This window comes from Marinobacter metalliresistant (genome assembly GCF_038098645.1).
Lineage (GTDB): Bacteria > Pseudomonadota > Gammaproteobacteria > Pseudomonadales > Oleiphilaceae > Marinobacter > Marinobacter metalliresistant.
This window is the reverse complement of the sequence record NZ_CP101118.1, coordinates 2,118,429-2,176,099: the sequence shown is the minus strand read 5'-3', so window position 1 is coordinate 2,176,099 and position 57,671 is coordinate 2,118,429. Positions and strand designations below refer to the sequence as shown.

Annotated in this window: 49 protein-coding genes (2 of these 49 cut by a window edge); 27 read left to right on the top strand and 22 right to left on the bottom strand. The window is 58.1% G+C overall.

Translation table 11 applies throughout. The annotated features are described in order from the left end of the window. The 5 genes from infB to pnp form a co-directional block, all read left to right on the top strand. Positions 1–1,603, top strand: the 3' portion of a protein-coding gene (gene infB, locus NLK58_RS10225) for a translation initiation factor IF-2 (protein ID WP_117618405.1). It extends 950 nt beyond the left edge of the window; only the last 1,603 of its 2,553 coding nucleotides appear in the window; the start codon falls outside the window, past its left edge; it ends in the stop codon at positions 1,601–1,603. A gap of 25 nt (positions 1,604–1,628) precedes the next feature. Further along, positions 1,629–2,054 (top strand): 30S ribosome-binding factor RbfA, encoded by a 426-nt coding sequence (gene rbfA, locus NLK58_RS10220; protein ID WP_117618404.1) that lies wholly within the window; start codon positions 1,629–1,631, stop codon positions 2,052–2,054. Next, positions 2,051–2,992: a tRNA pseudouridine(55) synthase TruB gene (gene truB, locus NLK58_RS10215; RefSeq protein WP_117618403.1), complete on the top strand. Its 942-nt coding sequence runs from the start codon at positions 2,051–2,053 to the stop codon at positions 2,990–2,992. Before rbfA ends, truB begins: the two co-directional genes overlap by 4 nt. A gap of 77 nt (positions 2,993–3,069) precedes the next feature. Next, on the top strand, positions 3,070–3,339 hold the full coding sequence (gene rpsO, locus NLK58_RS10210; RefSeq protein ID WP_099617538.1) for a 30S ribosomal protein S15: 270 nt from the start codon (positions 3,070–3,072) through the stop codon (positions 3,337–3,339). A gap of 399 nt (positions 3,340–3,738) precedes the next feature. Continuing rightward, positions 3,739–5,874: a polyribonucleotide nucleotidyltransferase gene (gene pnp / locus NLK58_RS10205; protein WP_264756472.1), complete on the top strand. Its 2,136-nt coding sequence runs from the start codon at positions 3,739–3,741 to the stop codon at positions 5,872–5,874. 103 nt (positions 5,875–5,977) lie between these two features. On the opposite strand, the gene NLK58_RS10200 is transcribed toward pnp, so the two are convergent. The 10 genes from NLK58_RS10200 to NLK58_RS10155 all read right to left on the bottom strand — a co-directional run bounded on the left by NLK58_RS10200 (position 5,978) and on the right by NLK58_RS10155 (position 16,322). Then, a complete protein-coding gene (locus NLK58_RS10200) occupies positions 5,978–6,865 on the bottom strand; it encodes an alpha/beta hydrolase (protein ID WP_117618402.1) in 888 nt (295 codons plus the stop codon). After that, a complete protein-coding gene (locus tag NLK58_RS10195) occupies positions 6,835–8,700 on the bottom strand; it encodes a DUF4105 domain-containing protein (protein WP_117618401.1) in 1,866 nt (621 codons plus the stop codon). Before NLK58_RS10195 ends, NLK58_RS10200 begins: the two co-directional genes overlap by 31 nt. An 89-nt stretch (positions 8,701–8,789) precedes the next feature. Next, complete coding sequence (locus tag NLK58_RS10190; RefSeq protein WP_341582747.1) at positions 8,790–9,254, bottom strand: DUF3015 domain-containing protein; 465 nt, start codon at positions 9,252–9,254, stop codon at positions 8,790–8,792. A gap of 557 nt (positions 9,255–9,811) precedes the next feature. Then, complete coding sequence (locus NLK58_RS10185; RefSeq protein ID WP_205422302.1) at positions 9,812–10,252, bottom strand: hypothetical protein; 441 nt, start codon at positions 10,250–10,252, stop codon at positions 9,812–9,814. Between the two features lie 146 nt (positions 10,253–10,398). Next, positions 10,399–11,100 (bottom strand): ABC transporter ATP-binding protein, encoded by a 702-nt coding sequence (locus NLK58_RS10180; protein WP_117618399.1) that lies wholly within the window; start codon positions 11,098–11,100, stop codon positions 10,399–10,401. A 9-nt stretch (positions 11,101–11,109) separates the two neighbouring features. Beyond that, positions 11,110–11,865, bottom strand: a complete 756-nt coding sequence (gene livG / locus NLK58_RS10175; RefSeq protein ID WP_117618398.1) for a high-affinity branched-chain amino acid ABC transporter ATP-binding protein LivG — start codon at positions 11,863–11,865, stop codon at positions 11,110–11,112. A 6-nt stretch (positions 11,866–11,871) separates the two neighbouring features. Further along, on the bottom strand, positions 11,872–13,143 hold the full coding sequence (locus NLK58_RS10170; RefSeq protein ID WP_117618397.1) for a high-affinity branched-chain amino acid ABC transporter permease LivM: 1,272 nt from the start codon (positions 13,141–13,143) through the stop codon (positions 11,872–11,874). After that, entirely contained in the window at positions 13,143–14,066 is a 924-nt protein-coding gene (gene livH / locus NLK58_RS10165; protein ID WP_117618396.1) for a high-affinity branched-chain amino acid ABC transporter permease LivH, read from the bottom strand. Before livH ends, NLK58_RS10170 begins: the two co-directional genes overlap by 1 nt. A gap of 161 nt (positions 14,067–14,227) precedes the next feature. Then, positions 14,228–15,340 carry a branched-chain amino acid ABC transporter substrate-binding protein gene (locus tag NLK58_RS10160; RefSeq protein WP_117618395.1) on the bottom strand — a complete coding sequence of 371 codons (1,113 nt, stop codon included), beginning with the start codon at positions 15,338–15,340 and terminating at the stop codon, positions 14,228–14,230. Between the two features lie 73 nt (positions 15,341–15,413). Then, the gene (locus NLK58_RS10155) at positions 15,414–16,322 is read right to left on the bottom strand and encodes a TPR end-of-group domain-containing protein (protein ID WP_117620340.1); all 909 of its coding nucleotides are present in this window, start codon (positions 16,320–16,322) and stop codon (positions 15,414–15,416) included. A gap of 165 nt (positions 16,323–16,487) precedes the next feature. Here NLK58_RS10155 and NLK58_RS10150 point away from each other — a divergent pair, with 165 nt between their 5' ends. Beyond that, positions 16,488–16,955: a MarR family winged helix-turn-helix transcriptional regulator gene (locus NLK58_RS10150; protein WP_117618394.1), complete on the top strand. Its 468-nt coding sequence runs from the start codon at positions 16,488–16,490 to the stop codon at positions 16,953–16,955. Between the two features lie 14 nt (positions 16,956–16,969). Here NLK58_RS10150 and NLK58_RS10145 read toward each other — a convergent pair whose 3' ends face one another. Beyond that, positions 16,970–18,235 (bottom strand): PQQ-dependent sugar dehydrogenase, encoded by a 1,266-nt coding sequence (locus tag NLK58_RS10145; protein WP_341582746.1) that lies wholly within the window; start codon positions 18,233–18,235, stop codon positions 16,970–16,972. Positions 18,236–18,379: 144 nt separating this feature from the next. Further along, the gene (lon, locus tag NLK58_RS10140; RefSeq protein ID WP_341582745.1) at positions 18,380–20,830 is read right to left on the bottom strand and encodes an endopeptidase La; all 2,451 of its coding nucleotides are present in this window, start codon (positions 20,828–20,830) and stop codon (positions 18,380–18,382) included. 208 nt (positions 20,831–21,038) lie between these two features. Between lon and trxA the strand changes: the two genes are divergently transcribed. Next, the gene (gene trxA, locus NLK58_RS10135) at positions 21,039–21,902 is read left to right on the top strand and encodes a thioredoxin (RefSeq protein ID WP_341582744.1); all 864 of its coding nucleotides are present in this window, start codon (positions 21,039–21,041) and stop codon (positions 21,900–21,902) included. Positions 21,903–22,066: 164 nt separating this feature from the next. Then, positions 22,067–23,515 carry a hypothetical protein gene (locus tag NLK58_RS10130; RefSeq protein WP_117618390.1) on the top strand — a complete coding sequence of 483 codons (1,449 nt, stop codon included), beginning with the start codon at positions 22,067–22,069 and terminating at the stop codon, positions 23,513–23,515. On the opposite strand, the gene NLK58_RS10125 is transcribed toward NLK58_RS10130, so the two are convergent. After that, on the bottom strand, positions 23,512–24,876 hold the full coding sequence (locus NLK58_RS10125; RefSeq protein WP_117618389.1) for a KamA family radical SAM protein: 1,365 nt from the start codon (positions 24,874–24,876) through the stop codon (positions 23,512–23,514). The two genes, NLK58_RS10130 and NLK58_RS10125, sit on opposite strands and share 4 nt — an antisense overlap. Positions 24,877–25,534: 658 nt before the next feature. Between NLK58_RS10125 and aceE the strand changes: the two genes are divergently transcribed. The 7 genes from aceE (at position 25,535) to astB (ending at position 36,445) form a co-directional block, all read left to right on the top strand. Further along, positions 25,535–28,198, top strand: a complete 2,664-nt coding sequence (gene aceE, locus NLK58_RS10120) for a pyruvate dehydrogenase (acetyl-transferring), homodimeric type (protein WP_341582743.1) — start codon at positions 25,535–25,537, stop codon at positions 28,196–28,198. 10 nt (positions 28,199–28,208) lie between these two features. Continuing rightward, the gene (gene aceF / locus NLK58_RS10115; protein WP_341582742.1) at positions 28,209–29,870 is read left to right on the top strand and encodes a dihydrolipoyllysine-residue acetyltransferase; all 1,662 of its coding nucleotides are present in this window, start codon (positions 28,209–28,211) and stop codon (positions 29,868–29,870) included. A gap of 348 nt (positions 29,871–30,218) precedes the next feature. Continuing rightward, complete coding sequence (locus NLK58_RS10110; protein ID WP_341582741.1) at positions 30,219–31,433, top strand: aspartate aminotransferase family protein; 1,215 nt, start codon at positions 30,219–30,221, stop codon at positions 31,431–31,433. Between the two features lie 9 nt (positions 31,434–31,442). After that, a complete protein-coding gene (locus NLK58_RS10105) occupies positions 31,443–32,462 on the top strand; it encodes an arginine N-succinyltransferase (protein WP_341582740.1) in 1,020 nt (339 codons plus the stop codon). Positions 32,463–32,526: 64 nt separating this feature from the next. Continuing rightward, the gene (gene astA, locus NLK58_RS10100) at positions 32,527–33,627 is read left to right on the top strand and encodes an arginine N-succinyltransferase (RefSeq protein ID WP_341582739.1); all 1,101 of its coding nucleotides are present in this window, start codon (positions 32,527–32,529) and stop codon (positions 33,625–33,627) included. Then, entirely contained in the window at positions 33,615–35,090 is a 1,476-nt protein-coding gene (gene astD, locus NLK58_RS10095; RefSeq protein ID WP_341582738.1) for a succinylglutamate-semialdehyde dehydrogenase, read from the top strand. The genes astA and astD overlap by 13 nt, the downstream gene beginning before the upstream one ends. 14 nt (positions 35,091–35,104) lie before the next feature. Then, positions 35,105–36,445 (top strand): N-succinylarginine dihydrolase, encoded by a 1,341-nt coding sequence (astB, locus tag NLK58_RS10090; protein WP_341582737.1) that lies wholly within the window; start codon positions 35,105–35,107, stop codon positions 36,443–36,445. A 32-nt stretch (positions 36,446–36,477) separates the two neighbouring features. Here the strand turns inward: astB and NLK58_RS10085 are convergent, their stop codons facing one another. Beyond that, positions 36,478–37,122 carry a TetR/AcrR family transcriptional regulator gene (locus tag NLK58_RS10085; RefSeq protein WP_117618381.1) on the bottom strand — a complete coding sequence of 215 codons (645 nt, stop codon included), beginning with the start codon at positions 37,120–37,122 and terminating at the stop codon, positions 36,478–36,480. A 165-nt stretch (positions 37,123–37,287) separates the two neighbouring features. On the opposite strand from NLK58_RS10085, the gene NLK58_RS10080 reads away from it, so the two are divergent. Together NLK58_RS10080 and NLK58_RS10075 are read left to right on the top strand one after the other, a co-directional pair. Further along, on the top strand, positions 37,288–38,367 hold the full coding sequence (locus tag NLK58_RS10080) for an efflux RND transporter periplasmic adaptor subunit (RefSeq protein WP_117618380.1): 1,080 nt from the start codon (positions 37,288–37,290) through the stop codon (positions 38,365–38,367). Next, entirely contained in the window at positions 38,367–41,393 is a 3,027-nt protein-coding gene (locus tag NLK58_RS10075; protein WP_341582736.1) for an efflux RND transporter permease subunit, read from the top strand. The genes NLK58_RS10080 and NLK58_RS10075 overlap by 1 nt, the downstream gene beginning before the upstream one ends. 62 nt (positions 41,394–41,455) lie before the next feature. On the opposite strand, the gene astE is transcribed toward NLK58_RS10075, so the two are convergent. The 6 genes from astE to NLK58_RS10045 form a co-directional block, all read right to left on the bottom strand. Further along, entirely contained in the window at positions 41,456–42,526 is a 1,071-nt protein-coding gene (gene astE, locus NLK58_RS10070) for a succinylglutamate desuccinylase (RefSeq protein WP_341582735.1), read from the bottom strand. A 158-nt stretch (positions 42,527–42,684) separates the two neighbouring features. Further along, on the bottom strand, positions 42,685–43,407 hold the full coding sequence (locus tag NLK58_RS10065) for an ABC transporter permease (RefSeq protein WP_117618377.1): 723 nt from the start codon (positions 43,405–43,407) through the stop codon (positions 42,685–42,687). A 3-nt stretch (positions 43,408–43,410) separates the two neighbouring features. Next, positions 43,411–44,115: an ABC transporter permease gene (locus NLK58_RS10060; protein ID WP_117618376.1), complete on the bottom strand. Its 705-nt coding sequence runs from the start codon at positions 44,113–44,115 to the stop codon at positions 43,411–43,413. Positions 44,116–44,163: 48 nt separating this feature from the next. Continuing rightward, on the bottom strand, positions 44,164–44,916 hold the full coding sequence (locus tag NLK58_RS10055; RefSeq protein WP_117618375.1) for an ABC transporter substrate-binding protein: 753 nt from the start codon (positions 44,914–44,916) through the stop codon (positions 44,164–44,166). 98 nt (positions 44,917–45,014) lie between these two features. Beyond that, the gene (locus tag NLK58_RS10050) at positions 45,015–45,785 is read right to left on the bottom strand and encodes an ABC transporter ATP-binding protein (protein WP_117618374.1); all 771 of its coding nucleotides are present in this window, start codon (positions 45,783–45,785) and stop codon (positions 45,015–45,017) included. Positions 45,786–45,939: 154 nt separating this feature from the next. Continuing rightward, on the bottom strand, positions 45,940–46,698 hold the full coding sequence (locus tag NLK58_RS10045) for an FCD domain-containing protein (RefSeq protein WP_117618373.1): 759 nt from the start codon (positions 46,696–46,698) through the stop codon (positions 45,940–45,942). A gap of 373 nt (positions 46,699–47,071) precedes the next feature. Here NLK58_RS10045 and dctP point away from each other — a divergent pair, with 373 nt between their 5' ends. The 8 genes from dctP (at position 47,072) to NLK58_RS10005 (ending at position 55,248) form a co-directional block, all read left to right on the top strand. Next, a complete protein-coding gene (gene dctP / locus NLK58_RS10040; protein WP_205422330.1) occupies positions 47,072–48,097 on the top strand; it encodes a TRAP transporter substrate-binding protein DctP in 1,026 nt (341 codons plus the stop codon). A gap of 102 nt (positions 48,098–48,199) precedes the next feature. Next, positions 48,200–48,904 carry a TRAP transporter small permease subunit gene (locus NLK58_RS10035; RefSeq protein ID WP_117618371.1) on the top strand — a complete coding sequence of 235 codons (705 nt, stop codon included), beginning with the start codon at positions 48,200–48,202 and terminating at the stop codon, positions 48,902–48,904. After that, a complete protein-coding gene (locus tag NLK58_RS10030) occupies positions 48,901–50,436 on the top strand; it encodes a TRAP transporter large permease subunit (RefSeq protein WP_117618370.1) in 1,536 nt (511 codons plus the stop codon). The genes NLK58_RS10035 and NLK58_RS10030 overlap by 4 nt, the downstream gene beginning before the upstream one ends. Before the next feature lie 22 nt (positions 50,437–50,458). After that, positions 50,459–50,884 carry a heme-binding protein gene (locus tag NLK58_RS10025; protein ID WP_117618369.1) on the top strand — a complete coding sequence of 142 codons (426 nt, stop codon included), beginning with the start codon at positions 50,459–50,461 and terminating at the stop codon, positions 50,882–50,884. Between the two features lie 40 nt (positions 50,885–50,924). After that, positions 50,925–52,397, top strand: coding sequence for an FAD-linked oxidase C-terminal domain-containing protein (locus NLK58_RS10020; RefSeq protein ID WP_117618368.1), 1,473 nt, complete (start codon positions 50,925–50,927; stop codon positions 52,395–52,397). Then, on the top strand, positions 52,390–53,457 hold the full coding sequence (gene glcE, locus NLK58_RS10015; RefSeq protein WP_117618367.1) for a glycolate oxidase subunit GlcE: 1,068 nt from the start codon (positions 52,390–52,392) through the stop codon (positions 53,455–53,457). The genes NLK58_RS10020 and glcE overlap by 8 nt, the downstream gene beginning before the upstream one ends. A gap of 2 nt (positions 53,458–53,459) precedes the next feature. Beyond that, entirely contained in the window at positions 53,460–54,668 is a 1,209-nt protein-coding gene (glcF, locus tag NLK58_RS10010; RefSeq protein ID WP_117618366.1) for a glycolate oxidase subunit GlcF, read from the top strand. Positions 54,669–54,804: 136 nt separating this feature from the next. After that, complete coding sequence (locus tag NLK58_RS10005; protein WP_117618365.1) at positions 54,805–55,248, top strand: DUF4124 domain-containing protein; 444 nt, start codon at positions 54,805–54,807, stop codon at positions 55,246–55,248. Between the two features lie 12 nt (positions 55,249–55,260). Here NLK58_RS10005 and rhtB read toward each other — a convergent pair whose 3' ends face one another. Both rhtB and NLK58_RS09995 read right to left on the bottom strand, forming a co-directional pair. Continuing rightward, positions 55,261–55,881, bottom strand: a complete 621-nt coding sequence (rhtB, locus tag NLK58_RS10000) for a homoserine/homoserine lactone efflux protein (protein WP_117618364.1) — start codon at positions 55,879–55,881, stop codon at positions 55,261–55,263. Positions 55,882–55,884: 3 nt separating this feature from the next. Next, positions 55,885–56,853 (bottom strand): calcium/sodium antiporter, encoded by a 969-nt coding sequence (locus NLK58_RS09995; RefSeq protein WP_341582734.1) that lies wholly within the window; start codon positions 56,851–56,853, stop codon positions 55,885–55,887. A gap of 197 nt (positions 56,854–57,050) precedes the next feature. Between NLK58_RS09995 and NLK58_RS09990 the strand changes: the two genes are divergently transcribed. Together NLK58_RS09990 and NLK58_RS09985 are read left to right on the top strand one after the other, a co-directional pair. Continuing rightward, positions 57,051–57,206 (top strand): hypothetical protein, encoded by a 156-nt coding sequence (locus tag NLK58_RS09990; protein WP_162893708.1) that lies wholly within the window; start codon positions 57,051–57,053, stop codon positions 57,204–57,206. 80 nt (positions 57,207–57,286) lie between these two features. Then, positions 57,287–57,671, top strand: the 5' portion of a protein-coding gene (locus NLK58_RS09985) for an NYN domain-containing protein (protein WP_117618361.1). Its footprint extends 368 nt past the window's final position; only the first 385 of its 753 coding nucleotides appear in the window; its start codon is at positions 57,287–57,289; the stop codon falls past the right edge of the window.

Genomic DNA, 57,671 nt, shown 5'->3' with positions numbered 1-57,671 from the left:
GGGTCACACGCCCAAGACAGTCAGCGATGACGCGTTCGAAGAGGAGGTTCTGAGCGAATTCTCCTTTGAAGGCGGCGAAAAGACCCAGCGCGCTCCGGTTGTGAGTGTGATGGGTCACGTTGACCATGGCAAAACGTCACTGCTGGACTACATCCGCCGTACCAAGGTGGCCTCCGGTGAATCCGGTGGCATTACCCAGCACATTGGTGCCTACCACGTTGAAACGGATCACGGCATGGTGTCCTTCCTGGATACGCCGGGCCACGCTGCATTTACTGCGATGCGTGCCCGTGGTGCCCAGTGCACCGATATCGTGGTCCTGGTGGTTGCAGCCGATGACGGTGTGATGCCCCAGACCAAGGAAGCTGTCCAGCATGCCCGTTCAGCCGGTGTGCCCATCGTGGTTGCGATGAACAAGATGGATAAGGAAGAAGCCGATCCGGATCGCATCAAGACGGAGCTGGCCGGTATGGAAGTGATTCCGGAAGACTGGGGCGGTGATGTCCAGTTTGTGCCGGTCTCTGCTCACACCGGTGCGGGCATCGACGATCTGTTGGAAGCTCTGCTGCTGCAGGCCGAAGTTCTGGAGCTGCAGGCGGTAACGGACGCCCCGGCCAAAGGGGTTGTGGTCGAGTCCAGTCTTGAGCGTGGACGCGGCTCCGTTGCAACCGTACTGGTTCAGAATGGTACCCTGCGCCAGGGTGACATGGTTGTGGCCGGTGCCTACTTTGGTAAGGTCCGGGCCATGACCGATGAAGCCGGCAAACAGGTCAGGGAAGCTGGCCCCTCCATTCCGGTCGAAATCCTCGGTCTGAACGGAACACCGGATGCCGGTGACGAATTCTTCGCAGTTGCCGACGAGAAGAAGGCCAAAGAGCTGGCCGAGTTCCGCCAGACCCGCGAGCGGGAGCAGCGTCTCCAGCGCCAGCAGGCGGCAAAGCTCGAGAACCTGTTCGAGAATATGGGCAAGGACGAGGTCAAAACCCTCAATGTGGTGCTCAAGACCGACGTTCGTGGTTCTCTGGAAGCCATTACCAAAGCCCTGCAGGACCTTGGTAATGACGAGGTTCAGGTGAAGATTGTATCGTCCGGTGTCGGTGGTATTGCCGAGACCGACGTCAGCCTGGCCATGGCAACCAACGCCGTTATCTTCGGCTTCAACGTTCGTGCCGATACAGCGTCCAAACGCCTGGTTGAGCAGGAAGGTCTGGATCTTCGCTACTACAGCATCATCTACAACCTGATTGATGATGTGAAGGCAGCCCTGACCGGCATGCTGGCACCGGAATTCCGTGAAGACATTGTCGGCATTGCCGATGTTCGCGACGTCTTCCGTTCGCCGAAGTTTGGTCAGGTGGCTGGCTGCATGGTGACCGAAGGTACCGTTTACCGGAATAAACCGATCCGGGTTCTTCGGGACAACGTGGTTATCTTTGAAGGTGAGCTGGAATCCCTGCGCCGCTTCAAGGACGACGTTCCTGAAGTCCGTAATGGCATGGAGTGCGGCATCGGTGTTAAGGGTTACGACGTGAAAGTCGGCGACCAGATCGAAGTATTCGATCGCGTCCGGGTCGAGCGCAAGCTTGAGTCCACCGGCGCATGATGCGCCTGAGGTTAAGGGAAGCCTGATGCCAAGAGAGTTCAGCCGGATTGATCGCATCGGCGATCAGATGCAACGGGAGCTGGCCCAGCTCATCCAGCGGGAAGTCAAAGACCCGCGGGTGGGCATGGTTACGGTAAATGCAGTCAAGGTCAGTCGTGACCTTGGCTACGCCGATATCTACGTGTCCCTGCTTTCCACCGAAGAGCTGACGGAGGAGTCTCCGGAAGTCAAAGAGTCTATCGCTGTTCTCAACAAGGCGTCGGGCTTTCTTCGCGGGCAGGTGGGGCGTGCCATGAAGCTGCGGGTTGTGCCGCAGCTCCGGTTCCATTTTGATGCTTTGCAGGGCTATAGCCGCAAGATGGACAGCCTCATTCGCGAAGCTGTTGGTGACAAGCCCGCCGTGGACCGTGATGAAGGTGAAGGCCAGGACGATCCGGAGCGTAACGCTTGAGCCGCAGACGCAAGGGCCGTGACGTCAACGGCATTCTGGTGATCGACAAGCCGCTGGGTGTCACCTCCAATGGCATTCTGCAACAGGTTAAGCGTCTGTTCGGTGCGGCCAAGGCGGGTCACACCGGTGCGCTGGACCCGCTGGCCTCCGGTGTGTTGCCGCTGTGTTTCGGTGAGGCCACCAAGTTCTCCCAGATGATGCTGGACAGCGACAAAGCCTACATTGCCACCGCACGGCTCGGGATCAGCACCGAAACTGGCGACAGTGAAGGGGCCATCGTTGCCGAGAAGCCGGTACCGGCAGGTCTTTCCTCTGAGGTGCTGGAGCCGGTTCTGGACCGGTTCCGGGGCGATATCCTGCAGGTCCCCTCCATGTATTCGGCGCTTAAGCACAAGGGGCGCCCGCTCTACGAATACGCCCGGGAAGGCATTGAAGTGGAGCGACCGGCCCGGCCAGTCACCATCTACGAACTGACACTTCTGGACATTCGTGAGAATGAGCTGGATATCGCCGTCAGTTGCACCAAGGGTACGTACATTCGCTCACTGGTTGAGGATATTGGCGAAGCCCTCGGTTGTGGCGCCCATGTATCGGCCCTGCGCCGTACCATGGCTTCGGGGTTCACCCTGGCCAATGCCCATGTGGTCAAAGACCTGGAAGACATGCGAGAGCGTGGCGAAAGCCTGGACGGCCTTCTGGTCGCCCCGGATGCCGCGCTGTCCATGTTCCCGGAGCACCATCTGGCGGGGCCGGCGCTGGTATCGATATTGAACGGACAACCGGTTAGAATACCGGGTCAAGCCCATGAAGGCTTCGTGCGTGTCTATGCAAAAGAGAACCGCAGTGAAGGTTTTGTCGGGCTGGCAGAAGCATTCCCGGAAGGTGAGGAGACCAGTCTGGTCCCCCGCCGGCTGGTGAAGAGCAGCGGCAAGCCATAGGCGCAACGCTGTTTAGCCGGGCTGTAGAGATGCGCGGTTCGGCCGGATCTGAAAGCATCGCAACAATGAGGTGAGTTATGGCACTCTCTGCCAATGAGAAAGCACAGATCGTTAATGATTTTCAGCAAGGTGATGGCGATACCGGTTCTCCTGAAGTTCAGGTTGCACTGCTGAGCGCCAACATCAACAAGCTGCAGGATCACTTCAAGGTCAACAAGCAGGATCACCATTCCCGCCGTGGCCTGATCCGGATGGTAAACCAGCGCCGTAAGCTGCTGGACTACCTCAAGCGCAAGAACGCTGACCGTTACCTGGAGCTTATCCAGCGTCTGGGTCTGCGTCGCTGATCCGGGTCTTTACGACCTGAGGGCTGGGCCGGTAACGCCGGTGGCAGTCTTCAACCAGCAGGTCCTTTTGCGGGGCTTGCTGGTTGTGCTTGTCTCGCACTGCAGTTGTATTGTCCGTGGCACCGAAGGATTCCTTGTCGTAATGGAAAGCCGAAATTGATAGCAGGTTGTTGAAAAAACCCGGGCCCGGCGGCCTATGGAATTGCCGCCCGACAGACCGGGGTTTTGCAACAGCCTGTTAGCTTTCAGACGGGTTGCCCTTCGGATCACATCACATCATCTGCAGAACAGCGTGAATTCGGGGTATGAACCCGGGGTCAGATGAAAGCTTTCATCTGACCCCTTATTCGAAGCTTTCGACCCCGTCTTCGCGATCTATCCAATCTATATGAAGAATTAATGCAGGAGTTTTTTGTGGATCTGAAACCTTTCAAGAAATCGTTTGAGCTTGGCGGCAAGACCGTCACTCTGGAAACCGGCCGTATTGCCCGCCAGGCCACCGGTTCGGTGCTGGTAACCGTTGATGATATTTCGGTGCTCGGTACCGTTGTTGGCGCCAAGGAAGCCAAGCCTGGCCAGCCGTTTTTCCCGCTGACCGTGAACTACTTCGAGAAGACCTACGCCGTGGGCAAAATCCCCGGTGGTTTCTTCAAGCGTGAAGGTCGTCCTTCCGAGAAGGAAACCCTGACGTCCCGCCTGATCGACCGTCCGATTCGTCCGCTGTTCCCGAACGGCTTCATGAACGAAGTTCAGGTCATTACCACGGTCATGTCCTCCAGCAAGAATCAGGATCCGGATATTGCCGCGATGCTGGCCGCCTCGGCGGCGCTGTCTATCTCCGGCATCCCGTTCGATGGCCCGATCGGCGCCTCCCGCGTTGGTTACACCAACGAGCGCGGCTACTTCCTGAACCCGACGTTTGAAGAGCTGCAAACCTCCCTGCTGGACATGGTGGTGGCCGGTACCGAAGACGCGGTTCTGATGGTTGAGTCCGAAGCCAAGGGCCTGACGGAAGACCAGATGCTGGGTGGTGTTCTGTACGCCCATCAGGAAATGCAGGTGGCCGTAGCCGCGATCAAGGAATTTGCCGCTGAAATCGGCAAGCCGCGCTGGGACTGGCAGCCAGCGGCAGAGAACACTGAGCTGCTGAATGCCGTCAAGGCCGAGGCCTCCGCAGCCATCGAGGAAGCCTACGGCATTCGCGACAAGATGGAGCGCTACGCGCGTCTGGGCGAAATCAAGACGGCACTGGTTGAAAAACTGGCCGGCGAAGAGGAAGGTCAGCCTTCCGCGGATGAAGTCAAAAAGTATTTTGGCAAGGTGGAGAAAGCCATCGTTCGTCATCAGGTTATCGAGGGCAAGCCCCGCATCGATGGCCGTGACAACAAAACCGTTCGCCCGATCGAAATCGAAGTGGGTGTTCTGCCCAGTGTTCACGGTTCCGCCCTCTTTACCCGTGGCGAGACCCAGGCCATCGTGACCACTACGCTGGGTACCTCCCGCGATGTGCAGATCATTGATGCCCTGGAAGGCGAGCGTAAGGACCCGTTCCTGTTCCACTACAACTTCCCTCCGTATTCGGTTGGTGAAGCAGGCCGTGTTGGCACCCCGGGCCGTCGTGAGGTTGGTCATGGTCGTCTGGCCAAGCGGGGCGTTCTGGCGGTTATGCCGACTCTGGAAGAGTTCCCGTATGCAATCCGTGCGGTTTCCGAGATCACTGAATCCAACGGTTCCAGCTCCATGGCTTCGGTCTGTGGTTCCAGCCTGGCGCTGATGGATGCGGGTGTGCCGATCAAGGCACCGGTTGCCGGTATTGCCATGGGTCTGGTCAAGGAAGACGACAAGTTTGCGATTCTGACCGACATCCTGGGTGACGAAGATCACCTGGGCGACATGGACTTCAAGGTTGCCGGTACCCAAGAGGGCGTGACTGCCCTGCAGATGGATATCAAGATCAACGGCATCACCGACGAGATCATGGAGCTTGCTCTTGAGCAGGCGCACGCAGCCCGTCTGCACATTCTGGGCGAGATGAACAAGGTTATCTCCGCTCCCCGCGCCGAGCTGTCTTCCCGTGCGCCGAGCATCACCACCATCAAGATCAATCCGGAGAAGATCCGTGACGTTATCGGTAAGGGCGGTTCCATGATTCGCTCCATCTGTGACGAAACCGGTGCTTCCATTGATCTGGATGACGACGGTAACGTGAAGATCTACGCGGATAACCAGGAAGCAGCCCAGGCGGCGGTGAACCGGGTGAAGGAAATCACTGCGGAGATCGAGGTTGGCGCTATCTACAAGGGCCGCGTTGAGCGCATTGTGGACTTCGGTGCCTTCGTCAATATCCTGCCTGGCAAGGATGGTCTGGTGCACATTTCCCAGATTTCTGATCGCCGCATCGAGAATGTGACTGACGAGCTGAGCGAAGGTCAGGAAGTTCTGGTTAAGGTTCTGGATGTCGACAACCGTGGCCGCGTCAAGCTGTCCATGAAGGAAATCAAGGAAGGCGACCAGCCGACCGATTTCTCTGCCTGATAGCAAACCCTGAAAACGGGGTCAGATGAACGCGTTCATCTGACCCCAGCTTTACCCGCTGCCAAATTCGGGGTCAGAAGAACGCTTTCTTCTGACCCCATCTTCACCTGTCCCCGCGTTCTGCAATAAACTCCAGCACGGCCTCCTTATACCCCGGAATCACAAACGTCGCCCCATGAGGCGTATCCGTCTGCAAAAACTCTTTCGGTTCCTCTGCGGCCTCATAAAGCGACTCTCCATGATGAAACGGAATGATCCCATCCCGAACACTGTGAATGATCATTACCGGAACCGGGCTGATGCTCGCGATCCGGTCGATGCCTTCGAAATCCGCGGGGATGGTCCAGCTCAGGGGAATCTGGAGCGGCCAGGTGAGCCAGAATGTGTCGAGTTTTTCCCGGGCGATTGCGCGGAACCCTGAAAACGTGCCGTCGAGGATCACACCGTTCAGCCGGGGTTGCTCCTCGCGCCGGGTCCATTCGCCGGCGAGGGCTATGCCCAGTGCGCCGCCGAGGCTTTGGCCGAGGATGTAAACTGGTCGGTCGCCCACCAAGTCGGGTCTTTTGGCCAGCCAGCGCAGGCCGGTTTCGACGTCGTGGAGGGCGCCTTCGATGTCGGGATCGCCGGTGGATTTGCCATAGCCCCGGTAGTCGATGGTGAAGACGTTGTAGCCTTCCTGGGGCAGCCAGGCAACGTTGAGGATGTGGCTGCTGATGTTCTGGGCGTTGCCATGGAGGAAGTAGACGGTGCCCTTGGCATCGTTCTCGGGCGCTTCCGCGGGCAGCCACCAGCCGTGGAGGGTTTCGCCGTCTGCGGTGTCGATGTAGATGTCGTCATAATCGAGGTTCAGGCGGTCCGGGGTGATGTAGGTGACCCGGTCCGGATAAAAGAAGAGGCTGCTGCAACCCGGAAGCAGCAGGAGGGTGAGCGCAAGCCCGGCGAGGCGGGCTGCGCCGGGTATCAGAAATAGGCGTGGAGTCCGGCTTGCCATGCGCTTTGGTACCTGTCGAAGTGGTCTTCACGGGTGAACTCGGCAAACAGGCTGAATTCACGGCCGAAGTGCCAGTTGGCTTTGGCGTACAGCTGGTCCTGGCGATGCTGGCTGCTGACAATCCAGGCCTTGGTTTTGGCACCGGCGAGCACGCTGAAGCGGTTGTTCTGGTGCAGCAGCCCGACATCGGCGCCCGGGGCGGCATCGTAACCACGGCGCAGGTCGTCGTCGATTTCCAAGTCGGCGGTGGCGATGGCAAAGGCCTGGGTCTGGTGGCCAAGACGCCAGCTTCCGCCAGCGCCGCCTTCCAGGTAGGGGGTCAGTACCCTGTCGTTGCCTGTGTCGGTTCGGCGGCCACCAAAGCCGACCTGCCAGGAAAGCGGCGAGAAGAAGGCGTTTCGGGGGCTCAGTGAGCGGATTTCCACGCCGGTGAGCTGTTCCAGCTGGAGCTCATTGTTGTCGGTATAAAGTCGGGCGTCCAGTCTCAGGAATTGCAGTTGGGCTCCGGTGCGGTAGCCGGCTGGCGGGTCCAGCAGGTCATGATAGGCGGGCCTGAACGTGAGCTGGGTGAACTCCCGGTGTGCCTGCTGGCCGGTGCCAACACTCAGGCGGAAGGTGTCGTGGCCCTGATCGTCCCTTACCAGGGGCTCAACAGGCTCCGGTGGCGGTGGCGCATCGTTGATACGGCTACGCTCTCGCAACAAGTCGTGGGACAGGGGCGCGGCGATTTCCCGGGGCCAGCCGTCCGCTTCACTTTTGTAACGGACGTAGTCGTAGGTGGCATCCAGAACCTGGGCCCGTTGCTCCGGTGGCAAGCTGGCCACTTCACGGGCATCCGGGTCGACATAACCATTGGCGATCGCGGCCGCGAGAGTCTGCTGGTCTTCGGCAAGGGTGGCGAGGCTGTAAGCCACCGACGTGGCCGCTGAGGGCCGGTAATACACGTCGCTGACCAGGTTTTTGTCCACCACCCAGCGCACGGTGTCCGAGGGGATTGCGTGAGTGTTCACTTCGCCCAGAAGGTCTGTGCCCGGTCGGGCGATATCAATCAGAGCCAGCAGACGATAAGCGCAATTTTCATCAAAGAAGTAGTAATCGAAATTCCGGTCCCGAATCTCCCAGGCGTGGGCGACCATCATGTCCACTTCGTCCTGGGTGAGGTTCAGTTTGTATTCCCATAGGTCCCGATGTTCGATGTCGGAATACAAGCGGATTTTTTCGTAGTAGGGCTGAACCGTAGTGATGCCGGGGTAGCCGCCGAAGATGCCCTTGTAGGCAAACATTAGTTCGTTGTCGTGGGCGGCAGCGTCGGCGGCATAGGAAATGGTGTTGGCCAGCAGCAGGTTGGTTTCGTCGTCGTCCTGGGGAGGATCCAGTCGCAGGAAGGTGTGGCCGAACATGGAAGACGGGCTGTTCAGGTAAGAGGCGGCGAACACCAGCGTCACAGTTTCCGTGTTCAGGGCCTCGGACCATTCCTGGTAGCCCGGGCAGTCAATATCCGGTAACGACAGGTCAACCTGTTGCCGGAGCCAGGCCTCCCGCGCAGGGAACCGGCAGCGGGCGTGCTTATCGCCTTCCCCGGGTCGCTGGATCGCCTCAAGGGTTGCCTTCAGCTCCGCCTTCGGTGAGTGCTTGCCGTCGTCGCTCAGAAAGAATGCCGGATCGTCTGCCTGGCTGGTGTAGCCGTCGCCAAAAGAGTCCGGCTGATAGTGAACCAGCGCCAGCCAGGCCGGGTCAAAGTGGAGGTCGGGTTTGCTCTCAGGCGTCTCTGCCTGGGTCGGCAGGCTGACTGCGAGCCAGATCAGAACTGGCCCAATACGAAGCATGTTGCCCATGGGTGTGTGCTGTATCCGGGGTTGAACGGTGTTGAGGGTGGAGCGATGCGCCCTCCCTGGCGCACGAACATCCTTTAAATAGATCTGGGTCAGGCCGCCACGTACTTGCTGAGCGACTCATTCTTTTCCAACAGGGCGACGATGGCACCGACGGCTTCGCCGGAGGTGGTGTCAGAACTCGGGAAAATGGTGGCGAAGTTGTCCTGCAGCACCTTTCGGAAGCTGTCACGGTCAGCCTCGTCGACGCCCAGCAGGACTGCCAGGGTATCCAGGTTTTCGCCACCACCGCGAGACATGTCCCGGGCGACCTTGTCGATGTTGCTGTCCATGTACATGGCCATGGACTGGACAGACTGGTTGGTCTGGCAGCCGAGTGTGCCTGTGGTCATGCCAAAGGTCTGGTTACCAAAGGTTGCGTTCGTGGTTGCAGCCAGTACATGGGGGGCAATGCCGGACTGTCCTTTCCAGATCATGGCACCGACACCACAGCCCGGTTGGGCAAAGGCCATGGAGGAGGCACCCAGAAGAATTGCACCTGCGATCAGTTTTTTCATTATCCACTCCTTTGTGTGGTTTAAAGCTGTCGTCGCAATACACAATGCCGCCCCTGACGCAGGGCAGCATTGCGAAAACGGCCCTAACTGGTCTTATGGAGACAGGATGACCGTTGGCTTGAGTATAGTTCAAATCCTGCCAACGCAAGCTTACCGATGGGTGAGTGACTGATTTGGCCTGAAAAAACGGAGAAAACTGATCACGTGGTTATATTCTCCGTGGGTCTTATATGGTCTATCAAAAGTCCATAATGTTAGATGTGGAGTAATTCAGTATCGTGTGTGCGGCCGTGAAGGCCGAAATATAGCTGCATTCAACGCGATTGCCGCGTCAGGAGCTGATGTGATCGGTGCGCAGTGGTACACCGTGAGAAAGAACATTGCGTCGTTTATGGCACCATTAATGTAACCGTTGCGGTCTATAAAGTCGCAATCGAAAGTGTTACGTAGATTTAGATTATTTTTTGAAACCAGAGCTACCGTTCAGGCAGCTCTGGTTTCATTTGAGAGTGCTGGGAATCACGGCTACTGGAGTGACCAGCAGGTGTTAATCCCAGTCAGTATGCAGAGTATTTGTTGTCAATCTCACGCTTTGCGGAAACATATTCTCTATTGTCGATCGTTTCCATCATTAGCTGATCTTCCAGCTGAGTGATTTCTTTGTCTTTCAATTGGTCAATTTTCTGCTTCGTCGCATAATAGTTGATTGACTGTGCGCCTTGGTATCCGCTCATTGGATCCCACAGGATTGAGGCCGGCCATAGCAGGAGATTTACAACGCCAGCGCCGTATTCACGCACATAGAAAGAACCAAAACCGGGCAGGATTCCAAGAGCTGCGGCAGCACCCGGGTTTTTCTCTTCGACGGCCAGACCTTTGGCCTGATAGCCGCGGTACTCCTGTTTTTGCCCTGAGGAGAGCGGTGTTGCGCAGCCAGATATCATCAGGACGCTCAGAACAACACTCAGTACCACGCCTTTTGATCGAGATAGAATCATTTTTATTCCTTAATTAGTTATAACTCCAGGATGACGGAAGCGTACCTATTCCGACCGGCGGAATATTACAGATTGGTTAAACTTGTGTCGCGGCGGTAATTGTTGGATTTCTTAAAAAAATGTAAAAACTGAAGGGGCCACCTCAATCAGCCGCCCAGATAGGCGTTCTGAACATCCGGGTTGGCCAGCAGATTCTTGCCGGTATCGTGCAGGCGAATCTTGCCGGTTTCGAGCACGTAACCACGGTCGGCCAGGTTGAGAGCCTGATGAGCGTTCTGCTCAACCAGGAAAACCGTAATGCCTTCGTCGCGCAGGTGGCCGATGATCTCGAAGATCTGCTTGATGATCAGCGGAGCCAGACCAAGGGAAGGCTCATCCAGGATAATCATGTTCGGCCTGCTCATCAGCGCCCGGCCAATGGCAAGCATCTGCTGCTCGCCACCAGACATGGTGCCGGCGCGCTGGTGCTCACGCTCCCTGAGGCGGGGAAAGAGCTCGTAGACATGGTCCTGGCTCTTGCGGATCTCGGCCCTGGTGTTGAAGAACCCGCCCATATGGAGGTTTTCTTCGACAGTCAGGCCCGAGAAGACCCGCCGCCCCTCGGGGACAATAGCAATGCCGGAGCGCATGATCCGCGCCGTCGGCTCGCGAGTGATGTCCTGTCCTTGCAGAAAAACGCGGCCAGAGGTGGCCTGGGGGTGGCCGCACACAGTCATCAGTAGCGTTGTCTTGCCTGCGCCGTTGGCGCCGATGAGAGAAACTATTTCCCCCTTTTTGACCTCGACAGAAACCCCGTGCAGTGCCTCGATTTTGCCATAGTGGGTATGGACATCTTCTAGTACCAGCATGGTTTCCCCTCAGGCCTCGCCCAGATAGGCTTTGATCACGTCGTCGTTCTGGCGGATTTCATCCGGCGTACCACATGCCAGGGGCCTGCCCTGGTTGATGACATTGATACGGTCGGAAATGTCCATAACCAGGCTCATGTCGTGCTCAATCAGCACTACGGAAACGTTGTAGTCCTCTTTCAGGCTGACGATCAGCTGATTGAGATCCTTGGTCTCTGCCGGGTTGAGGCCGGCTGCCGGCTCGTCGAGCATCAGCAGCTTGGGCTCAGTCACCATGCATCGGGCGATTTCCAGCCGGCGCTGTTGGCCATAGGCCAGGTTGCCTGCTTCCCGGTTGGCCAGGTCCATCAGGCCCACGCGATCCAGCCAATAAGCGGCCCGATCCAGTGACTTCTGTTCCCGGTCCCGGTAATTCGGGGTTTTCATCAAGCCGGCAATCAGGTTCGTGTTCAGATGCCGGTGCTGGGCAACCAGGAGGTTTTCCACCACGGTCATCTGGTTGAACAACCTGACATGCTGGAAGGTTCTTACCATCCCCAGGCGGGAGATCTTGTGATCCGGTCTGCCCTGGACTTCCTGCCCCTCGAACAGGATCTTTCCGCCAGTCGGCTTGTAGAAGCCGCTCATACAGTTGAATACGGTAGTTTTACCGGCGCCGTTAGGGCCGATGATGGACACGATTTCGTGTTCCTGAACGTCCAGAGACACCTGGTCTACTGCCAGCAGGCCGCCAAAGCGCATGGACAGATTCTGTACATCAAGCATCGTCTGTCACTCCTGCTTTTTCAGTTCAATGTGGATTCGGCGCATGGGCATCAGGCCCTGCGGACGCCAGACCATCATCAGCACCATGGCGGCACCGAAGATCAGCATGCGATATTCGGAAAATTCACGGGCCAGCTCCGGCAGGATGGTGACGGCAATGGCCGCCAGAATCACACCGAGTTGGGAGCCCATGCCCCCGAGTACAACGATTGCCAGGATGATGGCCGATTCCAGGAAGACGAACGATTCCGGGCTGATAAAACCCTGTTTGGAAGCGAACACGGTACCGGCAAAGCCGGCGAAGAAGGCACCGATGGTAAAAGCGGTCAGCTTGACGGCGGTGCGGCTGAGGCCGAGGGACCGGGCCGCAATTTCATCCTCCCGCAGGGCTTCCCAGGCGCGGCCCACCGGCATGCGCATGAACCGTCGAATCACCAGGGCAGTGAAAATGGCCAGTATCAGGGATATCAGGTAGAGGAAAATGACCTTGTCTTCACCGCTGTAGGCGATGCCGAAGGTTTCGTGGAAAGAGGTATTGCCCTCTTCCTTGACGCGCCGGCCGAACTCCATGCCAAAGAGCGTTGGTTCCGGAATGCCGCCGATACCGTTGGGGCCACCGGTCAGGCTGGTCCAGTTGTTGAGCAGAATGCGGATGATCTCGCCGAAACCGAGGGTTACGATAGCCAGATAATCCCCCCGGAGCCGCAACACCGGGAAACCCAGTACCAGCCCGAACAGGGCCGCGAGAAGCGCCCCGAGCGGCAGCGACATCCAGAAGGAAATGCCGAAATACTCCGAAAGCAGAGCAAAGGTGTATGCACCTACGGCATAAAAGGCCACATAGCCCAGGTCCAGCAGGCCGGCCAGGCCGACTACCACGTTCAGGCCAAGAGCCAGCATGATGTAAATGAGCACCAGAGTTGCCAGATCCACAGAGCCACGGGATACAAAGAAGGGCCAGAACAGGGCCAGCACAATAATAACGGTGAGTACCCGGGATTCGATTCTTGCCCGCTTGTTTTCAGCCATCGGCTCTTTCTGGGTTTGTGGCAGCGGTCTTGGAATGCTTTTCAGTGTCGCCATCACGCTTTCACGGAACAGCTGGAACAGGAAGACGACCACTGCAGCCAGGAAAACCATCACAATGGTCGAGGTCTCGGCCCCGGTAAGGGTGACATTGATGCCCTGTGCTTCCAGATTAAACCCGAGAATCGGGTAGGAAATAACCAGGGTGATAACGGCGCAGAAAAGCGCGTGTTTCAGATTTTGAGCGGCCATCAGATCTTCTCAACCTCCGGTTTGCCAAGCAGGCCGGTGGGTTTGAACAGCAGAATGAGGATCAGCAGGCCAAAAGAGACCACGTCCTTGTATTCACCGCTGAGGTAGCCGGAGGTCATGCTTTCGGAAACGCCCAGGATAAGCCCCCCCAGCATGGCGCCGGGAATGCTGCCGATACCGCCAAGGACGGCGGCGGTGAACGCCTTGAGCCCAGCGATAAATCCGAATAGCGGATCAATGGAGCCGTAGTACATGCCCAGGAGAAGGCCCGCGACCGCAGCCAGGGCAGCACCGATCACGAAGGTCGCCGAGATGATCCGGTTGGTGTCGATGCCAAGCAGGTTGGCCATGCCCAGATCCTGTGAAACTGCCCGGCATGCGCGACCGGTACGGGACCGCGAAATAAACAGGGACAGCGCGGCCATACAGATTAGAGTGGTAACGAAGATGGTGATCTGCATGTAGGAGAGCGACATCTTGAACGCATCATCCGGGCCGAACTGGAAGCCACCGTCAATCAGGGCGGGAAATCCGATGTTGCGGGAGCCCTGGGCGAGATGGACATAGTTCTGGAGGAAGATCGACATGCCGATGGCGGAGATGAGTGGAATCAGGCGGTGACGTCCGCGGACCGGCCGATAGGCAACCCGCTCCACCGCCCAGCCCATGGCGCAGGAGACGATCATGGCGCAAACCAGTGCAACTATCAGGATCACTGGAAGCCACGCGATACCCAGGGTGGCAAGGCCGGTGATGGCGATCAGGGCTGTATAGGCACCGATCATGTAGATTTCACCATGAGCGAAGTTGATCATGCCAATGATGCCGTAAACCATCGTGTAGCCGATGGCGATCAGGGCGTAGGCGCTCCCGATCGTCAGTCCATTGATGAGCTGCTGGGAAAAATAGAGGAGATCTTGCATTGTTTTGGAGCTCCGAAAGCCTGCTCCCTCCGCTGCCACACCACTGGCGCGGGATGTCCGAACCGCGGGCGGGGGAGGTTCAACAGGAGCCTGGAAAAACACCTTCTCCCGGATCCCGGTGAGAAGGTGTTCTCCGCATTACCGTTTTTTAACGATTTGGCTTAGTTTACCGGAGTTTTACTGCCATCTGAATGCCATTCGTAAACAACGAACTCGAATGACTTCATATCACCGGCCTTATCATACTCAACCTTGCCGATGGGTGTTTCGAAAGAGCCGTTACGCAGGGCTTCCGCCACTTGGAACGGATCCGTGGATTCCGCTTTCTCAATACCTTCGGCTATGAGTTGAACGGCGGTGTAGGACGTGAGCACAAACGGACCGGAGGGGTCTTCACCCTTGGCTTCGAAAGCCTGAACCAGTTCCTGGTTTGCCGCTTTCTGGTCAAACGCCGGCGGCAGGGTAACCAGCAGGCCTTCGGCAGCTTCGCCGGCTATGGTGTTGATGTCCTTGTTGCCCACGCCTTCCGGGCCCATGAAGGTGGTGTCCAGGTCAGCCTGGCGTGCCTGACGCAGGATCAGGCCCAGCTCCGGATGGTAGCCACCGAAGTAGACGTAGTCGACATCGGCCTGCTTCAGCTTGGTCACCAGGGAAGAGAAATCTTTGCTGCCAGCGGTGATACCTTCAAACATGGCGATTTTCACACCCTTGTCTTTGAGGGTGTCACGTACGGCGGTGGCAATGCCCTCACCATACTGCTGTTTGTCGTGAATGATGGCGACGCGCTCGGGGTTGAGGCTGGCCAGATAGTTGCCAGCGACGGGACCCTGCATGCTGTCCAGGCCGATGGTGCGGAACACCAGCTCATAACCACGCTCGGTAATTTCCGGGCTGGTAGAGGCCGGTGTAACCATCAGGATGCCTTCGTCCTCATATATGTCCGAGGCGGGCTGGGTGGAGCTTGAGCACAGATGGCCGACGACAAAGCGGACGCCATCGTTGACCAGGTTGTTGGCAACGCTAACGGCCTGCTTCGGGTCGCAGACATCGTCGTATTCCACGGCTACCAGTTCCTCGCCCATCACGCCACCGTTGGCGTTGATCTGTTCAATCGCCATACGGGCACCGGAAAACTGCATGTCACCGTATTGGGCGACGGGGCCAGTCATGGGGCCGGCGATACCGATCTGGATTTCGGCGGCGGCGTGGCCGGCGCCCATCAGGGCGATGGAAGTGCTGACAGCGGTTACGAGTTTCTTTGCTGAAGTTCTCATGAGTCTGTCCTGTTTTGTTCAGGGTTATTCTTATGTTCTCAGCGAGCTAAAAAACACCACAGCTGGTTGGTTGTCAAGCATCCGTGCCGTCGTCCTGATCCGGGTAGACCAGTGTGCGGAAGCTTTCATGATCGCGCAACTGCTCGAAACTGACATCCACGGAGGCATCGTCCCGGTATGCCTCGGAAATATCAATTGCTTTTTGCAGGGTACTGATAGCGTCCTCCCAGCGGCCGATCTCGGCATAGGCACATGCCAGCTGATAGTGCGCGTGGCCATTATCCGGTGCAAGTTTCAGGGCCCGCTGGCACAGGCTGATGGCCCACAGCGGCTCCTGCATCTCCAGAACGGCGTCGGCTTTATAGCTGAGGGCTTCGACGTCGTCCGGGCGAAGATCCAGAATGGTGTCGTAGGCGGCAATCTTGTTCTGCTGTGAGGTTTCCTGGCTGGCTTTCAGCCACAGGGAGTGCACTTCATTGGTGCGTTCAATCTCCGCCTGGTTCTGCTGGATGATGTCGGATTTCTGCCGGAGCTGGTCCTCAATAAATTCCAGGCGCTTCTCGTACTCAACCACCAGTTCGTTCACCCTTTTTTCCGCCAGGCTGGTGAGCTGGTTGCGCATATCGCGGATGGAGTTCCATCCGATAACCACCAGAATTGAAGTCGCACCGGCGATCAGGTAGAAGAAATAAGTCACCGTGTCGGTCGCGTAGGACATGGTCTTGTCGGCGACCGACAGCTCTTTATCCACCACCTTTTCGATCAGCTCTGCGCGGGTGTTCATCATCTCTTTGCGCAGCGCCTTGCTTTCCTCCAGCAGGTAAAGCTCTATGAATGGCGTGTACATGGGCTTTTCCAGGGTCTTTATGCTTTCTTCCAGGTTTTCCGAGGTTAGCTCTTCTTCCGGGCCGAGCCTGTCCTGGCCATACAGGGTGCCGGTAAATGCCATGGTGAGGAGGAAAAGCAGAAAATACTTGATCATCGGGTTCTGTCCGTCGGTCTGTCGGAAATGGAACAAGTTCGTGACCTTAGCATAGTGGCTGGCGGAAAAAATGCCGGGGACCTCCGTGGCTTGCATTTCCCGGTGCAAAGACCTCTAATAGTTAGTGGTATAAATAAATTATCAATTCCGAATCGGAGTAATGCCGTGAACAGTTACGAAGATGTACTGGTGGCACTGAGGCGTGTGATCCGGGCAACGGATCTGCATTCCAAGCGCCTCAGCAAGCACGCCGGGCTTACGGGCCCGCAGCTGTTGATCATGAGAACGATTCGGGATCTGGGGGAGGTCACCATCGGAACCATTGCCGACAAGGTGAGCCTCAGCCAGGCGACGGTGACGACGATTCTGGATCGCCTGGAGCATCGCAAGCTGGTTTACCGGGTGCGCAGTACCCAGGACAAACGCAAGGTACACGCCCACCTGACGGACGAAGGCGCCGAGCTCCTTGCCCGGGCACCCAATCCGCTGCAGGAGGATTTTATCCAGAAATTCCAGAGCCTGGCGGAGTGGGAACAGACCATGATTCTGGCCTCACTCCAGCGGGTGGCCAACATGATGGATGCCGACGATATTGACGCGTCGCCGGTGCTGACGGTTGGGTCTGTTCTGTGAAAAAGGGGTCAGGCTCAGGAGCCGGAACCGGTATAGGCGATCCGATAGACAGCACCGGCCAGATCATCAGAGACCAGCAGTGAGCCATCTTTCAGCTGGGCCACGTCTACGGGGCGCCCCAGATACTCGCCGTTTTCATCCAGCCAGCCTTCCGCAAAGGGCACGGTTTCCCCGGCAATATTGCCTTCCGAATCCACGGGCGTGAACATCACCCGTGCACCGATGGGCGTGGTCCGGTTCCAGGAGCCGTGCTGCGCGGAGAAAATGCCGCCCTGATACTTTTTCGGGAACATATTGCCGGTGTAGAACACCATCCCCAGGTCTGCGGCGTGGGCTACCGTTTCGGAAACCGGGAAGATCACGTCGACCGGAACTTCGTCACCTTTGTATTCGTTGGTGCGGACATTACCACCGCCATACCAGGGATGGCCAAAATGCTGGCCCATGGCGGTTTGCCGGTTAATCTCACCCGGGGGAATGTCGTCTCCCATTCCGTCCACCTGATTGTCGGTGAACCAGAGCTCTCCCGTGGTGGGGTGGAAATCATGTCCGACAGAGTTCCGGATGCCGCGGGTATAAACTTCGCGCCCGGTGCCATCCTGATTCACCCGGATCATGCCGCCGATACCCCATTCGCTGAATGTGTCCAGGTACTCGCGCGGCGCCACATTGTAGGGCTGGCCCAGCGAGATATAGAGCTTGCCGTCCGGACCAACATCGCAGACCCGCGCGGTGTGGTTGTAACTTACAAACTCCTCGGGAATCAGCTCGCCCTGGGGGATGACTTCGGATGCGACCACATCGCCGCCTTCAAAGAAGAACTCGGCGGCGGGGTACGCCAACACCCGGTTCTGCTCGGCGATGTAGAGCACACCGTCTGGTGAGAAGCAGGGACCATTGGGAACCGCCTTGGCCAGGGAAGGTGCGAAGTTCTTGACCTCGTCGGCCACCCGGTCCTTGTCCCGGTCGGTGACCGCCCAGACTTCTGTTTTCCGGGTGCCGACAAAGGTGACCACACCCTGTGGGCCTACCGCCATGTGGCGGGCATCCGGGACCAGGGCGTAGAGGCTGATTTCAAAGCCCTCGGGAAGCTGGATTTTTTCCAGTGTTTTCCGGATGGCGTCAGCGCTGTCACTTTTCTGGTCGATGACCGTGAACCCGGCCTTTCCCGTGGTCTGGAAATTGCCCAGCTTTTTCAGGGTGTCGTCGGATTGGCTATGAGCGTAAGGAATGACAGCGAGGCCCGAGGCCACGCAGAGAATTGAGGCTTTCCTGTTCATTGTTTTACCACTCTCTTTGCCAACGAGTAGGATGTCGGTAGCCTTGGGACTACCGATCGTTCACTTTTTGATCAAGGTCAAATCGAGTAAAGACAAAGGTCCGGAAAGCGTCAATGTAATTGCTCACTGGTTAGACCAGTTATTTCAATGGACGCTGGATTCTCTGCGGGGTTTGTTGCCGAAGCACACCTGGAATACATCATTGTAGTGCCGGGCAAAATTCACCGTCAGGCCTTCTTTCAGGTACTCCGGCAGCTCCTCATAATCCCCACGGTTTGCCTCTGGCAGAATCAGGTTATTGATTTTCTGCCGTCGCGCGGCAATAACCTTTTCGCGGATACCGCCCACTGGCAGTACTTGCCCGGTCAGGGTCAGCTCTCCGGTCATGGCCAGATTCTGCTGCGGTGCCTCTTTGCGGGCGATGGACAGCAGCGCGGTCGCCATGGTGACGCCAGCGCTGGGGCCATCCTTCGGTGTTGCGCCTTCCGGTACGTGCAGGTGCACGAAGGATTTGTCGAAGAAGGTGGGGTCGCCCCTGAAGCGTTTAAGGTTTGATGAGACGTAGCTGTAGGCGATTTCGGCCGACTCCTTCATCACGTCCCCGAGCTGGCCGGTCAGTTTGAAGCCGCGTTGGGAAGTGTGAATCCGGGATGCCTCAATACTCAGCGTGGCGCCACCCATGGCAGTCCAGGCGAGGCCGGTGACAACGCCGGTGCCCTTGAGCGATTTCTCTTTTCTGAACGACGGCTGGCCGAGGTAGCTTTGCAGATCAGAGACGCCTACTTTTACCGGCTGGTCCGGATTGCCCAGCAATTTCACAATGCCTTTGCGCAGGATCTTGTGCAGCAGCTTTTCGAGATTCCGTACACCGGACTCGCGGGCATAGCCCTCAATTACCTGCCGGATGGCGGCGTCCGTGATATTGAATTGCTTTTTCAGCAGACCGGCCCGCTTGAGCAGTCGTGGCAGCAAGTGATGCTTGGCGATGGCCAGTTTCTCTTCACCAATGTAACCGGACAGGCGAATGACATCCATGCGGTCCAGCAGTGGCCGGGGGATGGTGTCCAGTTGGTTGGCGGTGCAGATGAACAGCACCTTGGAAAGGTCCATGCGGACATCCAGGTAGTGGTCCAGAAACTCGCGGTTCTGTTCCGGATCCAGGGTTTCCAGCAGAGCCGAGGCCGGATCGCCCTGGTAGGAGGCGCCGATCTTGTCGATTTCATCGAGCATGATCACCGGGTTTGCCACTTTTGAATCCTTCAGCGCCTGCACGAATTTGCCGGGCATGGCGCCGATGTAGGTGCGGCGGTGGCCCTTGATTTCAGCTTCGTCGCGCATGCCGCCCACGCTGAAACGGTAGAACTTGCGCCCCAGCGCGTCTGCCACGGAATGGCCGATGGAGGTTTTGCCCACGCCAGGCGGGCCCACCAGCAACAGGATGGAGCCGCTGACCTCTCCCTTGAAAGTGCCTTCGGCCAGAAACTCGACGATGCGGTCTTTCACGTCGTCCAGACCATCGTGGTCCCGGTCCAGAATCCGGCGCGCTTCGGTCAGATCGAAATGATCTTCGGAATGAACGCCCCAGGGCACTTGGGTCAGCCAGTCGAGATAATTGCGGGTAACACCGTATTCCGGCGAACCCTGTTCCAGCACCTGCAGCTTCTGAACTTCATCATTGAATCGCTCGTGGACGGCCTCCGGCGGATTCAGTTGGGCCATCCGTTCCTCGAACCGCTCCACATCGGCGGTCTTGTCGTCCTTGGCCATGCCCAGCTCGCGCTGGATGACCTTCAGCTGTTCTTTCAGGAAGAACTCCCGCTGGTGCTTCTGAACCTTGGCGTTGACCTCTTCGCTGATTTCTGACTGCAGGCGGGCCACTTCCTGTTCCTTGCGCATCAGCAGCAATACCTTCTCCATGCGGCGGAGCAGGGGGACGGTGTCGAGCACATCCTGCAGCTCCCGGCCCGGAGCACTGGTCATGGAAGCGCCGAAGTCGGCCAGGGGCGAGCTGTCGTCCGGCCCGAAGCGGGACAGGTATTGCTTCACCTCCTCACCGTACAGCGGGTTGGTGCGCAGCAATTCCTTGATCGAGCTGATGATGGCCAGGGTGTAGGCCTTGAGTTCATCGGCTTCTTCTTCCGGCTCGGCAGGGTACTCCACTTCCACCAGGTACGGTGGCTTGCGGCGTAACCACTGGGCAATCCGGAACCTCTGCAGACCCTGGGCAATGAACTGGACCTTGCCGCCTTCGTTCTGGGCATGATGAACGCGAACGGCACAGCCGGTGGTTTCCAACTGGTCACTGGCGGGTATGCCGTCTTCAGCTTCCTGCTCGTCCACAAAGCAGATGCCCAGCACCTTGTGGTCGGTCTCACCTACCCGCTTCAGGGTTTCCTGCCACGGGTTCTGGTTAACCACCACAGGCTGCACCTGGGCCGGAAAGAACGGGCGATTTGAAACCGGCAGCACATACATTCGCCGGGGCATCATCTGCTGGGGCAGGGCAAGGCTCTTGCTGTGTTCGTCCTTGCCGATGTATTCCGTCACGTCCTCTTCGAAGTCCTCAAGTGAATCTTTGCGCGCGTCTTCATTCATGCCGTGAAGTATCCATCCGGGAAGGTTGTGAGTCGCCCGGGTGCGTTTTCAAAGTCATTTCCCAAGCGTTGCTTAATAGCCTATGTAACGGCAGATACGGTTATTTCAAGGCGCTGGCTTTTACCGGGTTACGCTTGATTTTCCGGCATCCGGCCCCATGTCCACTGGCAGTTCCCAACGATTCATTCGACTTTTTCAGGTGCCCTGCATGAGCAACTCTCCCTACATCTTTGAAGCCACCATGGAAAACTTCCAGCAGAAGGTCATGGAGGCCTCGGCCAGCACGCCCATTCTGGTGGATGTCTGGGCCGAATGGTGCGCCCCGTGCAAGCAGCTGATGCCGCTGCTGGAGAAGCTGGCCAATGAATACGAGGGCGCCTTCATGCTGGCGAAGGTCAACGCCGACGAACAGGAGCAGCTCACCTCCAGCCTGGGCGTGCGTAGCCTGCCGACGGTAATACTCGTGAAGGATGGCCAGGCCGTGGATGGTTTTAACGGCGCCCTGCCGGAGAGCGAGATCCGCAAGGTCCTCGACAAGCACGTTGAGGCTCCGAAGGAAGACCCTTACGACAAGGCTCACCGCATCTGGGAAGAGGGGGATGTGGAAGGTGCGCTGGCCATCCTCTCGGAGATGAACCAGAAAGACCCCGAAAACCTGAAGGTGCTGATTGATCTGGCTCAGCTGAAGGCGGAAATGGGCGACCTTGAAACGGCTGAGAAAGTGCTCGAGAGCCTGCCGCCGGAAGAGAAAATGCAGCACCAGGCCAAACAGCTGGCGGCCCGGGTGAAGTTCCTGAAGCAGTCAGCGGAGCTGCCGCCGATCAAGGATCTGGAGATGGCACTGGAGCAGGACCCGAAAGACCCGAACGCACTGCACCAGTTGGCCCTTCATCACGTATTACAGGAAAACAACGCTGAGGCCATGGATCTGCTGATTCGCCTGATGCAGGTGGACAGCAAATACAAGGACGAAGTGGCCAAGACAACGCTGATCGAGCTGTTCGACAAGCTGGGTAACAACAACCCGGACGTGCGGGCCTATCGGCGCAAGCTGTATACCCTAATGCACTGATCCGTTCGAGTAGCCAGGAGCGGGTAGAGCCCCAGGCGAAACCCGACTGGTAAACTGTCTGCCAAGGAAACCCTGTCGTTCCAGCGATCACAACAGATGGTTGGAACCAGAGAACTTGCTGCCTGTCCGAATTGCAGGAAGTCGACAGACTGGAGGCAACAGCGATGCGACGGTGGGCAGCGTTCCCGGCTTTTCTGATAGTGGTGGTTGTCGGCATCGGCGGGTGTGCCTCACAGAATTATTCTTCCGCGCCTATCGAAGCTGTCACCTTCGAGTGTGACAAACTGTTCCGTCAGTGGCAGCAGGAGGTGGTTGGTGGCAACCACTTTGATGCTCAGGCCTGGTCTCCGCCTGGCTTTCCCTATTTGCGGGTTGACCGCTTCCTTGCCAGTTTCGAGTTCTCCGGTTTGTCGGCTGCACAGCGCCAGGAATGGCTGCAGCGAGCGCACCTGAAAGCCGTGAATGCCCGGGCTCATGAGGCGGACAGTCTGGGTGGCGTAAGCCCCGGCCGGTTGGCAGCGCTTCGGGAATGTGGGCAAGCGGCGACTGCCCGGCTTCAGCGCGGTGGCAAGGATTGGCATAGGCTGGACGTTGCCAGGTCGGTGCCTGACAGCTATCGCGGCCTGGCACAGGTGGTTGGCCTGTATCCCCTGATGGCGCCCTTGGTTCAGTGGCGTGCCAGGAAGGTGATGGGGGAGTTGATTGAGGATTACCAATTGCCCTATCAACCTGCCTATCCCTGGACGGTTTACGCACCGCCGGAACCCGTCGGCCAGGAGGATTTCGCCGGATTGCTGGAACGGGCCTCGCGTCGCAGCACACTGCGGATTCCGATGTTCAGCGAGGCGGAGTCCCAGGCCCTGTTTGCCCGCTATGCGCCCACCTGGGTGCTGGAGACGCGGGACGGCAATGACGTGCCAGGCCGCCCTGCCCGCCGGAGCGATGGCAAGTTGTTATTCGAGCCCACCCCTGTTGTCTATACTCGACTGTCCTATACCCGGTTCGATGGCCAGGTGCTGCCGCAACTGAACTATCTGATCTGGTTCGCTTCCCGGCCACCGGCGGCGGCCGTGGATATCTATGCTGGTGCGCTGGATGGCTTCTTCTGGAGGGTCACACTCGGCGAGGACGGTTTACCGCTGGTCTACGATTTCGTCCATTCATGCGGCTGCTACCATCAGTGGCTGCTTGTCGAGTCCGGGCTGTTGCCTGTGGATGGGGTTCCCGCTGGTGAGGAGCCCCTTTGGATAGCCGGTGCTGTGCCGCAGACGGATACCGGCATGACGCTTTACCTGTCTGCGGGCGAGCATCAGTTGGTGGCGTCCCGAACGGCGCCGGATCAGGTGGCGGATCATGTCTACCATTTCCTGCCATACGATCACCTGCGCGGGCGTTCACCCGAGGGCGGGCGGCTGTTTGCTTCCGACGGCCTTGTATCCGGGTCCGAGCGGTTGGAGCGGTTCCTGCTCTGGCCCACGGGGGTGGTGTCGGCCGGTGCCATGCGCCAATGGGGCCAGCATGCGGTTGCGTTCACTGGCCGTCGCCATTTTGATGACCCGGACCTATTGCAGCGCTACTTCCTCGACCCGACTGGTCGAGGAAGTAGCGATTAGCCGTTACCCTTCTTCATCTCTTCGTACTCGTCCTCAAAGAAGAACTTTTCCTCCCCAAGGGCTGGCTCCAGCTCATGCAGCCAGGTGGCCGTTTCGCTGTACCTGGCAAAGAACGGGCGCTGCACCCAGTCCGGGTTGCGGGCCTGGATAAAGCGAAGCACAAATACCTTCTCACCGTTGATCTCAGTGATGCCCTGCACCTCAACCTTACCCGGGCCGGCGCTCATTGACGGGCCGCGGGCGGTACGGGCCAGGCCAGACACCTGCTTCATGGCTTCCCGGTAGATATGGAAAGCCTCGGCAAGTGGCACTTCGAAGTAATTCTTGGCGCCGGTGTCCCGCTCGACAAACATGTAGTAGGGGATGATGCCCAGTTGCACTTCCTTGTTCCACAGCTTGGCCCAGTCGTCGGCATTGTCATTCACGTGCTTGATCAGCGGGCCCTGGGCGCGTATTTCGGCACCGGTGGCGCGAAGGCGGCGGATAGCTTCTTCGGCGATGTCGGTGGTGATTTCCTGCCAGTGGTTGTAGTGGGCCATGATGGCCACGTGCTTGCCGGCATCCACCAGACTTGCGAACAGGTCAATCAGCTCATCCGCATCCTTGTCCGTCACAAAACGGTACGGCCAGAAGGTGAGGGCCTTGGTGCCGATCCGGATGGTCTGGATATGATCGAACTCCGGCTGTAGCAGTGGTTCCAGGTACTGCACCAGGTTCTTGGTCTTCATCACCATGGGGTCGCCGCCGGTCACCAGCAGGTCGGTTACCTCGGTGTGCTCCTGCAGGTAGCCGTGCAATTCCCCGGCTTCGGTACTGGCCATCTTCAGGTCCTTGTCACCGACAAACTGCGCCCAGCGGAAGCAAAAGGTGCAGTAGGAGTGGCAGGTCTGGCCCTGGGCAGGGAAGAACAGAACCGTTTCCCGGTACTTGTGCTGAACGCCGTCCAGCACCTCGCCGTCCAGCTCCGGCATGTTCATTTCCATCTGGCCAGCCGGGTGCGGGTTCAGTTCATCCCGAATTTCCCTGGCAACGGCCTGGATCTCTTTCTTGCCGGCACCTTCCCGGTGCATTGTTGCCATGCGCTCGTAATGCTCGTCTTTCAACATGCCTTTTTGAGGGAAGACAAGTTGATAGATCGGGTCGTTCGGTACCCTGTCCCAGTTGATCAGTTCGTTGATCACATATTCGTTAACCCGGAACGGCAGCACGCTGGCTACCACCTTCATTTCAAACAGAGTCTCTTCAGGGAGATTCTGAATGACTTCAATTTTGTCGAGCTGGCGGTCTGTGTAGACCTTGAAACGCCGTTCCTCGAATTCTGTAGTGGGAATCCGGTTCGGAAGGGTGACGATGGAGTTCATAGATCGCCCTCTGATTAGTGCCATGTCATAAAGTGGTTGGACCACTTTTGGGGTGGTTAAAAATCGGTCAGGCAGTATACATAAACCGGAATTTATTTTCAGGTCTAACCAAAAAGTATCGATAAATCAGGCGTGCGTATAAGAAGATCTGATTGAAAATTCAGCAATAAACGTTAAGTGCGCCGAAAATACAGGTAAATCCAGAATTGAGATCTTTTAGCGTGTAATGAAAATGCCGTTTGATAAGAATGCTACGACATTGGTCGCAGTCTGGTTGTCTGCTGGTCCGAAAACGGTCATTCTTCCGTAAGTAACCGCAAGGTGCCTGCCATGAATGGATTTAAAAGCGGCCTGAATTGAATTTGGCAGGCAAAATGTAGTAAAAATACTACGAATCGGGTAGGCGGATCCGCGCACTTCACCAGAATGCCGGTCAACCTGAGGCCAAAAGCCCGTGAATCAGGGGCGATCAGGCAGGAAAAGTGTGAAAGCTGTTCTATGCTTTATACAGGTTCTGTGTGCTGCAAGCCGGTACGCCTGTCAGGCTGGAAATACCCACAACAACACACTGCAATTCATCGCAGCTTATCGACACCGCTGCGCGCCAGGCTGCTGATCGTGGCCGCGCCGCACTTTTTGATGCCAAGGGGAGGGTTTGATGTACCAGGACGATGATCCCATTGAAACCAGTGAATGGCTGGACGCGCTGGAATCTCTGATCGAGAACGAAGGCGTAGACCGGGCCAAATACATACTTGAAAGGCTCTCCGAGCGGGCGAGCCGCGATGGCACCGAGCTGCCTTATTCCATCACCACGCCATTCCGGAACAGTATTCCTGTTTCCCAGCAGGCGCCGATGCCCGGTGATCTGTTTATGGAGCGCCGGATTCGCTCCCTGATCCGCTGGAATGCCATGGCCATGGTCATGCGCGCTAACCAGAGGCCCGGAGATCTGGGTGGGCATGTTTCATCGTTCTCGTCGGCAGCAACGCTGTATGACGTGGGCTTCAACTACTTTTTCCATGGCGGCGACGAAAAACGCGAATCCGATCTGATTTATTTCCAGGGGCATTCTTCGCCGGGCATCTATGCCCGCTCCTACCTGGAAGGCCGTTTCGACGAAACGGATCTGGACAAATACCGGGAGGAAGTGGATGGCACGGGGCTGTCCTCTTACCCGCACCCCTGGCTGATGCCTGAATACTGGCAGTTCCCGACGGTTTCCATGGGTCTGGGTCCCATCCAGGCCATTTACCAGGCACACGTCATGAAGTACCTGGACAGCCGGGAGCTCGTCGAAATGGGTGATCGCAAAGTCTGGTGCTTTGTTGGTGACGGTGAATGTGACGAGCCGGAAACCCTGGGTTCCATTTCCATGGCCGGCCGGGAAAACCTGAGCAATCTCATTTTTGTGGTTAACTGCAACCTTCAGCGTCTGGACGGGCCTGTGCGTGGCAACGGCAAGATTATACAGGAGCTTGAGGGTGTCTTCCGGGGTGCCGGCTGGAATGTGCTGAAAGTGGTCTGGGGTCGTCACTGGGACCCCCTGTTCGAGAGCGACAAGGACGGCAAGATGCAGCGGGTCATGGACGAAGTCTGTGATGGCGAGTTGCAGAACTATAAAAGCAACGGACCTGCTTATACCCGCAAACACTTCTTTGGCAAGTACCCCGAAACAGCGAAGCTGGTTGAAAACCTCTCTGATGAGGAGATCAACAAGCTCAACCGCGGTGGCCATGACCCCTATAAGATCTATGCCGCTTACCATCACGCCATCCACAACAACGGTGGCCGCCCGACCGTCATCCTGGCCCATACCATCAAGGGCTACGGATTTGGCGAGGCCGGTGAGGCACAGAATACCGCGCATTCCCTGAAGAAACTGGACATCGAGCAACTGAAGTCGTTCCGGGACAGGTTTGCGTTGCCGCTGAAGGACGACGAGCTCAAGGACGTTCCCTATTACCGCCCGGCACCGGATAGCCCGGAAATCGTCTACATGAAAAAACGCCGACAGGAATTAGGCGGTTTCTATCCCAAGCGGCGCAAGGACTGCCAGCCATTGCAGATTCCGGAGCTCGACATCTTCAAGGCGGTGCTGGAAGGTTCTGGAGAGCGGAAAATTTCCACCACCATGGCCTTTGTCCGGATACTGACGGCTCTGACCAAAGACAAACGTATCGGAAAGCGGGTGGTGCCGATCGTGCCGGACGAAGCCCGTACCTTCGGTATGGAGGGCATGTTCCGTCAACTGGGCATTTACACGGCCGAGGGGCAGAAGTACGTTCCGGAAGACCGTGACCAGATCATGTACTACCGGGAAGACAAAAAGGGCCAGATCCTTGAGGAAGGGATTAACGAAGATGGCTCCATGGCGGCCTGGATGGCAGCAGCAACTTCCTACAGCACCAATAACTTCCCGCTGATTCCGTTCTATATCTTCTATTCCATGTTCGGTTTCCAGCGGGTGGGCGATCTGGCGTGGGCATCCGGTGATATTCAGGCCCGTGGTTTCCTGATCGGCGGTACCGCCGGCCGGACCACCCTGAACGGCGAAGGCCTGCAGCACCAGGATGGTCACAGCCACGTTCTGGCCAACACCATTCCGAACTGTAAGGCCTACGATCCGGCATACGGGTACGAAATGGCCGTGGTGCTCCGTCATGGTATGAAAGAGATGTTCGAGGACAACAAGAATGTCTATTACTACCTGACTGTCGAGAACGAAAACTACGAACAGCCTGCGATGCCCAAGGATTGCGAGGACGGCATCATCAAGGGCATGTACCTGTTCGAATCTGTTGAAACCAAGGGCCGCAAGAAAGCGCCCCGGGTTCAGCTGCTTGGCGCCGGCGCCATCCTGAACGAGGTGCGCGCTGCGGCCCAGATGCTGAAAGACGACTGGGGCGTGGCTTCCGATGTATGGAGCGTCACCAGCTTTAACGAGCTGGCCCGTGAAGGCCAGCACGTAGAGCGCTGGAATCGTCTGCACCCGGATGACAAACCCAAGAAGGCCTATGTCACCCAGTGCCTGGAGAAGCAGGCTGGGCCGGTGGTGTCTTCCACCGATTACATCAAGCTGCACTCCGAGCAGCTCCGGGCGTTTATTCCCAAAACCTACCTGACCCTCGGTACTGATGGCTTCGGCCGCAGTGACACCCGGGAAAAGCTGCGCAGCTTCTTTGAAGTGGATCGTTACTACGTGACGGTAAGCGCGCTGTCTGCCCTGGCCCAGGATGGTGAGGTGAAGAACGATGTGGTTCTCGAAGCCATGCGCAAATACGGAATCGATCGCAACAAAACGAACCCGGTGCTGAGCTAAGGAGACCGCCATGAGTGAACAGGAAATCAAGATTCCGGATCTCGGCGGTGCGGATGAGGTCGAGGTTATCGAAATCACCGTCAGCGTGGGGGATTCGGTTGAGGAAGAAGATCCGATTCTGACCGTTGAGTCAGACAAAGCCTCGGTTGAGTTGCCGTCACCCGGTGCCGGCAAGATCACCAAGATCACCGTCAAGGTGGGTGACAAGGTCAAGGAAGGCGATGTTGTCGGGATGATGGAAGCCAGCAGCGATGCCGGTGGCTCTGATACCGGCAGTGACGAGCCCGAGGAAAAGGACGACAGCAAACAGGAAGAAAAGTCAGAAGAAAGCAAGCCGGCGCCGAAGAAGGCTTCCGGCGGCTCCCGCAAGGAAACTGTGAAGGTTCCTGCGTTGGATGGCTTCGACAACGTTCCGGTTATCGAAATCAATGTCGCTGAGGGCGATACCATCGAGGCGGACGATCCGCTGGTAACGGTGGAATCCGACAAGGCCACCATGGAGATTCCCTCGCCCTATGCGGGCAAGGTGAGCAAGATCCTGGTGTCCGAGGGCGACAAACTTTCGGAAGGTGACGAACTGCTGGAAATGACCGTTCAGGAAGACGGTGGCGGTGAGGAGGAGGCCTCTGAGGAGTCCGGCAAGGAAGAGTCCGGCAGGGAAGAAAAGCCCGGGCCGGAACCTGAAGAAAAGTCCAGGCAGGCCGCTGAGTCCGCGCCCGAACCCGAACCCCAAGGGGCTACCTATGAGCCGCCCACACCAGGCGCTAAGGTCCACGCTGGCCCCGCCGTGCGCAAACTGGCCCGGGAGCTGGGCGCGGATCTGGCCCGGATCAAGGGCTCTGGCCCGAAGAACCGGGTTGTCAAAGACGACGTTCAGGCTTATGTGAAAAGCAAGCTGAAGCAGGCCCAGCAGGGTGGTGGCGTTGCCACCGGCTCTGGTATCCCCGGCGTCAAGCTGCCGGACTTCAGCCAGTTTGGTGAGGTCAAGCGCGAGGCCATGTCGCGGATAATGTTCGCCACTGCCAACAACATGCAGCGCAGCTGGCTGAACGTGCCCCATGTGACCCAGTTCGAGGATGCGGATATCACCGATATGGAGGAGTTCCGCAAGGCCCAGAAGGCAGCCGGCGAGAAGAAGGGCGTGAAGATGACGCCGCTGCCGTTCCTGCTGAAGGCCTGTGCCACGGCACTGGCGGAGTTGCCTCAGTTCAACGTGTCGCTGGACATGGAGCGCAAGGAGGTGGTTCGCAAGAAGTACATTCACATCGGGATTGCGGTGGATACGCCCAATGGGCTGATGGTGCCGGTGATCCGGGATGTGGATCAGAAGGGCTTATGGGAGCTGGCGGCGGAAAGCGCCGAGCTGGCCCAGAAGGCCCGGGACAAGCAGTTGAAGCCGGCCGAGATGCAGGGTGCCTGCTTTACCATCACCAGTCTGGGTGGTATTGGCGGCACGGCGTTTACGCCGATTGTGAATACGCCGGAGGTGGCGATTCTGGGGGTTTCCAAGGCGGCGATGAAGCCGGTTTGGGATGGCAAGGAGTTCCAGCCCCGGTTGATGCTGCCGTTGTCTCTGTCTTACGATCACCGGGCGGTGAACGGGGCGGATGCGGCGCGGTTTACGTCGCTGCTTAGTCAGCTTCTTGGGGATATTCGGTCCCTGTTGCTTTGATTTGAAGTCTGGCGTCCACCCGGCCCACGGGTTGGGTGGCGCGACGAAGGCTTACCGGCCTTCGTCGTTCGGGCTCCCCGGTATTCGCACTTCTCTTTAGCGCGTTAGTTGCGTCAGGTCGATCAATGATCTGATGCTTTACGCTATGCACCATCCAGGTAGTTGCTATTTTAGCGGCACAGGTAGCCATTGGCTCCGTCCGTACAATCTCGGCCCGCAGCCAGGGAACCGGATGTTCTTACGCCCTGAGTGGCGTATTATGGTGCAAGAGTCCGCACACCTACGTACTTGTCCGGTTCGGTCACTCTACTATTTTTATACGTTTAGCCGCTTTCCCGAGAGAGATCTATGAATAAAGAACCCGTTAGCCGCGAACTGTTCGATGAAGTCATGGTGCCCAATTACGCCCCCGGTTCCGTCATTCCGGTACGGGGCGAGGGTTCCCGGATCTGGGATCAGGAAGGCCGCGAGTTTATTGATCTTCAGGGTGGTATTGCGGTGACCTGCCTCGGGCATTGCCATCCGGGACTCGTAGGCGCGTTGCACGATCAGGCCGAGAAAATCTGGCACCTGTCCAACGTGATGACCAATGAGCCGGCTTTGCGTCTGGCCAAAACCCTGTGTGATCTCACCTTTGCCGAGCGGGTGTTCTTTGCCAACTCCGGCGGTGAGGCGAACGAGGCCGCCTTCAAGCTGGCCCGCCGTTACGCCTGGGAGCACTTCGGCCCGGAAAAAAACGAAATCATCTCGTTCAGGAACTCCTTCCACGGCCGCACCCTGTTTACCGTCAGTGTCGGTGGCCAGCCCAAATATCTGGAAGGTTTTGAGCCGGCTCCGGGTGGTATCCACCACGCTGAGTTCAATGATTTGGAATCGGTTAATAAGCTGATCTCAAAGGAAAAAACCTGCGCCGTGGTGGTAGAGCCCATTCAAGGTGAAGGCGGTGTTATGCCGGGCGACCAGGCTTTCCTTGAAGGTCTGCGCCAGCTGTGTGATGCCAACGATGCCCTGCTGGTGTTCGACGAGGTGCAGTCCGGCGTCGGAAGAACCGGCCACCTGTATGCCTACCAGATGTACAACGTGGTGCCGGATATTCTCTCCAGTGCCAAGGGCCTGGGCGGTGGTTTCCCGATAGCAGCCATGCTGACAACCGCAAAGGTAGCTGCCAGTCTCGGCGTCGGAACCCACGGCAGCACCTATGGCGGTAACGCCCTGGCCTGCGCCGTTGGCCAAAAGGTTGTGGATACTGTCAGCCAGCCGGAGATTCTCAAGGGTGTGAAATCGCGCTCCGAAAGGCTCCGCAAGGGCATGATGGATATTGGTGAGCGTTATGGCGTGTTCAGTGAAGTTCGCGGGGCCGGATTGTTACTCGGTTGTGTGCTCACCGAGCAGTGGCAGGGCAAGGCCAGGGATTTTCTTAATGCAGGTCTGGACGAGGGCGTGATGGTTCTGATGGCTGGTGCTAACGTGATTCGTCTGGCGCCGTCACTGATCATTCCCGAGCAGGATATCGGCGAAGCCCTCGATCGTTTCGAAGCGGCGGTTAAAAAACTGACGGCCTAAGGAGTTCCTATGTGGCTGGTACGTCCGGCGCAGCCGGATGATCTGGACCAGATTCTCGCCATCGCGGGCACCCAGAGTGCCCGCCTTTCCTCCACCCTGCCCAAACAAAACGATGCCCTTGCATACAAGATTGAGCATTCACTGGCGTCTTTTGCCGGCAAGATCAGCACAGAGGATGACCCACCGAGGTTCCTGTTCGTGCTGGAAAACACCGAAACCGGAGAGATCGCGGGCACGGCTGGTATCGATGCCAGGGCCGGCAATGGTCAGCCCTTCTACAGTTACCGGCGCGATGCGCTGATTCACGCATCCCATGAGCTGGGTGTATCAAGGCGGGTAGAAGTCTTGTATCCCTCCCACTTTCTGACCGATGTCACCCTGCTGTGTTCGTTCTCGATCCGGCCGGAACTCCGTGACAGTGAGGCGTTCGAGCTGCTATCCCGTGCACGGATTCTGTTCATCGCCGATCATCGGGAATGGTTTACCCAACGGGTGGCAGTGGAAATCCAGGGTGTGCAACTGGATGACGGCAGCGTGCCGTTCTGGGACAGCCTTGGCCGACATTTCTTTGATATGGATTTTGAAACGGCAGATCAGTATTCCGGGCAGCTGAGTAAAACCTTTATCGCTGAACTGATGCCGCCCAATCCGATCTATGTCACCCTGCTGAGCGAGGCGGCCCAGAAGGCGCTGGGGCGACCGCATGAGATAACCGTACCGAACTTCGAATTGCTCCAGCGGGAGGGATTCCAGCCCGGCTGCTACCTGGACATTTTTGACGCCGGGCCAGTACTGGAGGCGCGCACCGACAGCCTGAGAACCCTGGTGACCAGCCACCCGAAACCCCTGCATGCCGCCAATCATGACCTTGGCGAAACCTGTCTGATTGCGGCAGGGGAGCGGGACCAGTTCCGCTGCACCCTGACACCGGTTGCGGAAACTCTGGAAGACACACTCAAGGTGCCGGTCAACACCTGGAAGGTGCTGAACAAGACCGCGGGTGACCGGGTAAGGATCGCGCCGCTATGACAGCGATTCGGACAGGCATTCCAACGGTTATTCAGTTAAATCGCGGAAACAGAGAGGCGACACCATGCTGGTAATTCGCCCGCTTCAGGAAAACGATCTGGACGATCTTTACACTATGGCGCAGAGCGCCGGCAAGGGGCTCACAACGCTGCCCGCGGACCGGGAGCTTTTGGAGAGGAAGATCAGCCACGCCCGGGAAACCTTCAATCAGCGCTGTGCGCCGGAGGCCGGGCTTTACCTGTTTGCGCTTGAGGATATCCAGCGAAAGAAGACTGTCGGAATCAGTGGAATCCAGGCCCGGGTTGGTCTGGACGAGGTGTTTTACAACTACCGGCTGAGTGTTGCAGTGAACGCCTCGAAGGAGCTCGGCGTGCACGTGCGCACCCCGACGCTGCATCTGTCTAACGACATGACTGATACCAGCGAGATCTGCTCGCTGCTGCTTTCTGACGAGTACAAGGGCGGTGGCAATGGTCTGCTGCTCTCCCGTTGCAGGTTCATGTATCTGGACGAGTTTCGGAAGCACTTTTCGGACAAGGTTTTCGCGGAGATGCGGGGCGTTTCTGACGCGCAGGGGCGCAGCCCGTTATGGGATGCCCTGGGCAGCAAGTTCTTCGACATGGAATTCAGTGAGGCGGACGTGCTTTCGGGGCTTGGCAACAAGTCGTTTATCGCCGAGCTGATGCCGAAATATCCGATTTATCTGCCCATGTTGCCGGATTCGGCCCGGGCAGTGATCAGCCGGGTGCATGGCAACACGGCTCCGGCGCTCAGGATGCTTCAGGAGGAGGGGTTCAATTTCAACGGACTGGTGGACATCTTTGATGGCGGTCCGGTGGTAGAGGCCTTTGTTCACAACATCCGCACCGTAAGAGAAAGCGTCAACCGGCATGCCATGGTCATCCGTAAACCGGTGAACCTGGATGTTCCGGCGGCTGAGAGGGCGATGATATCGAACCGATCATTCAGGGATTTTCGGGTGACCACCGTGCCGATCAGTTGCATCGGGCCGGATACCGTCGGTCTGGCGCCGGAGGTTGCGGACGCGTTACAGGTCGAATCCGGCGATCCAGTCCGGCTGACCCCCTTGAAAGATTCGGCTACGCTGACCAGACATACCTATGGAAGTCCAGTATCGGGAGGTGCATCGAAATGGCAAAGCTGACAGGCGAACTGTTTATCGACGGGCTATGGCTTCAGGGCCATGGTGCTCCCTTCGAATCTGTCCAGCCAGTGACCGGCGAGACAGTCTGGGATGGTGAAAGTGCCAACCTTGAAGACGTTGACGCGGCCGTGCGTGAGGCGCGCACCGCCTTTCTGAAGTGGCGGCGAAGAAGTTTTGTGGAGCGCCAGGCAGTGGTCGAAGCCTTTGGCGAGTTGCTTGAAGCCCACAAGGAGGAACTGGCCTACCAGATCGGACTGGAAACCGGTAAACCCCTGTGGGAGTCCCGGACCGAAGTGGCAGCGATGATTGGCAAGATCGGCATCTCCGTGAAAGCCTATAACGAGCGTACCGGCCACTCTGAATCGGACGTTGCCGGCGGCCATGCGGTGCTCCGGCACCGCCCCCATGGTGTGGTGGCCGTATTCGGCCCCTACAATTTCCCGGGGCATTTGCCGAACGGGCATATTGTGCCTGCACTTTTGGCGGGTAATACCGTGGTGTTCAAACCCAGTGAACTGACCCCCGGGGTCGCGGAAGTGATCGTGAAGCTCTGGGAGAAGGCAGGCATACCAGACGGCGTGATTAACCTGGTGCAGGGCGCTGCCGATACCGGGAAGTCGCTGGCTAGCCACCCGATGATCGATGGCCTGTTCTTTACCGGCAGTTCAACGGTTGGTCACCTTCTGCACAAACAGTTCGGCGGCCAGCCGGAGAAAATCCTGGCCCTGGAAATGGGCGGCAACAACCCGCTGATTGTTCAGGATGTTCATGACGTGGACGGTGCTGTTCACCATGCCCTGCAGTCGGCGTTTCTCTCGGCCGGTCAGCGCTGCACCTGCGCCCGTCGGCTGCTGGTTCCCAGGGGCAAAAAGGGTGCTGCCTTCCTGGACCGGTTGGTGGAGGTCGCCTCCCGGATCAAGGTGGGTGAGTTCGATGCCGATCCTCAGCCGTTCATGGGGGCGGTAATTTCAGCCGAAGCTGCGGATAAGCTCCTGGTGGCCCAGACCGGTATGCTGGAGAAGGGCGGTAAATCCCTGCTGGAGATGACGTCCCTCAAACCCGATACCGGACTGCTGTCGCCGGGTATTATCGACGCGACCGGGCTCGATCTGACCGATGAGGAATTCTTTGGGCCATTGCTCACGGTCCACCGCTACAAGGGCTTTGATGATGCCCTGGAGCTGGCCAACGATACCCGTTACGGGCTCTCGGCCGGTATTCTGACCGATGATCGGAAACTCTATGATCGGCTGGTGGAGGAGGTTCGGGCCGGTATCGTAAACTGGAACCGGCCGCTCACGGGCGCAAGCAGTGCGGCACCCTTCGGCGGTGTTGGCGCCAGCGGCAACCACCGCCCCAGCGCCTATTACGCTGCCGATTACTGCGCCTGGCCCATGGCGTCACTGGAAGGCGGCAAGAGTGAGCTGCCAGACACGCTTGCCCCCGGCCTGAACTTCGATTAACGGAACCGACTGCCATGGCAAAACACGCGGTAGAAGCAAACTTCGACGGCCTGGTTGGCCCCACCCACAATTACGCCGGGCTGTCCTGGGGTAACGTGGCGTCGAAAACCAACGTGCGATCGGCGTCCAACCCGAAGGAGGCGGCGCTCCAGGGGCTGGCCAAGATGAAACGGCTGGCGGACAGGGGCTATGTGCAGGGTATTCTCCCGCCCCATGAGCGGCCGCACATTCCGACGCTGCGGGCTCTTGGCTTTGAGGGTACGGAAGCCCGGGTGCTGGAGCAGGCGGCGAAAGCCAGCCCGTCGATTCTTGCGGCGGTATCCTCAGCCTCGTCCATGTGGACGGCCAATGCCGCCACGGTTTCGCCCAGTGCCGATACCACGGATCACCGGGTGCATTTCACCCCGGCCAACCTGAGCGCCAAGTTCCACCGCTCCATCGAACACAAGGTAACCGGGCGTTCCCTGAAAGCGATCTTTGCCGATGAGAGCTATTTTGCCCATCATCCGGCGCTGCCCTCGGTCAGTCATTTTGGTGACGAGGGCGCCGCCAACCATACCCGGTTGTGTGCCGGCTATGGGGAGCCCGGCGTAGAGTTGTTTGTTTACGGCCAGGTCGCCTTTAACGAACAGGCGTCGGCCCCGGAAAAATATCCGGCCCGACAGACTCTGGAGGCCTCCCAGGCGATTGCACGACTGCATGGCCTGAAGGGTCAGCATGCGGTGTTTGCCCAACAAAACCCGGAAGCCATTGATGCCGGCGTTTTCCATAACGATGTTATCGCGGTAGGCAACGGAAACACCCTGTTCTATCACGAGACGGCGTTCCTGAATGAAGACCAGGTGCTGGCGAATATCCGGGAACGTCTTACCGGTGCCGAACTTGAAGCGATTCGGGTCAGCCGTGCTGAGGTGCCGGTTGAAGACGCGGTGGCCTCTTACCTGTTCAACAGCCAGTTACTGAACACGCCCGACGGCATGCTGCTGGCCGTGCCTGGCGAGTGCCGGGAAGTGGCTTCGGTTAGCCGGTATCTGGATGATCTGGTGAAATCCGGTGGGCCGGTCACCTCGGTGGAAGTGTTCGACGTCAAGCAGTCAATGCGCAATGGCGGTGGCCCGGCCTGTCTGCGGTTGCGTGTGGTTCTGGACGATGACGAACTCAAAGCCACGCACCGGGGGGTCATTGTCACTGACGAACTCTATGAGCGCCTGACCACCTGGGTGGAAGCCCATTACCGGGATGAGCTGAGCCAGGATGACCTGGCAGACCCCATGCTGCTGGAAGAGGTCCGGAAAGCCCTGGACGAACTCACCGGTATTCTCGGGCTCGGCTCAATCTACGATTTCCAGCGTTAGCGTCCGTGTCCCACCGGTACAGTAGATCAGCCTTAAGTCCGACAGGCTGCAATCGACGAGGTCAGCATGTCCATGGTGTGCCGGATCAGCTGTTCGGCCGGGAAGCCGTCGTTGCCCTCGCCCGTTTCTGACTGGCACAGCAGGATCGCACCATGCAGCGCGCCCCGCAGGTACAGGGCGGTCTGTGCCGGATCGCTGATCCGCCGCCGGTTCATGGTGCCGTCCTGAAGCCCCAGTTTGATTGCTGCCACCATCAGTTCCATCAGGTCTGACTTGGAACACAGCATCTCCTCCGCCTGACTTTCGTCGGCCTCGATCATGGCCGTGGAGGCCTTGGTGAGTGCTGAGAAGTAGTCCGGCTCCTCCAGATAAAAACGGTAATAGGATTCGCCCATCGCCCGGATCTGGGCCAGGCCGGTGTCGGCGGTTTGCCGCGCTTCTTCAAAGCGACGGAACAGGCTGTGCCCGGCCCTGAGCATAATGCCCCGCTGTATCGCCGCCTTATCCTTGAAATACACATACAGCAGCGCCCGGCTTAGGCTGGCCGTGCGGGCAATGTCATCCATTGAGGTTCGCTCGTAGCCCTTCTCTGAAAACACCAGTTCGGCGGCGTCCAGAATGGTGTCGTAACGGGCCTGTTTTTCCCGCTCCCGGCGGGTTTTCAGCGGTTCGCTCATTCAATCATCCGGTTAGGTGGCAACAGCTGGCACATGATACCTGAAACTGGATCAAACCCGATTATTGACAAAATGTCAAAGAATGACATGATGTCTTAAACAATCATCGGGGCTGCCACGGACCGGGCCCCGCCAACAACATGAGCATGGACGAAAGGATGAATCATGACGCCACTTCGTATTTCCGTTGCCATAGTTTCCCTCGCGTTCTTTTCACTACTCTTGTCCGGCTGCAAAGCCAGTGACGTGTCATCGGAGCCTGAGCAGCAAAGGGTTTCGGTGCGCGTTTCAGAGGTGGGCGGTGGTGAAAACCGGGATATGCCCCTCAGGTTTTCCGGAATTGTCCGCGCCAGCCAGCGGGCAACCCTGACCTTTCAGGTCAGCGGCACCCTGAAACAGAGGGCGGTTGAGTTGGGCCAGAAGGTGCAGGCTGGTGAGGTTCTGGCCCGGGTTTACAACCCCGCCCTGGAGCCGGTGCGGGATTCCGCCAGAGCCCGGCTGGACGAGCTCACAACCGGGTACCAGCAGGCTAAACGTGAGTGGGAACGTTCCAGCCGGCTGCATCAACGTGGTGTGGTTTCCGAACAGGACCTGGAGCAGATTGCCGCCCGGCGCGATTCCCTGAAAGCCAGTGTTGCCACGGCTCGTGCCTCGCTGGCGGAGGCCACGCAAATGCTGGAAGAAAGTGCCCTGCGGGCACCATTCTCCGGACGTGTGGAAGCCCTGCTGGTGCAGCAGGATGAATTCGTCGCCGCCGGCCAGCCGGTGATGCGCCTGTCTTCGCCGGAAGGCCGGGAAGTGGAAGTGCGAGTGCCCGCCCATCTGCTGAACCACGTGCAACTGCGGCAGGCCCTGCCGGTCTGGTCGGTGCAGGACCGCAGCCAGCCTTCGCAAACCGGTTCTGTCGTGGAGATCGCCCAGGCTGGCGCCATTCGTGGTGAATTGCACCCGGTGCTGGTCAGTCTGCCGGTCAATACCCTGGAGCCAGGCGAACCTGTGGAGGTGGGGATAACCCTGGTACGCGAATCGGCACTCACGGTTCCTTTGCTCTCTGTGGTCCGGAATGCCGAGGGTACCAGTGTTTTCCGGGTCCGTGAGAAGGTCGCCAAACGGGTTCCCGTGGTCGTGGATCGGGTTGTCGGCGAAAGGGTAGTCGTCAAGTCCGGTGATCTGGCTCCCGGTGATCAGGTGGTGTACGCGGGCATGACCCGGCTGGCCGACGGTGATGCCGTGGAGGTGCGCTGATGACTCGCCGGCTTCTGAACTGCCAGCGACTTCTCGGGATGGTTGTTGCCATGCTCTGCCTTCTTGGCATTGCGGCGTACAGCACCATGCCACGTCAGGAAGATCCGTCGTTTCCTTACCGGGCGGGGCTGATCAGTATTAACTACCCGGGCGCCAGCGCCGATGCTGTGGAGCGGCTTGTATTGCAGCCGCTGGTGGACGAGCTTCGCCAAGTGGAAGAGGTCGATTTCTCCCAGGCGACTGCCCGCACCGGGGTGGCCATTGTCCGGCTGCGCCTGAATGACACCATCTATGACACCGACCCAGCCTGGGATCGGGTGCGCCAGGCCATGGAGCGGGCGCGGCAGGACTTTCCGGATGATGTGGGGCAAATGGTGCTTGATGACCGCCTGATCGACAATCCTGCAATCGTCATGGCCGTAGGTGGCTCGCCGTCGGTCACGGAACTAACGGAGGTTGCCGAGCGGCTGAAGCAGAACCTGTCGGATATTCTGGGTGTTTCCCGGATTGCACTGGAAGGGGATGCCGATGAACAGGTCACCCTGGCCCTGGATGATGCCGCGCTCTACCGCCTGGGCATTTCCCCGGCCCGGGTGCTGGACACGCTGGCGCGGCGCAACCAGACCATCCCCGGCGGCTTCGTGGTGGTCAATGGCCGCCGCCTGTCGGTGCTTCCCAACAGCGAATTTGCCGATATTGACGCCATCCGCGCCACGCCTGTAGAACTGCCTGACGGCTCCCAGGTGCCCCTCGCGGCAACGGCGGATGTCTGGCGCGGACCAGCGGAACCCCGGCAGCCGGAAACCTGGTACGACGGCGAGCGGGTTGTGCTGGTTTCCATCATCATGGAAGAGGGCACCACCGATGCAATCCGGTTTGGCCAGCGGGTACGGGAACGGGTGGCCCGGATTCGCGCAGAGTTTGAGCCCTACGAGATCCGGGAAATGTTCTTCCAGCCCGACAAGGTGGAGGAACGGCTGGACAACCTGGCCTGGAGCCTGGTGCTCTCTGTGCTGATCATCGTTGCAGTGGTGTTCACCGGCATGGGTATTCGCATGGGTCTGCTGGTCGCATCCATCCTGCCCATGGTGGCGTTGATCAGTGTCGGGCTCTATGATCTGGGCGGCGGCGTTCTGCATCAGATTGCCGTGATTGGTATGGTAATTTCCCTCGGTATCCTGATTGATAACGCCATCGTGATTGTTGAAAGCATCCAGGGACACCTGGACGAGGGGATGCGTCGCCTCGATGCTTTGCGTAAGGCGGTGACTGAACTGGCCGGACCTCTGGGTGCCTCAACCGGCACCACTCTGGCGGCGTTTACGCCTTTGTTGCTGTCCAAGGGCGGCACCGCCGATTTCACCCGGGGGGTGCCGGTGATGATCATGCTGACCCTGTCGGTCAGCTATCTGCTGGCCATTTCCGCTGTACCCCTGTTGGCTGCGAAGTTCCTGAAGCCAACGCGGAAAAGCAGAGAGGACCGGTTTACGGGTCTGGCCCGTTTTCTGGGCAGCCTGGTTGCCCGGCACCCCGGACGCCTGATTGCCGCCGGCACCATTCTGGTCGCCATCAGTCTGGCCATGACGCCTTTTATGGCACGGCAGTTCTTTCCGAATGCTGATCGCCCCAGAGTCATCGTTGAAGTTCACATGCCCGAGGGTACTGACCAGTCCCGCACCTCGGACGCAACGGCAGTCCTTGAGAGGGCTATCCGGGCCCGGCCCGATGCCCTGGCGGTGCACCGGTTTGTGGGCTACACCGGGCCGTCATTCTATTACAATCTCCAGGAGGCACCTCAGGCTCCGAACCGCGCCAGACTCGTTGTCACCACACCAACCCTTGAAGACACCGCCGATATGACCCGCTGGATACGCGCTCATGTAAACGAGCAGATGCCGGAGCTGGACGTGACCGTGGGTGTGCTCGGGCAGGGGCCACCAAGGGCCGCACCGGTGGAAATTCGGATCTATCACGCCAGCGACAACACCCGGGCCAGGGCAGTGGAACAGGTCTTCAGTATTCTGCGGGGCGTTGAGGGCACGGTTGATGTGCGCCATGATCTGGATATCGGCGTGCCCAGCATCGCGATTAACGTCGACGACGCCACTGCGGCCCGGTACCGCCTGACCCGCGCCGATGTGGCCCAAAGCCTTTATGGCCAGAGTTTTGGTGTGGTGGCCGAGCGCTATCGCCAGGAGGAGGACCCCATTCCCCTGGTGTTGCGGTCCCGGGAAGGCACTGCGCTGTCGCTCTCACGCCTGCTGTCCGTCAACATCTACAATGATCGCGGGGATGCCGTGCCCCTGTCGGCGGTAGCCAGTGTGTCTACCACCTGGGAACCCGCCGCCCGGTACCTGCGCGATGGCGTCAGAATGAACACGGTAACGGCGAACCTGGAAACCGGCTACAGCTTCAGTCAGGCTCTGGAGGGCCTGTACGCAGCCCTTGACAAGACGCCCCTGCCGCCGGGCACGCGCATGGAACTGGGCGGTGATGCCGAAGGTTCGGGTGAGGCCAATACGGCTTTGCTGACAGCGGCACCTATCGGCATGCTGTTGCTGCTGTTTTTCCTGCTGCTGCAGTTCAATTCCTTCCGCCGGGTCGGGATTATCCTGTTGACGGTACCGCTGGCTGCCGTCGGTATCTTCCCGGGTTTGGTGCTTTCCGGTTCCCCCTTCGGTTTCCAGTCCCTGCTGGGGGTTATTGCCCTGGTGGGTATCGTGGTAAACAACGCCATTGTGCTTCTGGATGTCATGGACCGGGAACTGGAGAAAGGAAAGGACATCAGGGGTGCCATGCGCAGCGCAGCAGAACAGCGCACCCGCCCGATTCTGCTGACGACGGCAACCACCGTGGCCGGTCTGCTGCCCCTGGCGTTCTCCAGCTCCACCTTGTGGCCACCGATGGCCTGGGCCATTATCTCAGGTTTGCTGGCTTCCACGGTGCTGACCCTGCTGGTGATCCCGGCGGTATGTACCCAACTGATCAGAGCCAGCGTACCGGAACCTGAAAACGCCCCGGCCTGACCCGCTGAAGTCAGGGTCAAGTCAAAGTTGGGGTCAGATGAAAAAGGGGTCAGATGAAATTTTCATCTGACCCCTTTTTCATCTGACCCCAACTTCGAACCCGTTTTCGGCCTGATCATCAAACCGACACGTTGGCCCACAGGAACCTCAGGGTTGGGAAATACAATGGCCTCCGGCGAATGCCCGACCCGGTAACTGGTTTCATCGTCCTCCCAGATCACCGTGCCGGGTTGGTACTCGGTGAAGTTGGCAACATCATCCGGGATGTGAAACCGGAAATTCTTTCCGGTGTTCAGGATTTCATGCACCACCTCAAACACCGTCAACTGGTCAAACGGTGGCTGCGGTGAAGGCGCAGGTTGCCCCCGGAGCCGCCGCCGCAAGGCATCCCGGATGCCCGAGAAACGCTTCGGATCATTCTGGCCGAAAGGCCGAACCTTACCCAGTTCCACGGTAAAACTCTCAGCCTTCAACAGCGACGCCGAAAACGACGAAAACGTCGTGCCCGCCTTGTGTTGCAGCAGCAACGTCTCCACCTCCGCCTCCAGTAGAAAATCACACTGCCTGACCGGAACCTGTCGCCCGGCCACAAAAGGATACAAGGCAAACCGCTCCCGGTGGGAGGGACGAATGGCGGTGTGCAGATCGTAGTGATAAAGCGCCTGGGGACTTGCCATGGCAAACTGCCGGCAAGCCTCCTCAAGCAACTGCGCCCGCGCCGCCTCCGCCAGACCGTCGTACTCGCTCCGCCCGTGTGCACCATTGAATAACCGGTTCAGGTTCACCTCCGTGAACCGCTCTCCGGCCACCATCGCCGGCGGATTACCCAGAATCAACAAGACCGGGCAGGCAAGTTCCCACTCGCCATCAATCAGCTCAGAAACCAGTTCGTTCAGAACCTCGACAGGTGCGGTTTCATTGCCATGCACACCCGCGGAAACGATGATCGCCTCGGAATTCGGATTGCCCCGGCCAGCGGGCGGAACAATGTCCAGAACCCCAACGGCCTTGCGGCTGATGCGGGTTCCGTCGGGAAGGAAGGTTTTGGTTTCAGGAAGTGAGGCTTTCGAATTGTCGAGGGTGTGGAAAAGCCAGTCAGAGTGAGTTCCGAAAAGGTCGTGTTTTGCCGACATAGAATCCCCGAACCAAGTCTGGGGGCGGGCAGGGTGTTGCCTCCCGGGAGTGTCTGAAGCCATGGATGGCTTCAGTCAAGCGCACATGGATGTGCTCGTAGCGTCTCCCGGGAGGCAACACCCTGCCTGCCCGGGCACTTAAGCCGAAATCAGCAGGCTCAGCCGCTTACCGGCCGCTGATGTCGAAGCAGATGATTCTCAAGTTTGCGAAACGCAAACACCAGAATAAAGGTCAGCGCCATGTAGCAAAACGCTACAAAGATAAACGCATCAAACGGCGCATAAAACCGCGAGTAAATGTTACGCGCCGCCCCGGTAAGATCGACAATAGTGACCACACTGGCAATGGCACTGGCGTGCAGCATGAAAATCACCTCATTGGAATATGCCTGAACCGCACGCCGCGCGGCACTCGGCAGCACGATACGCCGCATACGCATGAGCCAGTTCATGCCATAGGCCTTGGCCGCCTCGATTTCACCATTGGGTGTTGACACAATTGCACCCCGGATAATCTCCGTGGTGTAGGCTGCGGTGTTCAGTGTGAATGCCAGCAGGGCCGGGTAGAACGGCTCCCGGAAGATCTCCCACCAGAAAGTCTCCTGTATCCCCTCAATCTGGGCCAGGCCGTAATAGATAATGTACAGCTGGATCAGCAGCGGTGTACCGCGGAACAGGTAGGTGTACAGCCACACTGGCCCGGACACGAACGGGTTGCGAACCGTTCTGAGAATGGCCAGTGGTACCGCCATCAGTAAGCCGATAACCAATGACAGGAACACCAGATGGACGGTGGTCACCAGACCATCCCAGTATTCCATGATGGTCATGGCGGTAAAAATGTCGTTCTGGTTGAGCCACTCGGCAATGAAATCAGGCATCCGTTAACTCCCCTGAATCACGCCGACGTTAGCGCGCTTGTCGAGCCATTTGATAAACAGCTCGGACCCCGCCGTCAGGGCCAGATAGACGAACGCCACCGGAATGAAAAAGTGGAAAGGCATCCGCTCTGCCTTGGCGGCTTCCTCGGCAACCCGGACCATGTCCGTGAGCCCGATGATCGACACCAGTGCCGTGGTTTTCAGCAGAACCTGCCAGTTATTGCCCAGCCCGGGCAGGGCATGACGAAGCATCTGAGGCAGCATGATTCTGCGGAAGGTATGCAGGCGGGTAAAGCCGTAGGCGCGGGCGGCCTCAATCTGGCCGGTTTCAACCGCCAGAAAGGCACCCCGGAAAGTTTCGGTCATGTAGGCGCCGAAGATCAGCCCGATCGTTACCACGCCAGAGATGAACGGATCGAACTGAAAGAAAAAGTCGATTTCGTAGGCTTCCCAGATGTAGTCTGAGAGCATGTTCACTGCAACCTGGCCGCCGTAATAAAACAGCAGCATCATGACCAGATCCGGCACGCCACGGATCAGCGTGGTGTAGGTGGTGGCGATGCCCCTGGCAACCCGGCTTTGCGACAGTTTGGCAGGCGCGCCAATCAGTCCCAGGACAACCGAGAGGGCCAGAGAGAGGAAGGCCAGCTCAAGGGTAACGATTGCCCCGTCTATCAGGGCCGGGCCATAACCTTTCAGATCGAGCATGGGAACGTCCGGTAAGCAGAGGCAGCCTTAACGGCCGCCCCAGTAAGATTACATCTTGATGTCGTAAGCGAAGTACTTCTGCATGATGGTGTCGTAGGTACCATCTTCCTTCAGGGTGCGAAGGGCTGCATTCACTTTCTCTGCGATATCCGCGTCTCGCTTGCGCATGGCAACGCCAACACCCTCACCCAGCTTTACGGGCTCACCAACTTCCTTGAAGCCTTCCTTGGGCAGTATAGTCTGCTCGCCTACCGGATAGTCTACGAAGACGACATCCAGACGCTGGCCTTCAAGGTCCAGAACCATGTCATCGGCGGTTGTGTAACGCTTGATGGTCACAATGCCGCCCATGTTTTCGGTTACGTGGGTGTCCATGGTGGTGCCACGCTGAACGCCCACGGTCTTGCCCTTCATGGCGTCCATGTCGGTGACGTCGGTGTTGAAGCTCTCAGGGCCGAACCAGCCACCCGGGGTGTTGTAGTACGGTTCGGAGAACAGAACCCGCTCGGCCCGCTCCGGAGTGATGGACATGGAAGACATGATCAGATCAAACTTACGCGCCAGCAGACCCGGGATCATGCCGTCCCATGACTGAATAACGAATTCGCAGTCAGCGTTCATTTCTTCACACATGGCTTCGGCCAGTTCCACTTCGAAACCGGTCAGCTCGCCGTTCTCGTCTTTGTACTCAAACGGCTCGTAGGGCACGTCGAATGCAATGCGGAGGCTACGTTCCTGGGCCTGTGCACCGCCTGCAATCAGGGCGAGGGCGCAGCTTGCTGCAACAATCAGTTTTTTCATGTGTCACTTCTCCAGTGGTTTGCCTTTTGGGCTTTATTTTTAATGGAATTTTTGATTCCAGCTTTTATTTCTTCACCGGCTCAAGATAGCACCGCGTGTCAGAACTTGGGCGCCAGGAACTGTTTCATGCGTTCCGAGTCCGGGTTATCAAACACTTTCCGCGGTGTACCCTGTTCCTCAATCACGCCCTGATGCAAGAACAGGACCTGACTCGACACATCCCTTGCAAACGCCATCTCGTGGGTGACCACGATCATGGTGCGGCCTTCCTCGGCGAGGCTTTGCATAACTTTGAGTACTTCACCCACCAGCTCAGGATCGAGAGCCGACGTGGGCTCATCAAACAGCATGACTTCCGGCTCCATGGCGAGGGCCCGGGCAATGGCGGCCCGCTGCTGCTGACCGCCCGACATCTGGGCCGGATAGTAATCCTTGCGTTCGTAGATGCCCACCTTGTTCAGGTAGGCCTCGGCACGCTCAATCGCTTCCTTCTTGGGCACCTTGAGCACGTGGATGGGCGCTTCAATGATGTTTTCGAGCACGGTCATGTGGGACCAGAGGTTGAAGCTCTGGAACACCATGGAAAGTTTTGCCCGGATCAGTTCAACCTGCTTGTTATCCGCAGGAATGCGTTCGCCTTTCCGGTTGGTGGTGAACCGTATCGGGTCGCCGTGCACGATAATGTCGCCGGATGTGGGCGTTTCCAGCAGGTTAATGCAACGCAGGAAGGTACTCTTTCCGGAGCCGGAGCTGCCGATCAGGGAAACCACGTCGCCTTTGCGGGTCTCCAGTGAAATACCCTTGAGTACTTCAAGCTGATCAAAGGTCTTGTGAATGTCCCTGCAGATCAAAGGCGCTTGGTCCGCCATGGGTGACTCCTGAGGCTGTAATTCAAAGGCGCATGTTTTACGGACTGTGGATGCAGAAATCAATACCTTCAACAGGGCGTTTCACCGTATTTCACCGCCGTTCGCTGCATTTCATTGTGGGCGAATGGGTGATCAATGCAAGCGTTTGCCATCCTCAGGTCGTGGCCTGTGAGTAATGCGCCCCGGCCTCTGCGCCGACCGGCAGGCGGATCAGCGTACTGCCTTCCTTTTCCATCTCCCGCATGGCTTCGCTGACGAACCGCACATGGGCTGTGGCGGCTTTCTGGGCGCTGGCGGCTTTGCCGGAAATTACCGCCTCATAAAGTTGCCTGTGCTGGCGGACAATTTTCTTGCGCATCTCTTCCCTCGGGTTGAGGTTGGCAACGGATGCCTGAACGGTCAACAGCATCATGTTTTTCAGGCTATTGAGCACGTGCACCAGAATCGGATTGTGGGAGGCCTCCACAATGGCCAGGTGAAAGCCGTGGTCGGGTCGGGCGTTGCTGAGCGGATCGGTGTCTTCCAGAGCACGGAACGCCTTGGTGATCCGGTGCCGGTCCAGCCGGGTTGCCCGTTGTGCTGCCAGGTAGGCCGCCTGACCCTCAAGTTGCTCCCGCACTTCCAGCAAATCATAGAGGGTTCGGGGGTGGCCTTCGAAAAGATGCATCAGCGGGCTCTGTTCACCCAGATCGTTGGAGCCGGGAACCATGCTGGCCACAAATGAGCCCTTGCCATGCCGGGTTTCGATAACCCCTCGACCCTGAAGCTCGTGCAGGGCTTCGCGAATGACTGCGCGGGAAACACCCAGCCGCGCCGCCAATTGCCGTTCGGAGGGTATTTTCTGCTCCGGGGCGAGCCCGCCATCAAGGATGAGCCGTTCCAGCCGGTAAGAAATTTCCTGGGAGATTGCCATTTGGGTGCCTGTTTGTGCTCTGTGGTCTGACCAGTCAATGGTTCTGATTGTTGTTGCTTAATCTGCCAACCGATACGCGTCCGAGCCCGTTAAATATGGCTGATTCAGAGTATTTCGTCCATTTTTAATACTTCAAAAACTGGTCTGACCAGTAGTTACGGAACTGGACTAAAGCGGGAATGGCTACGAATATCATGGTAATGCCGGCCTGTGCCGGCGTTGCTATGACGCTCATAACAACAAAGCCAACGGAGACGTTTCGATGAATTCGAAGAATAACATCCGGAATAAATGTGATACGGGCGAGACCCCACCTCGCAGAAGTTTCCTTAAAACTGCCGCTGTAGGCGCCGCCTTCGCCGGCGCGATGCTGATGGGTGCCGGCCAGGCCCAGGCTGCAACAACCTGGAAAATCCAGTCTGTCTGGGATGCGGGCACGGTCGGCTATGACCTGTTTGAGGACTGGTGTAATGGCATGGAAGAGAAGTCCGGCGGGGAACTGATCTTCAAATGTTTCCCTGCCAAGGCTGTCGCCGCCGATAGCAATTCACTGTTCGATTCGGTTCGCAGTGGCGTTCTTCAGGGCATGAACCCGTTCACTCTGTACTGGTCCGGCAAGATTCCCGCTTCGGTTTTCCTGTCATCCTATCCCGGCGGCCCGGATCAGCCTCACCAGTGGGACACCATGTTCTACTCACTGGGCATGCTGGAGAAGACCCGGGAAATCTACAAGAAGTTCGGGCTGTTCTATGTGGGGCCGATCCAGCACGATGCAAATATCATTCACTCCAAGACCCCGGTAAACAGTCTCGAAGACTTTAAAGGCATGAAGCTCCGGGTTCCCGGTGGTATGGTCGCTGAGGTGTTTCAGGCGTTCGGTGCTTCTACCGTGAGTCTGCCGGGCTCTGACATCTTCCCGGCCCTGGAAAAGGGCACCATCGACGCAGCCGATTACGTGGGCCCGGCGGTGAACTGGGAACTGGGCTTTTCCCAGGTGACAGATTACATTCTGTTCGGACCTCCGGGCGTAATGTCGATCTACCAGCCGGTGGACCTGATGGATCTGACCGTCAACCTGCGTGCCTGGAACGCTCTGGATCCGAAACTCCAGCAACTGGTTGAGGATGAAGTGCGCATCTATTCCCAGAAGCACTACCTGACCATTCAGAAGCGCAACGTTGAGGCCATGAAGAAGTTCAAGGATGCGGGTGACACCGTGAGCCGTCTGAGCCAGGAGGATGTGGATGAATGGCGCCGCAGAGCCATCCCGATCTGGTATAAGTGGGCGAACAAAGACGAAGATGCCCGTGCCATCTTCGACATGCAGATCGAGTATATGATGAACGATACCGTCGGCTATATCGATGAGTCTGATCTTGAAGGTGTGCCGGGCCGGTAACGCCTTGTCAAATCAATAAAAAAAGAAACAAGGGGAAGGGCAGGGACAGCTTCGGAAGGGGGGGTCCCACCTTCCCCGTTTTGTGGCTGAGGAAGCAACAACATGTCTGATCTTGAAGGTTTCGGATTCGTAATGCCGCACTGGTTCTACTGGGGCTGGCTTGCGGTCATGCCGCTGATCATGATGGCCTGGGACAGGTGGAGTAGTGGTCACGGAGGCGGGAGTGCCGAGCCGGAATTGACACCGGGGGAATTACAGGCGGAAGAGGATGATCCTCTTATCTATCTCCAGTTCGAAGGGAACTGGTTTACCAAGGTAGTGGACTGGATGTGCGACAAATCCGGTCTGTTTGTGTCGTTTTGGACAATCAATGCCGTTGTGTTCTATTTCTTTGGGGTGGTCATGCGCTATATCTTTAACATGCCCACCATCTGGGTCCATGAAGCCAGCTTCCTGCTGCTGGGTATGCAGTATATGCTGGCGGGCGCATTTGCCATGCTTCATGGCGCCCACGTGCGTGTGGATGTGATGTACAACATGCTGCCGCCGAGGGGAAGAATTGGCCTGGACATCTTTACTTCCATGTTCTTCTTCATTTTTGCCCTGATTCTGCTGGTTACCTCCTGGACCTTCTTCCAGGATTCCTACGCCATGAATGAGACCACGGTTGAGACCTGGGGCATCCAGCATTGGCCGGCCAAAGGCATGATGGTTCTGGGTTCAATACTTCTTTTACTCGCAGGCACATCCAAGCTGATCAAGGATATTGTCCTGTTTGTCCGTCTTGGCCGGGAGCGCACCGCATGACTACAAATACAACAACTGCGCCGGGTAGTAACCTTGTCGGGAAGCTGAGTACCTGGCTGATGATTATCGCCACAGTGGCACTGGCGTTTGTCATCTGTGTCGAAATGATCAACATTCTTTTCTACGATCCGTGGAGCGATGAGCAATTCCTGTTCAAGCTCTCCGGTAGCCTTTCTGACGTCAAGATCGGGCCTTTGACCTATCTGATGTTCGGTTCCCTTGCCGTGGCCCTGATGATGGGGCTGCCGCTGGCTTTCGTGACCGGTGGTCTAGGGGTGATGTTCATCTACCTGGTGGGCGACGCACTGATGCTGAACCTCGTGCCGGGGCGCATCTTCCCGATGATGACCAACTCTGATCTGGCGGCGATACCGCTGTTTATCTTCATGGCTTCGATGCTTGAACGCGCCGGCCTGATTGAGGAAATGTTCAGTGTGGTCTACAAGTGGATGGGTGGCCTGAGCGGCGGTCTGGCGACAGCAACCATCCTGGCCTCCACCCTCCTTGCAGCCATGGTGGGTGTCATTGGAGCCGCAGTTGTCACGATGGGTATCATCGCTCTGCCGGCGATGCTCAAGCGCGGTTACGATCAGAAGATCGCTCTGGGCTCGATCATGGCTGGCGGTACTCTGGGCATACTGATTCCTCCTTCAATCCTGGCAATTCTGTACGCGGTTGTCGCACAGCAATCGGTCGGTGAGTTGTATCTCGGCTCCGTGATCCCGGGCCTGATGCTGTCTTCCATGTATATTGCCTATGTGCTGATCCGCAGCTGGATTAATCCGAAGCTGGGGCCGCCTGTACCGGTGGAAGAGCGGATTTCCCTGAAGGAAAAGCTGCTGCTCACGAAAAACCTGATTGCTCCACTGATTCTGGTATTTCTGGTGCTGGGCCTGCTGTTCGGCGGCATCGCAACGCCCGTGGAAGCGGCCGGTATCGGCTCCTTTGGCGCCATCGTGGTGGCCATGATGCACGGCAGGTTCTCCATTGCCGGACTGCGGGAAGCATCCGTAACCACTACCAAGGCATCCGCAATGGTGCTGTGGATCATGTTCGGTGCCTCGGTCTTTGTTGGCTTCTACATCCTTCAGGGTGGGCAGCAATTTGTCACGGACGCCATCCTGGGTACTGGCATGTCGCCATACGGCATTCTGTTCCTGCTGATGTTCCTGCTGGTGGTTCTGGGTATGTTCCTGGATTGGGTGGGTATTCTGCTGCTGGCAGTTCCTATCTTCATTCCTATTGTTAAAGCGCTGGAGTTCCCGGGGTTGCTGGGCTTCCCGCCTGTGGCAGGTGATGACGTTGTGCTCTGGTTTGGCGTGCTCTATCTGGTCAATATGCAGATGTCGTTCCTCAGTCCGCCATTCGGTTACGCATTGTTCTACCTCCGCGGCGTATGCCCGCCGGAAATATCCATGGCCACGATTTTCCAGTCGTCCCTGGTGTTCCTGGCGATTCAGGCGCTCGGGCTGTTCATGTGTATCCTGATTCCCGGCCTCGTAACCTGGCTGCCAGGGCTGGTCTACGGTTAAATAATTCAAGGAGTAATACGTTATGTTGACAATCAATCGGCTGGATCTGGCTGAAGCACGAATTCTCATTGAAGGCGCCGCGAACAAGGCCCAGGAAATCGGCGTGCCCATGTGCATTGCCATCGTGGATGAATCCGGCAACCTGGTGGCCTTCGAGCGCATGGACGGCGGCAAGATCACCAGTGTGACCATTGCCCAGGACAAGGCGTTCACGGCGGCGGCGGCGAAGAAAGCCACCCACGACTACAACAAGGTGAACGTGCCCGGCAGCCTGGCCTTTGGTATTCACACCGAAGTGGGCGGGCGCATCAGCTCAGTTGGCGGTGGCTTGCCGGTGATCGTTGACGGCGACGTGGTGGGGGGTATCGGAATCAGTTCCGGTACGCCCCAGCAGGACATGGATTGTGCCCAGGCCGGTCTTGACCACTTTGCAACAAAACGCGGTTGATGACTGTCACACTTGATGTAATCCAAACCCAGAGAGTGCTATGACTACCAAGCCGAAAGTTAGCAAAGCCGAGCTGGTGGAGCAGTTCCGGTCGTTTATCGACCCGGACTACGTCATCACCGATGACGAAACCATGAAGCCCTACGAATGCGACGGCATGTCCATGTATTGCGAGATGCCGTTGCTGGTGGTTCTGCCGGAGACCGTTGAACAGGTGCAGCGCGTGATGCGCATCTGCAACGAGAACGCAGTGCCGGTGGTGGCCCGTGGTGCCGGAACCGGGCTCAGTGCCGGTGCCATGCCCAATAAAGAGGGCGTGGTGCTGTCGCTGGCCAAGTTCAACCGCATCATCGGGATTGATCCACTGGGGCGAACGGCACGGCTTCAGCCTGGTGTTCGTAATCTGGCCATCAGTGAAGAGGCGGCCCAGTATGGTCTCTACTACGGCCCGGATCCCTCGTCCCAGATCGCCTGCACCATCGGCGGTAATGTGGCGGAGAATTCCGGTGGCGTGCACTGCCTCAAGTACGGGCTGACCGTTCACAATATTCTTAGCGTGGAGATGGTGACCGCCGAGGGTGATGTGGTCACCGTGGGCAGCGATGGCCTGGACAGCTGTGGCATGGATCTGCTGGCGCTGATGACCGGCTCTGAAGGTCTGCTGGGTGTGGTGACGGAAGTAAAAGTAAAACTGCTGCCGGAGCCGGAAGTGGCCCAGGTGGTTATGGCCGGTTTTGATGATGTGCAGAAGGGCGGCGATGCCGTGGGCGGCATTATTTCCCACGGGATCATTCCCGGCGGCCTGGAAATGATGGATAGCCACGCGATCGTCGCGGCCGACGACTTCGCCCAGGCGGGTTACCCGAGGGATGCCAAAGCCTTGCTGCTGTGCGAAGTAGACGGTACCGAAGAAGAGGTGCATGAGCACATCGCCCAGGCCGAGGACGTGTTCCGCAAGCTGGGGGCTACCTCCGTCCGTACTTCCCAGAGCGAGGAAGAGCGTGCGCTGTTGTGGAAAGGCCGTAAATCCGCGTTCCCGGCAGTCGGCCGGATTTCGCCGGATTACTACTGCATGGACGGTACCATTCCCCGCCGTGAGATCGCCTACGTTCTGACGGAAATGGAGAAGATGTCCGAGGAGTTCGGTCTGCGCGTGGCCAACGTGTTCCACGCCGGCGACGGCAACCTGCACCCGTTGATCCTGTTTGACGCCAACGTGCCCGGCGAGTTTGAGCGCACCGAGGCGTTTGGCTCCCGCATCCTGGAAATGTGTGTGGAAGTGGGTGGCTGCATCACCGGTGAGCATGGCGTTGGCGTGGAAAAAATCCGCCAGATGGCCGTGCAGTTCAACGATGAGGAGCTGCAGCAGTTCCACGATGTGAAAGCGGCCTTCGACCCCGCCGGTATTCTCAACCCGGGCAAGGGCGTGCCGGCACTGCGATTCTGCCAGGAATACCGCTCCCTTGAGCATAAACAACACACGCACGACCATACGGAAGCCGCCCATGGCTGATATTTCCCAACAACTGAAGGAGCAGGTGCTCCAGGCCCGGGACAGCGGGCACAAACTCAATATTGTCGGCGGTGGAACCAAGGCCTTTATGGGCCGGGAAGCCGACCCGGATGCCGGAACCCTCAACGTGGGCGAACATTCCGGCATCGTGGATTACCATCCGGTCGAACTGGTATTGACCGTTCGTGCCGGTACGCCTTTGAGCGAGATCGAGGCCACCCTGGCCGAACAGGGCCAGTGCCTGCATTTCGAACCGCCCAGATTCGGTGCTGCCTCCAGCATCGGCGGCACCCTGGCCTGCAATCTTTCCGGCCCGGGCCGTCCGTGGGCGGGTTCGGTACGGGACCAGGTCCTGGGTATCCGGCTGCTGAACGGCAAGGGTGAGCACCTTCGCTTTGGTGGTCAGGTCATGAAGAACGTGGCCGGCTATGACGTATCACGGCTTCAGGCCGGCGCCCTCGGCACGCTTGGCGTGATTACCGAAATTAGCATGAAAGTGATGCCCAGACCTGCTGCGTCCCTGACCCTGATTCAGGAAATGGGCATGGACGAGGTGATTCACTACATGAACAGCCGCGCCGCCGAGCCCAAGCCGATCACGGCTGCCTGCTGGGTGGACGGCAAGGTCTATCTGCGCCTGTCCGGCGCAAAATCCGGTGTTGAGGCCACGGCCGAAAAATGGTCCGGCGAGGTGATGGAGCAGGGCGATCAGTTCTGGCAGCAGGTGCAGGACATGCAGCACGAGTTCTTCGCCGGTAATGACGTGCCGCTGTGGCGTTTCTCCGTTGGCTCAACCGCAGCCACGCCGGAGCTGGAAGGCAACTGGTTCATCGACTGGGCCGGTTCCCAACGCTGGTTCCGGGGTACCGGTGAACTGAAAGAGCTGGAACCGGTGGCGCGCGCTGCGGGCGGCCAGGTCAGCCTGTTTCGGGGTGGCGACCGCTCCGGTGAAGTGATGCACCATCAGCCGGAGGCCCTGAAAGGCATTCAGCGCCGAATCAAGAATGCGTTTGATCCGGATAACATCTTCAATCCCGGACGCTTATACAGCTGGTTGTAACTATGCAAACTAATCTGGTTCAACAATTTGCCAACACCGCGGAAGGCCAGGAAGCCGAGTCGATACTGCGGGCCTGTGTGCACTGTGGCTTCTGTACCGCAACCTGCCCGACCTACCAGGAACTGAACGACGAACGTGATGGTCCCCGGGGCCGGATCTACCTGATGAAAATGTTCCTGGAAGGTGCGGAAGTTACGGACAAAACCCGGGAACACCTGGACCGCTGCCTCACCTGTCGCAGCTGCGAGACCACCTGCCCCTCTGGCGTAAAGTATGGCCGCCTGGTGGATATCAGCCGTGGCCTGATGGAGAAGGAGCTGCCCCGCGATCCGAAAGACAAATGGCTGCGCTGGGCCATGGCCCGGGTCATTCCCAACCGCCAGTTGTTCGGCATTCTGCTGCGTCTCGGGCAGGTGTTCCGCCCGGTGCTGCCGGAGAAGCTGCGCACCAAGGTACCGCCCAGAAAGCAGGCGAATCCGTGGCCGGCGGCCAGCCACAGCCGGATCGTGCTGGCACTGGCCGGCTGCGTGCAGCCCTCCGCTACACCCAACACCAACGCCGCTGCTGCGCGGGTATTGGACCGGCTTGGTATCACCATGGTTGAGGCACCGGAAGCCGGCTGTTGTGGCGCCGTGAACTATCATCTTTCCGAGCACGAGAAGGGCCTGGAAAGAATGCGCCAGAACATTGATGCCTGGTGGCCCGCCATCGAAGCAGGCGCAGAAGCGATCATCATGACCGCCTCCGGCTGTGGCGCCATGGTTCAGGATTACGGCCATCTTCTGAAAGATGACCCGGTGTATGCCGCCAGGGCGCAGAAGGTCAGTGAACTGTGCATCGATCTCGGCGCCTTCCTGCTGAAACAGGATCTGGAGAAGCTCAAGGTGCGCCAGAATCCCGGAAAGGTGGCGTTCCACTGCCCCTGCACCCTGCAGCACGCCATGAAACAGAGTGGAGTGGTCGAACAGGTGCTGACCCGGGCCGGCGTAAATCTCGCTGCCACCAAAGACAAGCACCTGTGCTGCGGCTCTGCCGGAACCTACTCGGTTACGCAACCGGAGATGAGCCAGAAACTGCTGGGCAACAAGCTCAAGGCGCTGACCATCGATAACCCCGACCGCATCGTTACCGCCAACATCGGTTGCCAGATGCACCTGGAGACCAGGTCGCCGGTTCCCGTGCAACACTGGATTGAGCTTCTGGATCAGTAAAACCTGAAATCGGGGTCAGATGAAAAAGGGGTCAGATGAAATTTTCATCTGACCCCTTTTTCATCTGACCCCATGTTCACGGTTTTTTTCGTTATACTGCCGCGGCAATTTACCGAACCACAGGGAGTGGAACCGTATGCCAAGGATAATGGCGAGTCTTGTTGTGTCTGTTGTATTCGCCGCTGTTGCCCACGCCGAAGTCTATACCTGGATAGACAGCCAGGGCGTGGCGCATTTCTCGGATTACCCGCCAGGGGAAATTCCCCACAAACGGATTCAGGTGCGGGCGCCTGCTACTGTGCCGATGTCTGAAAATCTCAGGCAAGAGGAGCGTATTTCCGGGATTCGAGAAGAGGTGAGCGGTCTGCTGTCCCCCTCTGGTCGCCCCGGTAAACCCGATACCAATGCCCGGGAAAGAGCCAGCGCCAGGCTGGAAAAAACCTGTGGCAAGTACCGGCGTAAGCTGGACCAGATTCAGTCCAGGTTACGGGCCGGCTACAGCAACGACAGGGGGAACAGCCTAAGGCGTCAGCGCCGGACATTAAGTCAGAAACTCAGCCGGGAATGCATCCTGCGTTAATTCACTCGCCTGCTAAGCTCGCTTGAAGCTGGCCAGCGCCACGGCGGCGGTGACGAACAGGCCGCCAAACACCCGGTTCATCTGCTGCTGGCGCCGTGCCGAGGTCATGAAGCGGAACAGCTGGCTGGCCAGCAGGGCATAGCCGAGCATGACCAGGCAATCCACCAGTATCAGAGTGGTTCCCATGGTGATCAGTTGGGGTCCGTGGGGCGCACCGGCCACCAGGAACTGGGGAAACAGGGCAACCAGAAAGACCGTTGCCTTGGGGTTGGTAAGGTTTACAAATGTCGCGTTCCAGAACCTCTTGTGTCCGCTCACCGGCTGGCGGTCATCGTCCATGGATTCCATCACTGGCTCGCGCCATTTGGAAATGCCCAGCCAGACCAGGTAAGCAACACCCAGCCACTTGATCACGGATAGAGCAATGTTCGAGGAGGCAATAATGGCACCCAGCCCGGCACCCACCAACAGAATCTGGATACCGAACCCCAACTGCAGTCCCATGATTGCGGGCAGTGAGCGGCGAACACCGTAGCGCATGCCATTGCTCATGGTATTGATGGCCCCGGCGCCCGGGGAAACGCTGATCAGTACGGCTGCAATCAGGAAAGTGAGCCAGGCTGTGAGTGACATAACTTAAGCTCCTGAAAACGCTAAGAGATACACTGTATAACCCACGAAGGCAAGCAGCAGACCAGAACCCTCGAACCGGTTGATACGACCCGGCCCACGGAAACCATACCCCATGGCAAACAGGGCGAGGGTGAGTGTGGCCATTACCGGGAAATCCCGGGAAAGAACTTCCGGCGCTACCGACATCGGCGCAATCAGTCCGGCAATACCCACAACCGCGAGTGTGTTGAACAGATTGGAACCCAGAATGTTACCCAAGGCGAGATCATGCTCACCCTTGCGAGCGGCAATTATGGATGAGGCCAGTTCAGGCAGTGATGTGCCAACGGCCACAATGGTCAGACCGATGACCAGATCACTGATGCCAAACGTGGTCGCCAGATCCACGGCTCCCCATACCAGGATTCGGGAGCTGACAATCAGAAGCAGCAGACCGATAACCAGCCACAGTATTGCCCTCCGCAAGGGAATGGCGTGGGCTTTGAGCTCATCTGTCATCTCATTGGCCATGGTGTCTCCGGGTTGTTTGATTCCCTGGTAGATACTCCAGCCAAGCAGCGCCACGAACACCACGATCAGGCCAACGGCGTCCTGGCGGGAGAGCTCGCCGTCCCAAAGCTGCCAGCCGGCAAAGGCTGTCACCAGAATCAGAATAGGCAGCTCTTTCCGCAGAACCTGCGAATGCACCGCAATCGGCGCCAGCAATGCCGTGATACCGAGAATCAATGCAATGTTCGTGATGTTCGAGCCATAGGCATTGCCCAGCGCCAGCCCCGGATTGCCCTGGGAAGCCGCCAGAGCGGACACCGCCATCTCTGGTGCGGAAGTGCCAAAGCCGACCACAACCATACCAATCAGCAGGGGCGGCATCCCGAAATGGCGGGCCGTGGTGGCTGAGCCCTCCACGAATTTGTCCGCACTCCACACCAGCAGAACCAGGCCCGCAAGGATTGCCCCAATGGCCATCAGCATTTCAAGAACTCCTTTTAGTCAATTACCGTCTCGGCGGCACAAGAATCTATGGTGCCACAGGTTCCGGCAATAGGTATAAATGCCCTGGTGGCGTGCGTGATATTCCGGATGTCGCCCGCGCGGAAGTAGTACCGGAATCTGCTAAACTGGGTATGGAAAAACAAATCCATGAAAACGCCAAAGGAGGCACAACTGTCATGGCCAAGAAACGGGCAAAGCCCACACAGGAAAGCGCTATCAGGCGCGACCTGAAAACCCCGAAATACCAGATGCGAGTGGTTGAAGGCAAAACGAAATACAAGCGCCGGCGGGGCAAGGCCGTTCGAGCCGAGGATTTCCGCAAGGCCGCCTGATGGGTGGTTTTACGGAAATCCTTGGTGAGAATTTCCCGGGCGGTGCCCTGGAGTGAGCCAACAAGCTTGGAAGAAGTACATTGAAGGATCTTGAACAGCACAAGAAGATCGCCGTTTTAATCGACGCCGACAACGCCCAGTTGTCAAAGCTGCCCCTGATCATCGAAGAGCTGTCCTCCCACGGGCATGTGGTTGTTAAGCGCGCTTACGGTGACTGGTCTGTGGACAGTCTCAAAAACTGGAAGACGGTCCTCAATGAACTGGCTATCCAGCCGATCCAGCAGTTCGCCTACACCAAGGGCAAGAACGCGACCGATGCATCCATGATTATCGACGCTATGGACCTGCTTTACTCTTCCAAGTTCGATGCCTTTGCCCTTGTCTCCAGCGACAGTGATTTCACCAAACTGGCTTCCCGTCTGAGGGAGTCTGAGATCTACGTATTTGGATTCGGCGAGAAAAAGA

Excerpts from the sequence above, each read along its gene's own strand:
- rbfA (WP_117618404.1), top strand. The coding sequence starts at position 1,629 with ATGCCAAGAGAGTTCAGCCGGATTGATCGCATCGGCGATCAGATGCAA.
- rpsO (WP_099617538.1), top strand. The coding sequence starts at position 3,070 with ATGGCACTCTCTGCCAATGAGAAAGCACAGATCGTTAATGATTTTCAG.
- pnp (WP_264756472.1), top strand. The coding sequence starts at position 3,739 with ATGCAGGAGTTTTTTGTGGATCTGAAACCTTTCAAGAAATCGTTTGAG.
- NLK58_RS10200 (WP_117618402.1), bottom strand. The coding sequence starts at position 6,865 with ATGGCAAGCCGGACTCCACGCCTATTTCTGATACCCGGCGCAGCCCGC.
- NLK58_RS10195 (WP_117618401.1), bottom strand. The coding sequence starts at position 8,700 with ATGGGCAACATGCTTCGTATTGGGCCAGTTCTGATCTGGCTCGCAGTC.
- NLK58_RS10190 (WP_341582747.1), bottom strand. The coding sequence starts at position 9,254 with ATGAAAAAACTGATCGCAGGTGCAATTCTTCTGGGTGCCTCCTCCATG.
- NLK58_RS10185 (WP_205422302.1), bottom strand. The coding sequence starts at position 10,252 with ATGATTCTATCTCGATCAAAAGGCGTGGTACTGAGTGTTGTTCTGAGC.
- NLK58_RS10180 (WP_117618399.1), bottom strand. The coding sequence starts at position 11,100 with ATGCTGGTACTAGAAGATGTCCATACCCACTATGGCAAAATCGAGGCA.
- livG (WP_117618398.1), bottom strand. The coding sequence starts at position 11,865 with ATGCTTGATGTACAGAATCTGTCCATGCGCTTTGGCGGCCTGCTGGCA.
- NLK58_RS10170 (WP_117618397.1), bottom strand. The coding sequence starts at position 13,143 with ATGGCCGCTCAAAATCTGAAACACGCGCTTTTCTGCGCCGTTATCACC.
- livH (WP_117618396.1), bottom strand. The coding sequence starts at position 14,066 with ATGCAAGATCTCCTCTATTTTTCCCAGCAGCTCATCAATGGACTGACG.
- NLK58_RS10160 (WP_117618395.1), bottom strand. The coding sequence starts at position 15,340 with ATGAGAACTTCAGCAAAGAAACTCGTAACCGCTGTCAGCACTTCCATC.
- NLK58_RS10155 (WP_117620340.1), bottom strand. The coding sequence starts at position 16,322 with ATGATCAAGTATTTTCTGCTTTTCCTCCTCACCATGGCATTTACCGGC.
- NLK58_RS10145 (WP_341582746.1), bottom strand. The coding sequence starts at position 18,235 with ATGAACAGGAAAGCCTCAATTCTCTGCGTGGCCTCGGGCCTCGCTGTC.
- lon (WP_341582745.1), bottom strand. The coding sequence starts at position 20,830 with ATGAATGAAGACGCGCGCAAAGATTCACTTGAGGACTTCGAAGAGGAC.
- trxA (WP_341582744.1), top strand. The coding sequence starts at position 21,039 with ATGAGCAACTCTCCCTACATCTTTGAAGCCACCATGGAAAACTTCCAG.
- NLK58_RS10130 (WP_117618390.1), top strand. The coding sequence starts at position 22,067 with ATGCGACGGTGGGCAGCGTTCCCGGCTTTTCTGATAGTGGTGGTTGTC.
- NLK58_RS10125 (WP_117618389.1), bottom strand. The coding sequence starts at position 24,876 with ATGAACTCCATCGTCACCCTTCCGAACCGGATTCCCACTACAGAATTC.
- aceE (WP_341582743.1), top strand. The coding sequence starts at position 25,535 with ATGTACCAGGACGATGATCCCATTGAAACCAGTGAATGGCTGGACGCG.
- aceF (WP_341582742.1), top strand. The coding sequence starts at position 28,209 with ATGAGTGAACAGGAAATCAAGATTCCGGATCTCGGCGGTGCGGATGAG.
- NLK58_RS10110 (WP_341582741.1), top strand. The coding sequence starts at position 30,219 with ATGAATAAAGAACCCGTTAGCCGCGAACTGTTCGATGAAGTCATGGTG.
- NLK58_RS10105 (WP_341582740.1), top strand. The coding sequence starts at position 31,443 with ATGTGGCTGGTACGTCCGGCGCAGCCGGATGATCTGGACCAGATTCTC.
- astA (WP_341582739.1), top strand. The coding sequence starts at position 32,527 with ATGCTGGTAATTCGCCCGCTTCAGGAAAACGATCTGGACGATCTTTAC.
- astD (WP_341582738.1), top strand. The coding sequence starts at position 33,615 with ATGGCAAAGCTGACAGGCGAACTGTTTATCGACGGGCTATGGCTTCAG.
- astB (WP_341582737.1), top strand. The coding sequence starts at position 35,105 with ATGGCAAAACACGCGGTAGAAGCAAACTTCGACGGCCTGGTTGGCCCC.
- NLK58_RS10085 (WP_117618381.1), bottom strand. The coding sequence starts at position 37,122 with ATGAGCGAACCGCTGAAAACCCGCCGGGAGCGGGAAAAACAGGCCCGT.
- NLK58_RS10080 (WP_117618380.1), top strand. The coding sequence starts at position 37,288 with ATGACGCCACTTCGTATTTCCGTTGCCATAGTTTCCCTCGCGTTCTTT.
- NLK58_RS10075 (WP_341582736.1), top strand. The coding sequence starts at position 38,367 with ATGACTCGCCGGCTTCTGAACTGCCAGCGACTTCTCGGGATGGTTGTT.
- astE (WP_341582735.1), bottom strand. The coding sequence starts at position 42,526 with ATGTCGGCAAAACACGACCTTTTCGGAACTCACTCTGACTGGCTTTTC.
- NLK58_RS10065 (WP_117618377.1), bottom strand. The coding sequence starts at position 43,407 with ATGCCTGATTTCATTGCCGAGTGGCTCAACCAGAACGACATTTTTACC.
- NLK58_RS10060 (WP_117618376.1), bottom strand. The coding sequence starts at position 44,115 with ATGCTCGATCTGAAAGGTTATGGCCCGGCCCTGATAGACGGGGCAATC.
- NLK58_RS10055 (WP_117618375.1), bottom strand. The coding sequence starts at position 44,916 with ATGAAAAAACTGATTGTTGCAGCAAGCTGCGCCCTCGCCCTGATTGCA.
- NLK58_RS10050 (WP_117618374.1), bottom strand. The coding sequence starts at position 45,785 with ATGGCGGACCAAGCGCCTTTGATCTGCAGGGACATTCACAAGACCTTT.
- NLK58_RS10045 (WP_117618373.1), bottom strand. The coding sequence starts at position 46,698 with ATGGCAATCTCCCAGGAAATTTCTTACCGGCTGGAACGGCTCATCCTT.
- dctP (WP_205422330.1), top strand. The coding sequence starts at position 47,072 with ATGGGTGCCGGCCAGGCCCAGGCTGCAACAACCTGGAAAATCCAGTCT.
- NLK58_RS10035 (WP_117618371.1), top strand. The coding sequence starts at position 48,200 with ATGTCTGATCTTGAAGGTTTCGGATTCGTAATGCCGCACTGGTTCTAC.
- NLK58_RS10030 (WP_117618370.1), top strand. The coding sequence starts at position 48,901 with ATGACTACAAATACAACAACTGCGCCGGGTAGTAACCTTGTCGGGAAG.
- NLK58_RS10025 (WP_117618369.1), top strand. The coding sequence starts at position 50,459 with ATGTTGACAATCAATCGGCTGGATCTGGCTGAAGCACGAATTCTCATT.
- NLK58_RS10020 (WP_117618368.1), top strand. The coding sequence starts at position 50,925 with ATGACTACCAAGCCGAAAGTTAGCAAAGCCGAGCTGGTGGAGCAGTTC.
- glcE (WP_117618367.1), top strand. The coding sequence starts at position 52,390 with ATGGCTGATATTTCCCAACAACTGAAGGAGCAGGTGCTCCAGGCCCGG.
- glcF (WP_117618366.1), top strand. The coding sequence starts at position 53,460 with ATGCAAACTAATCTGGTTCAACAATTTGCCAACACCGCGGAAGGCCAG.
- NLK58_RS10005 (WP_117618365.1), top strand. The coding sequence starts at position 54,805 with ATGCCAAGGATAATGGCGAGTCTTGTTGTGTCTGTTGTATTCGCCGCT.
- rhtB (WP_117618364.1), bottom strand. The coding sequence starts at position 55,881 with ATGTCACTCACAGCCTGGCTCACTTTCCTGATTGCAGCCGTACTGATC.
- NLK58_RS09995 (WP_341582734.1), bottom strand. The coding sequence starts at position 56,853 with ATGCTGATGGCCATTGGGGCAATCCTTGCGGGCCTGGTTCTGCTGGTG.
- NLK58_RS09990 (WP_162893708.1), top strand. The coding sequence starts at position 57,051 with ATGGCCAAGAAACGGGCAAAGCCCACACAGGAAAGCGCTATCAGGCGC.